We start from the raw sequence: 57,671 nt of genomic DNA on the forward strand, positions 1-57,671 counted from the left end.
CACACACAGTGCGAAGTATGCAGGCCTTCACGACAGTCAAGCGGGACGTAAACAGGTTCTTCATCAGTTCCGGCGAGCGTTGCCGTCATGAAGGTGCACCTGGCTCTGGCGGCGGTCGCGCTGACCGCGATCATGCTGACGACGACGCAGCTGGCAGGAGAGACGTCCCCCGCGGCCGCTCCCACCACGCCGTCGAGCGCCACGCCCGTCGAGGTCGCGCCCTCGCCCGCCTCGCCTCCGCCACCACCGCCCCGCGTCTACGCGTCCAGCTCGGACCTGCCGGACGGCCCCGAGTTCCCGGTCTCCGGCGCGGGCACGTTCCACGTGGTCCCGGGAAACGGACCGGTCGTCGGCACGGGTCCGTTGCGCACCTACGCCGTCGAGATCGAGGACGGCATCACCGTCGACGAACAGGCCTTCGCGGCGTTCGTGGACGCCACCCTCAGCGATCCGCGTGGCTGGACGGCTCGTGGCGCGCGTTCGGTCCAGCGCGTCTCCGGCGCCGCGTCGGTCCGTGTCCGGCTCACGTCCCAGCAGACCGCACGGGGCGTGTGCGGCTTCGAGATCCCGGTCGACGTCTCGTGCCGTGACGGCAACTTCGTGTTCCTCAGCGCCGCCCGTTGGATCCGCGGCGCCGTCGCGTTCCTGCCGGACCTGACCGCCTACCGCACGTACATGGTCAACCACGAGGTCGGGCACGCGTTCGGGCAGGGCCATCAGCCGTGCGGCGTCGCGGGCGGCCCGGCGCCGGTGATGATGCAGCAGACGTTCAGCGTGTCCAACGACGAGATCGTCCGCATCACCAACGGGGTGTCCCAGGGCGCGTTCATCCCGCAGGACGGCAAGGTGTGCACGCCAAACGGGTGGCCATATCCGTGAATGTTCCCCGGTGTGCTCACTTGTGGTTGATGTCGGTCTCCATAACCTGACCGCATGGACGTGGACACGAGGCTGCTGAGATATTTCGCCGCCATCGCCGAGGAGGGCAACCTCACGCGCGCGGCGCACCGTCTCTTCGTGTCACAACCATCGCTGACCAAACAACTCAAGCACCTGGAATCGCAACTGGGCGTGCGGCTGTTCACGCGGTCCAGCACCGGGATGAAGCTGACCGACGCCGGCCACGCTCTCGCCGCGCGCGTGCCGCCGGTGCTCGCGGGCTGGGACGCGGCGGTGAGCGGGACTCGAAGCGCCGCCCGCGTGCTGCGCGTCGGTTTCCTGGCCAGTGCGGCGAACGACGCGACGCAGGACATCGTAGCCGCGTTCGGCAGGCTGCACCCCGGCTGGCGGGTCGACCTGAGGCAGGCGCCGTGGTCGGATCCGTCGGCGGGCCTCGCGGCGGCGGAGGTGCCGGTCGCGTTGCTGCGCCTGCCCTTTCCCGGCGACGAGACGTTCTGCGTGCGGACGTTGTTCAGCGAATCTCGTTGTGTGGCACTGCCTTCCGCGCATCCGCTGGCCAGGCGCGCGTCGATCCCGTTCCGCGAGCTGTGGGACGACCCGGTCATCGTCGCCCCTTCGCTGAAGGGAACCTGGCGCGAGCACTGGCTGGCGTTGTCCGAAAGGGACGGTCGCGAGGTCCGCGTCGGTGCCGTGACGGAACATCCCGACGAGTTCCTCAGCGCGATCGCCGGCGGTTACGGCATTGCGCTCGTTCCGGCGTCCACGCCTCACTTCTACGCACGCCCGGACGTCGTCTACGTGCCGGTGACGGGCGTGAGTCCCAGCGACGTGGCCGTGGCGTGGCTGCCGGACGCCGGTGAAGCCGCCGCCGACTTCGTCCAGTGCTGCCTCGACGTCACGCGCTCTCGGCGCACCGGGTGCGACAGGCGCTCGGGCTGAAGCCGTGCACCCGCTTGAACGCGGCGCTGAACCCGAACGCGTCCGCGTACCCGACCTTGCGCGCCACCGAGGCCACCGTCGCCGTCGACTCGGCCAGCAGGTCAGCCGCCAGGGCCATGCGCCACTCCGTGAGGTACGTCAGCGGCGGCGCCCCGACCAGCTTCGCGAACCTGCCGGCCAGCGTCGTCCGCGCCACCCCGGCTTCCTTGGCCAGCAGGGCGAGCGTCCACGCCCGTTCGGGCTCCGCGTGCATCGCCTTGAGGACCGGCCCGACCACCGCGTCGGCTTGAGCGCCCAGCCACCCGTCGCCGTGCTCGCGGTCGAACCACTCCTTGAGCGCGCACACCATCAACCAGTCGAGCAACCGATCCGCCACGACACTCGGCCCATCGGTGCCGATGCCGGCGTAGAACTCCGCGCACCCGTCCTCACCCGGCGCCACCAACGCGTCCGGCAACACCGACGTGAGCCGCCGCGCCACGGCCGTGTTGACCTCGTACGTCCCGCTCACCACAGACGCACGCCCTTGCGCCGCAACGGACTCCTGCACCACGAGGATGTCCCCGGCCTTCGCCGTCTGCCCGCGCACGCTGATCTCCCCAGACGCCACCGCGTACAACGTGAGCCCAGGCAACACCCGCGTTCCGTCGATCTCGGTCCGGCGCACCCCAGCGCCATCCGCGCGCACCCCGCGCAGCAGTTCGTCGAACGGCTCCATGACCCCACGATACGGCCCGAACGATCGAACATCGTCGATGAACTCTCACCCATGTCCTCTGCCTCGGCGACCGGGTTGGCTTCATGCCATGACAGAGATCCTGGTCCTGGGCGCAACCGGCAAGACAGGCCGCCGAGTGGTCCGCACCCTAGAAGCCGCTGATCTGACGCCCCGCAAGGCCTCCCGCGCCACCGGCTTCGACTGGAACGACCAGTCGACCTGGAAACCGTTCCTGCACGGCACCACCGCCCTCTACCTGATCGCCCCGGAAGACCCGTCGTCCGCGGCCTCGTTCGTCGAGCAGGCAGCGTCCTCCGGCGTCCGCCGCCTGGTCCTGCTCTCCGGCCGCGGCCTCGACAAGACCCCGCCGAACGTCTTCCAGAGCATGCACGCGGCCGAGAAGGCCGTCCGCGAGAGCGACCTGGCCTGGACCGTCCTCCGAGCCAACAACTTCAACCAGAACTTCTCCGAGCAGATCTGGCAACCGGAGATCGAGGCAGGCCGCCTCTCCCTCCCCGTCGACGACACCCCGGAACCGTTCGTGGACGTCCAGGACATCGCCGAGGTAGCCGCCCTGGCCCTGACCACCGACGACCACCACGCCAGGACCTACGACCTCACGGGCCCGGAAACGATCACCTTCGCCACCGCGGTCGCCAAGATCGCCGCAGCCACCAACCGCCAAATCGACCTGGTGAACCTGACCCCGGCCGAATACCGCGAAGCCCTGCTCTCGCAAGGAGCCCCAGAAGAGGTCGCCACCGAGCTGAACGGCATGTTCGAGGCCATGCGCGCCGGCCACCTGGCCACCCCGACCGACGACATCGCAAGCCTCCTGAACCGCCCGGCCACCAGCTTCGACGCCTACGTCTCCGAAACCTGGCGCTGACGAGGCAACAACAGGTGCACGGCAAACCCGGCAGCCGTGGCCATCACCGCCTGGTAGACGACCGACACCTGGAACCCGCCCCCAACGACGAACGCGGCGTCCAACCCGGTCGTCCACCAGCCGGCCAGCTCACCGAGCCCCAGCACGTGCCACCCGAAGAACCCGGCACACCACCCGGCCACCACCCAGGCCGCCTGCCCACCCCGCCGCACGAACAGAAACGCCGACACCGCGGCCACGGCGTTGAAGGCGAGGGCGATGCCGGTCAGCGTCGTGTCGGGGCTCCACGCCAGGCTTGCCACCGTTTGCACCACGAGCACGCCGACGACCAGCCCAATGCCCAACCGCGTCTTGTCCACGGCCCTGATTATTCAGGTGCGGAGCCAAGTCTGTACGACGGCTCAGTCGCGTCGAACGCCGCCAGAACGCATCTCTTGCCCACGTGGTGAGCGGCCCGTGAACAGGAGTACTGCGGTTGGCGCACTGAGATACCACTCGTCCGCAGTTCAGGTCGCTGGCTGGGCGCCCTTCCGATAGGACACTGCAATCCGCCGCATCACTTCGCCGAGAAGGAGGCAGACTCCAGTGACCCACACCGCCTTCACCAGTACCTGTCCTGTTGCAGCAGCGGCTGTCAGGCCAAACCCAGACAACCAGAGGAAGAGCATCGTGTCCGCCACTGAGCCCACTGCATTGGACGACACGAGCGCGAGGCGCCAGCTACGTTCCCGCAAGCGGGTGTAGATCATCATGTCCAGGAATTCAGAGAGCGCGAAGGCAGCACCAGAAGCCAAAGCGATGCGGCCGTCAGCAACCAGAACGGACAGCAACGTCCCGGCTGCGATACCGACCCACACCCATGACCGTCCTGCGAACTCTTGAACCGCGTCACGCAGGCTGAGAGCCAACGCTGCTGTGTAGGTGCCAGCGGGAACGAGAAGTCCGAATCCCGCAGCAACCAGGCCGAACTCGCTGGTGACGATGTTCGCCAGCAGGACGGTACCGACGTATGCGGTGACCGTGAGCAGAAGCAGCAGACGTGTCATCGGGAAGAAGATCGCTTTCTCGTGCCCTTGGCGTGCCTGCGGTAACTGTCGAGCAGGTGGTTGGTCAGCAGTTGGATGTCTTTCGAGGTGTTCTGAAGTTCGTTCCACCTGCGGGTGGACCCGTCCTTGAACTCCCAGTTGCCCTGCGTCCATCGGCAGATCGGTGCCAGGGCCTTCAACTCCACCTCGAAGTCCTCGACGGTGAGCTCTTGGTTCCCCGATTTGATCTTGACGATCTCGTCCATGACGAAGCCGAGACTGATGATGCCAACGCCGTGAGTGAGACGCGATTTGGTCGGCTTGAGATCCCACGGCAAGCTGAAGACCTTGGAAACTCCCGTCCAGTAGGTCTTCAACACGCGCAGCATGGCGGCCGTGTCCCCGTCGCCGGCACCCGCGTTGCGGTACTCGTGGAGTGCTCCGTTGTCGAGGCTGTTCTCGAGCATGCGCAGGATCGAGTTGTCCTTGACAAAGCCGTCCGGCATCGTCGTCGTGTGGATCCGGTGCTTGAGCGGAGAGTCCTCGTCGTAGTTGAGGTGCTCCAGGAGCAGCGCCGGGAACTGCCGGAGTTGCAGCGGCAACGGGAGTTGTCCCGACGCCTTCGGCAGCAGTTCGTGGATCAGTCCCTTTGGCAGCGGTTTGGTGTTGTTGACCAGGATGAACTGCGACCGCTGCTCTGCGGCGTCATCCGTGATGAACGCCGTCACGCATACTGGGAAGCTCTCGACTCGAGCCTGCCGGATCGCGGAACTCCGTTGCTGTCCATCGACGATCCACCCCGGTTTGTCCGACTCGGACCACTCCTCGTCCAGGGGGATCACCAACGTACCCGCTCGGCTGTGTCCATCAGCCGGGGCGCCCTTCACCGGTTCGAACGTGACGCGCTTGTCGAACGCTACGACGAGGGCGTTCGGCAGCATCGCGTCGGCGGATTCGATGTACCGCTTGATCGCGTTGATGTGTGAGGTCACCGCAGTCCGCTGGTAACCCTGCAGTTGCGCGTCCTCGTCGCGGCGGATGCGCGCAATCGTGGCGACCTTCGGCAGTTGCTTGCCATCGATCGCGAAAGTGTAGAGGGTTCTGTTGGGACCCTGTTTGACCTCGATAGCAGGGATCCGCAGCGTCTGCTCGGTCTCTACCAGGCTGTCGGTCGCGGTCACGCGGTACTCCCTGCTACCAGTTCTCGGTCGAGTTTCTTGCTGAAGACGTACAGGTTGTGGAACCCGCGGCTCTTGTTGCGTTCGGAGCCGCGGAACAGGATCACTTCCACGCCGATCCGCTGGCAAATCGCGCATGAGCACTTCTCCCAAGGACGGTCGGTGAGTGTCTCAAGGTACGCAGCGCGATGATCTTTCTTGGGGTCGTACAGCTTCTCATAAGCGCAGAGCGCGTCGACGACCTCGTCGACATCCGCGCCACCGTCAGCATAGGAGCGCACCAGACGAAGACAAGTCTGCTCGTGCTCGAACGCGAGGTCCTGCTCGATGCGACCGGCACTGATCTCCCTCCGCAGCCGTGGACTGCCGTCCACCTGGGGGATCCTGACCGCCACGTAGTTCCGGTCCAGTGCGTAGTAGTTGTCCTTGTCGTCCTTGAACGCCTGCCGGAAGGCGGAGGTGGAGTCGAAGCTCGTCACCCCGTACTTCTCGAACTCCAGAACTTGTTCACACCGGCTGATGCCGAGAAGGTGCAGTTGGGTCTCTGGGGCTCGGTCGTCTGCGATTCGGCGCAAGCTCAGCAAGATGTCCGCGGTCTTCAACGGCACCATGCCGCCCAGCGCGATGCGCTTGAAGCCGATCTTCTGGAGCACTGCCACCGAGTGGGAGTAGGAGTCTGGATCCCATCCCTGCGCCACGCCCATCGGCGTGAAGTCCACCTTGCGCAGCCGACACAACTTCCAGAACTCAGCAGCCAGCTCAAGCGTGATCTCCTGGCGCCGTGACCACTCTGGCAGGTTCGGCTCATCAGCAGGCGTGACCGGCTTGAAGCCGAAGATCACGTGGTCGACGGAGATGCCGATGTGCAGCCCAGTCTCCTGGTAGAAGTCGATGACCTCATCCGGGGTGTAAGGCGGGTACTCCTCGCCGACGTAGTTGAAGGCACCGCAGTCGCCCATGATCTGCAGGTCCCTGCTCTGGCTGGATAGCCGGAAGAACTGCTCAGCGCCTTCGCGGTAGAGCCTGTGGCGCTGAGCAACCGTGTACTTTCCGGACCCGCTCATCGTGCCGTCCACGATCGCCTTCGACACGAGCAGACCATCAAAGGGCGGCTCCGCCAAGGCTTCGTGGGCGTACAGGTCATCGCGCTGGCGGATGCGGAACGCCTTCTTCTCTTCGGTGATGAAGTCAAACGCAGGATCGATTTGATCTTGCGAGTCAGGGAAGAAGAACTTCATGGCGTGGGCGTCCTGCCGCTCGTTACGTAGGTGCGAATGAGGAAGTTGGACAGCTCTTGGATGTGCTTGGGAAGGTTCTCGATGGCGTTCCACTTCATGCCGAGTTCTTCCCAGGTGCCACTTGTCCACCGACATTCGGGCGCGATCTTCGCAAGCTCGCGGCGAACTAGTTCGGGTGCGTCCTCGCGCAAAGGATCTACTGCGACGAGCACTCGATCCATCAACCTGCCCATCGCTCGGATGCCAGCGCCGTGGCTCAGCCTGCTCTTCGTCGAAGGCTTACCCCACGCGTCAGGGAAGGTGTCTTTCACCGCGGTCCAGAACACCATCAACGCGCGCCACACACCGTCCACGTCAGTGTTGCCGCTGCTCATGTTGCGGTACTGGAACAGGCATCCAGTGTCTTTGAGCGACTCCTCCAGCATCTTGATGATGCTGGTATCGGTGATCACCGTCGACTTCCGGGCCTTGGTGTCCGTGGAAGAGCGGCTGATGAGCCCGTGGAACGGAGACTTCTCATCCTGGTTGAGCATGTTGCACAGCTGCGACGCCAGCTGCTTGAGCGTCAGCCTGCGAGGTAGTTCTGTGGTGACTTCGGGCAGAAGTTCAGTCACCAGGCTGCGCGGTAGCGGCTTGGTGTTGTTGACCCGGATGAACTGGTCGCGCTGAACGGACACTTCATCTGCGATGAACGCGGTGACCGGGACAGGAAAGTTCTTGTTCCCGGCCTGCGCGAGCGCGAGCGCTCGCTGCTGGCCGTCCACTATCCAGCCGGGTTTCGGGCGGTCAGGCGGCACGAGTGGGATCTCGATCGTGCCAGCCGTTGCCACACCGTCGTTCGTCTTCGGTCCTCGACTGCCGGTGAAGTGGACGTCAGAGGACAGCGCCAAGATGATCGGGTTCGGAAACAGCACGTTGTCGCCGTCGAGGTACTCGACGATCTCCTGGATGTGGGCACGAACCGGAGCACGTTGGTAGCCGATCAGGTCCCCGGCGCCGTCACGGTTCACTCGAGAGATCTCGGCGACCTGGAGGATTTCGGCTGCCGTCAGGGTGAAGAGGTACAACGGGCGCTGGACACTTTGCGCGATCTGCAGTGCCCGCCTGCTGATGATGAGAGACGAAGGGTTCGCCATCAGGCGCCCTCCATCGAACTCAGGAACAACTGCCGGAACCGGCTCTGCTCACAGGCAAACCCCGCATTTCGAAGCTCACGCAGCATGGATGTGTGTGTGCTCCTCGGGGTCAGCCGTTGCGCGATGAAGGTCAGTACCTCGGCGTCGGTCATCGGTACGCGCTCGAACTTGCGACGCGGTGCACTGCTTGAACGCAGCCGCGACAGATGCTCGGTGAGAGCTGGCCTGGTCAAGTCGCCGCTTTCCAGTAGTGCTGCGGCGATGCGCACGTTCAGCGAGCCGAGGCTACCACCCAGACTGTTCTGCAATCGGGCGTCAGTCGGCAGCAAGTATTGGTCCCAGTCACCAGCGGTCGTCGCTCCAGCCGAGATGACCGACAGCCGTTCCGAGTCGCGCAGGTGGTTCGCGGCGTTGGCGATGTCTGGTCCGACTGCGCGCAGATAGCTGCTTGACAGCACGACGATGAACGTGGCGTCCGGATCGCTGTGAGCGAGAGCCGCCAACGACCGCGGGGAGTTCGTGCCGGGCGCCCTCCACGTCGCCAGGTACTGCCACCACTGTTGGATTTTGGCTGTCGTGTTGCCGACGCTGTCAGCCTGATCGGTGGCGAAAGTGGCTGCGTAGGGGCGCAACTCTGCTGTCAGCGGCACCAAACCGTAGCCCGCTGAGCAAACCCAGGTGCTGGCGTTGTCAATCTTGGTGTGCAACTTCCGCGCGATTTGCCACTGGTCGCCCGCATACAAGCGCTCAGCCGGAACCTCGGGTACGTCGGACGTGCTCAGGCGTTTGATCCACGCGTCAAAGCGCCCAGCTGTGCCCAGTTGAGTCAGATTGCGTACCTGGAGTTCTTCGGTAGCAGCTTGTTGCTTGCGATTTGTGCAGGTGACAACGATGTGGGTGCGAGACGCGCCCATCACGTCGTCTCGAGTGAGTACGCGCCACGGTGAGGCCATTCGGTCACTGCGTAGGCCGCGTGATCGTGAATGCTCTCGTCGTTGGCGGCGTGTACTCGGAACGCGAGTACACGGTCATCTGCACGCAGTCGTTCGGCAACAGTTCGTGCCATGTCTTCAACGAACACGGGGTTGTCATACGCCTGCATCGTGACGAAGCGTTCATCGGGCCGCTTCAACAGCGGGTAGACAGGCGCCGATGCCGCGGACTCCGCGAGGTCGAGCAGATTGATCAAGGTCAACTGCTCGGAGCCGTCTGCACGTTCGGCGAGTAGCGCGCCGATGGTGATGTGTCCGCGCTGGTTGTGGGCGCCGTAGTCACTGATCGCTTTGCTGCAGGGACACACACTTGTCACGGGCACGGTCACTTGGACGCGGACCGCGCCATCGCGCTCGCCACCCACGACAGTCCATCGAACGCGGTGGCCGAGCAGCGCTCGCGCGCCGCTTACGGGGGCGAGCCGCTCACGGAAGTACTCGGTGTCAACTGACACCTTGGCCCATGATGCCCTCAGCCTGCGGAGCACCTCGTGGTGCACGGCTTGCATGCCGGCGGCGCTGATCTCGGACGCGCACTCGTGCAGGATTTCTACAAAGCGGCTCATGTGGGTGCCCTTGACCTCAGCGGGCAGCGCAACGGCGAACGCAAACTCACCGATGCTCTCCTGCTTGCCCTCGGGGCCATCGGAGATCAGTACGGGATACCTCAAGTCGGATATGCCCACCTCGTCGAGCGCGACGCCGCGGACGTCCGGTCGGCTCTGAACGTCTTCGAGGGTCATGCTGCCTCTCCTCGATACACGCAGCCGGAGGTGCAAGTCTCGCGAACCACGATCTTGGACAGCGGAAGGTCGGCGGAGAGCCGATCCCAGATCCACCGAGCCAGGTTCTCGCTGGTCGGGTTCTCCAAGCCGGGCACTTCATTCAGGTAGTGGTGATCGAGTTGAGCATCAACCGGCTCGAACGCCTTCTTCACGTCACCGAAGTCCATGATCCAACCCGCGACGGGATCGACATCACCCGTGACGTGGACCTCCACGCGATACGAGTGACCATGCAGGCGAGCGCACTTGTGGCCCTCCGGCACGTTCGGCAGCCGATGAGCCGCCTCGAAGGTGAACTCGCGGAAGATTTCCATCACGCAATTCCTAGGTACTTGTGCGTCTGCAAGCTGAGACTCCACTGTGGATTCTGCAGGCAGTACTCAACAGCGGACTTCGTGTTGGCCTCGACTTCAGGCCCATCCATCGGCTGAAGCCTGAAGTGTGCGAAGTCGAGATCTTCGAACATCTCAGGTGGCGCTGCGGACTGCGGGAAGACCAGCTTCAGCTCGTCGCCTGATGTGAGGACCAGATCTGCTCCAGCCTTGGGGCTGACGCAAACCCAGTCCAGCCCGGTCGGAGCTGGCTGGGTGCCGTTGGTCTCCACCGCGATTTCAAAGCCGGCATCGTGCAGGGAGTCGACCAGTGCGGTGTTCAACTGCATGAGTGGTTCGCCGCCAGTGCAGACGACAAACCGCTTCGCGCGCGGATGTGCTTGGCCAGACCATGCGCGGCTGATGGCGCCAGCCAACTCCTCCGCAGTCCGGAACATGCCGCCGCCAGGACCGTTCGTGCCGACGAAGTCCGTGTCGCAGAACTGGCAGATTGCCTTGGCGCGCCCCGATTCCCTGCCGTTCCAGAGGTTGCACCCGGCGAACCTGCAGAACACCGCGGGACGACCTGCATGAGAGCCCTCTCCCTGCAGCGTGTAGAAGATCTCTTTGACCTGATAGGTCACTTCGACACCGACCCGGACAGAACGGGATCGGTGAGACCGAGGTCCTCAAAGCCGCGCTTGCGGAGCAGGCAGGAGTCGCAGGTCGCGCATGCTTGTCCGGAAGGGCTGGGGTCGTAGCAGGAGTGCGTGATCGAGTAGTCGACACCGAGATCCAGTCCGCGCTGGATTGTTTGTGCCTTGGTGAGATCCACGAGCGGAGCTTGCACACGGAACCTCTTGCCTCCGTCAGCGCCTGCGACGGTGCCGAGCGTCGCAGCTTCCTCGAACGCATCGAGGAACGGGCGCCTGCAGTCCGGATAGCCGCTGTAGTCCAGGGCGTTGGCGCCGATGAAGATGTCAGTCGCGCCAACGGTCTCAGCCCAACCGGCGGCAACCGATAGAAAGATCAAGTTTCGTGCGGGCACGTATGTGATGGGCGCCGCGCTCGAATCGAGGTCGTCCACGCTGTCGTGGTGTGGCACGTCGATGTCCGCGGTCAACGCTGATCCGCCGATAGCTCGCATGCCGAGGTCGAACACGATGTGGCGTGCAGCACCGAGCTGCGCGGCCACGCGGTGCGCGGCATCCAGTTCCACGGTGTGTCGTTGCCCGTAGCTGAAGCTCAGCGCGTACGTCTCGTAGCCCTCCGCGTTGGCGATGGCCAAGACTGTTGCTGAGTCCAAGCCACCGCTGAGCAGCACAATTGCCCTGCGGGGTTGGTCCACCGTTGCCTCCAAGATCAGATCCACTTGGTGATCAGGTGGATCGCCAAAACTGTGATGGTCTCAAGATCGTAGCAGTGCAATTTAAGCGCCTGCGCGGGTCCCTGGGGTCGGATGGTCGCATGTAGTTTTCGTGTAGCGACTGTCCTGGAAACTGTAACGCGGTGGCTCGTGGTCTTGGTGGAGTTCGAGGTGTGTCGCACGAGAATTCTGCTGACCTGCGGCGCAACTCGGCGATGCGGCACAGACGAGGGGCGACGCTCTGCGGTTGACGTATCGCCTTGTACGGAACGTCAAACAAGCGCCACGCGGTGTACCGGCCATCGACCGCACGCGAGTGAGGCGACTCACCTGAGAACTCGCTCCGAAGTGGACCGCGTCTCCGTAGAAGGTCTACCTGTGTCTTCCACGGAGACGCCGTGACGCCGGTGGGCTACTGGCCGAACTTCGTGACCGTTGCCGAACCACTCGATACTCGGCGAGACGATGTGCTACGACAGGTCGTCAGTGAGTTTCTTGATCTGGGCGATCGCGGTCTGCAGCACGGATGCCGAGCCTGCTCCTTCCACGTAGGCGATTCGATCTTGCGCGATGTGCTGACTGATGAAGCCGGTTGCCGCGTGAGTGGCGCACCGGGTCACCATCACCACCGCGTCGGCGTTTCGCACGTGTTGCCGGAGTTGCGGACCGCCTACGTGATCTGACCGAAGGACGAGCTTTACGTTCGGCGCTTCGACCTGCAGTCGTTCGCTTGCTCGTGTGAGCACCTTCTCGTCCAACGAGTACAACAACAAAGACACTTGCGAAGATCGCCAGTCCTCAACATCTGCTGTGGCGCGATGAGACGGGTCCTCGGCCGAGGCCCATTGCAGACCCAGGTTCAGTTCGGTTGTCAGTTGTAGAGCGAAGCCACGAGTGTGATCGTCCAGCCTGGACCCGTGATTGGCCAGCGGCCCTAGGACTCGGTAGGCGAAATCCGAGCGCGCCGTCTCGTTGGGACAAGCCGCGACGATCAGCGAGTCCACGAGGTCTAGAACGATCAGTGCGCGGTCGACAGCCACCCAACGCTCACACTCTGCACCGATGTCTTCCAGCAGTTGCTGGTATCGATCTGCCTTCGGCCCTGATCGCAACACGATATTGACCAGTGCGTGGAGAGCCAGCAGGTCACCTGGACCGAACCTGTCGCAGAGGAGCGCGTTGCCGATGAACGAGGTTGCGGCGGCGGGTGCGGTTCCGTCTGCTCCCAGCGCGTTGATGAATGCTCCGGTCACATCCCAGACTCGATCTGCCGCGGTGCGTGTGAGGTCATCGAGTACGGCTGCGATCTGATCATCAGTTGCGGCAGGAGAAGGCCACTCGCTCCACGCTTCTTGCTCCAGCGCAGTCTTGAAGCTGGAGGGAGCTGCGGATGCCGCTTCCATCAGGTCGAGCCAGGACCCGGGTGTGGACACCTCGCTTGCGACGTCTGCGATGGTCTGTGTGGGGTCCGTCGAAGGGAGGAGGGTCGCCACCTCGTCGATGAGCACACCCGGCAGTTGAGCGATGTATCCGTCTTCAATTGCGAAGACTTTCAGTCGAGCGAGACGATCGATGTCCGTGCGAAGGATGCAAACCAACATGTCGACTGCCAACGATTCGGCAGAACGGTGATGAGGTTCGTGATGGAACAAGCCGCGTACGTCTGTGTCGTACCAGCGAAGCGCAGTCAACGCAGCGTCCAACTCGCCCGAGTCGAGGTGCTCGGCGACGACAGTGCAGTAGATGGCTTCCAGGATGGCGTCTCTGACCGGAGCTGGCGGCGATTGGCGGACGACGTCTTCCAAGCGAGGCAGCGAGAGAAGTTCAACGTCTCGTCCCAGCCTGTTCAGACGCTTGATGCTGAGGAACGCCAGGTTTGTCGCGTCAAGTCCGCCTTTGGCCTGGAGTTGGCCGAGTAGATCCGCGGATGCTTGCTCTCCGCCTGCTGCTAGCGCACTGTCGAATTCTGCCAGCAACTTGCCGGTGGGCTTGACCACTCGCCAGTGCCGTGGCGGGCGACTCGCAGCGGTGCTCTGCATCCGCATGAGCGAGTCAGTGAGTCGGCTGCGATCGATGCGAATGCCTTGGGTTCGAAGCTTGAACGTGACACCAGGACCGCAAAAATCCAGCACTGCGCGCTCAACTGGATTGTTGGGATCCATCACTGCGGGACGAGAGTCAGAGTCGTCGCTGATGTACGAGTGGCCTGCGAATGCTGTGATCAGCAGGGAGGTCTTCACGACATCGGCTCTTGCCGGCGCGAGCACGTACACCGCGAACTCATCGGTGGCCTTCCGCAACCATGGCAACACGATGGGCGCGTTTGCGCCGCTAACAGCCTGGTCCACGAACGGCTTGACGCGGGCTGCCCAGCCGCCCGCCCCCATGTCGGGCCACGCGTCGTTGTGCGATGCCGAGAAGAACTCGCGGAGGAAGTTCTGGAGACTCGCCGGCGTTCGTGCTGGCTCAATCGTGCGCGAGTTCACGTGGCGGCACCCCATCGGCGTTCCAGATCGAGCCGTGCTTGTCCAGGCTGAGCGCCTCCGACGCTATACGTCACGGCTTCGTCGTTGAACACCATGCCACGCACGGTGAAGTTCATCGAGCCGGTGAGCATCCAGTCCTTGCCGCAGAGGGTCTTCTCATGAATTTCAGGCGCGAGGCTGATCGTCAAGCGGTCGCTTGGCGTCTGGGCGGTCAAACGATCGATGAACCGATCGTTGTGCCGGTCTGGACGTGCCACGACGTGTAGATCTGCGCCACTGGCACAGATCCTTCCCAAGGCGTCGGACAACCGGCAGACGATGACCGAGTCATCACCGAAGGCGGCGTCGAACTCTCCCGAGTTGTTGTCGATGACGTCGACGTCGGTGATCCAAGGAGAAACCAGCCACAACTGAGGACTCGGGGCAAGAAGTTCCGCAAGCAGGACAGACCGGAGTAGAGGCCGAATGCGGATACCTGTGCCATCGCCGATACGGATCGTCCGTGGAGTCGTGCTCACTGGATGGCCTCCCGGATCTCCACGCGGATGACCATCTCGCCAGCGTGCCGGGTGACGCTGCGGACCTCGCCGTACAGTCGCAGTACGTCGCGATCGATCGCGATCGTGGGTATTTGGTACAGGGCTTCAGCTGCTACACGACCGCCGTCGTCGCCGGCAGACACGAGGTCAACTTCAGCGTCCTGAGTCAGCACATCGCGATACCTGTCCATCCAGTCGTGAGCGGACAGTGAGACTTTCTGAACGCGATCTGTGTGCGCTGCGGCAACCAGCAGACGGTCGATGATCGCCTCCGGCGCAAATGGCTGGAAATAGTGCAAGTGTTGGTTGCGTGCCTGTTGGCCGCGAAGCCAGAGCAAACTGAACGCCTGATCCGCGTTGAGGCTTCGCGTGATGCTGCGTGTGTCAGACCTCTTTCCAGCGATGTAGGCGATGACCCTGGCGTCCACCTCGATGCCCAGCGCTGCCTCCAGGCGGTTCCAATCGTCGATCAATCCCATCGCTGCGGTGTCACTCCCGCCGTCCGAACCAGGACGCAACAGACGAGTGGACGCGACGCCGACAGCGGCACGGCGAGGGGGGCCGTCCAGGTGAGTCCACGCGGCCCTGAAATCGGCGAGCGCAGCGTCGGCTTCACGCGCAGACCCGGCTTGCCGCAGTCGCCGCATTGCCTGAGCCGCCTCTCCTGAAGGGTCGGTCGTGACGTTCCGCAGCAGGCATACGACCGCTCCGTCGACGTACTCGTGCACGCTGGGCCCCAGGATTGAGTCGACCAAGGTCCAGAAGCGACGAGGATCCTCGCTGTAGTAGCGGATCAGGTATTCCACGACACCGAGGCCGCCCGGAGCCGTCTCGGTCAACCAAACGATGTCCGTACCGTCGATGCCGGTAGAAGGAAAAATGTCGACTGCGAGGTCGTTGTCCTGCGCGTCAGGGCATGCTCGGATCGAGGCAGCGAGAACCGCGGCAGCGAGCGTCTCCCTGTACGTGCGGCGTGCCAGTTCCGCTGTGCGCGCGGCGATGTCTTCCGTGATGAGCAACTCTGCCACGCGCTCGACAGCATCGACCACGACCTGATCAGCGGTGAGCTCGATCATGCCTCGCACGAGCCGGTCGGTGGTCGTGTGCTCAGATCCGTTGTCGGCCGAGCCGCGGTACATGACGGTCAAGATCTCTCGGAGATCAGCCAACCACTTGCCGTGAGCGAGGTCCCGCAGTACATCGGCAGGTGGTTTGCCGTTCGCTCCCTCCAGCGCGAACGCAGTAAGGTAGATGTGCGCTAGCCACTCTCGCTTGAAGCGGTTCGAAACCTCGCACAGCACCTGATCATCGACCAGAGTGTGGAAGAACGCGAACGACCTCCACTGTGGAGACTTGAGGTGGGCCTGTACGGCGTCAGTGCTCACGTCCACCGGGGCGAAGGTGAACTGAATTCCATCCGCCTCCAGGTCGAAACCGAGAGCCGCCGGTCGTCCGTTCAGGACGTACCCGATCCGGCGTTGATCTTCCCGGCCTCCGTCGTAGCCCACTGAGATGTCGGCGCCGAGCGACATCCGCCGAACCTCGATCGGATTACCAGCTGAGTGGGACGTGAAGGCGACGCCCTTTACACGGCTGTGCCAGCGAGAAGGCGATGGGATGTCGCCAGGGTGTGGTGCAGTGGTGTTTGGCACGACGATCTCGGTTCCCCACACCGGGGCACCGTGCGATCTGGTTTGCACTTTGGGGTCGGGCTTGGTGAGCCTGAGCTCCAGCGGGCGGACGACATCTACTTCGTTGCCACCGACCGGCTGCCACGTACCTCGGCGGAAGCCGTTTTTGACGAACGTCTCAAGCTCCAATAGGTTCGTGTCCACCGGTGGCGCAACCCACGTGCGGTCATCGTCCTTCTTCACCCCATAGCGCTTGCTCACCCGGCCGGGAACGGCCTCGCGCAGGGCGTGCCCGATGCCCAGCTTCTCCGGCTCGTCCGCCTGACCGAAAGGCAGTGACAAGGCCACCTCGGGCAGGTTGAGCTGATCGAAGAGTGCCGTGGTGACGAACTCCGGGAGCAAGGACCCAGGATACGCACCGGGATCTTCACGGAGGGCCTGCCAGCCGCTTTCCAGCCGCCGCAAAGCGGTCGGAACAACGGAGAGCATCAGCGAACGAGGCGGCTCCCACATCACGGCCTCCAAGTCGCTCGAGTTGAGGCTCAAGGCGTTCTGGAGGTGCTTGGTCAAGGAGTCTCGAGCCGCGTCGTTTTCGAGGACGTCTTTGAGGAAGTCGACGAGGAACGTGACCACGATTTCGTTGGTGGTTGTCTCAGGTGATGGTGCGCGTAGCGTCCGCCGTGGATCTGCGGTCACACCGCGCCTTCTCAGTTGCGCACCGAGCCAGTCGACGAGCGCGTGCGTTGCCTGGATCTTGAGAATGAACCGGTTGTTGACAGGCAGCCGTGGAGCAGTGACCTCGGGAGCGAAGAGGCTTTCGTACGCCTGGTAAGCCAGGCGGTCGCGACCGTAATCCGACAACGTCACCACGGTGACAGGACGAGTTTCCCGGCGTCGACCGGCCCGTCCCCGGCGCTGGATGAACGCGGCGGAGTTCCTCGGTGCCTTGTGCTGGATGACAAGGCCGACTCGTGGATCGTTGACTCCGACTTCCAGCGACGGCGACGCTACTGTCAGGTCAGCATCATGTGCCATTCCAGCGTCTTGAGAAGACGTTCGTCCGATCCGCAACGGACGTTGGTGGAGATCTTTGGACAGCGGACGCCCAATTTTCTGCGTGATTCCCCAGTCTTGACCGTCCCGATCTCGTTCGATCCGCTGCGGTCCTCCGCTGCTGCGCAAGGCTGCCAGGACAGGTTTGCCCGGAGTAGGTCGCATCGCTCGAGTCTGTCCGGCCTCAGCGTCTCGCAGGTCGTCGTAGAACCTGTTCGTCACATCGAGGTCGTCGGTGAAAACGAAGCCGGTTGTTCCGAAGAGGTACTGCTCGGCGTCGAGCAGCCTACCGAACAACATCGCGGTCTGGATTGACGTCGAGAGAAGGCTTACACCCGATACGGGGTCGCCGCGCAGGGCGATCGAGTACTCCCGCCCTTCTCGTTTCAGTTCGTTGGGCGCCGGCTCGACAGACTCGACATCGGCAGGGCTGAGCCCTGTGAGGGAGGCGAAGAACCGCTCACTGTCGCGCAATGTTGCCGACAGGCCCACGAAGGTGATCGCTTTACGGGGATTCGCGTGGCGCCAACGTCGGAGCATGAGCGCCACCTGCGCTCCGTGCATACCGACGTACGTGTGCACCTCGTCGAGCAGCACCACGTCGGGGGCGGACCCAGGGCGCCACCCGAGAAGAGCCCCCAGACCTGGATCAGCACTCGTGCGACTGAGCATCTCTGTGGTGGTGAACAACAAGTCAGGGTAGTTCGTCTGCATACTCCTGCGAGTGAGCGCCAGTTGGCCTGGTTCTGACCTGTAGGCGCACTTCGCGCACCGAAGCATTTCCTTTGGCTGGCGTGCTGTCCGGTCTGTGTTGGCCCAGATCAGTTCGCCTGTACCACAACGCGGGCAGTCAACGTACGGACAGACAAAGCCCGCTGGGGTGCTTCGCCACGCACTCTTTCCTTTGCCGACGGTGTCTGGTGCGCTGGGTGTTGCGCCGAACAACACACCAATGCGGAGAGGACGCCTGCGAGTGGACATGGCAGGGCTGAGACGTTCGGCGGTGCGCAGGGCTTCGCCGAGCTGGTCACGCAGAAGCTCGATCCGCGGGTACAGAGCGAGTGTGTGCACGCGGTTCCGCGTGGGCGTGGTCATCGCGGCGAACGCAGGCAGGTAGAAGGCGATTGTCTTGCCGCTGCCGGTACCTGCGCCGACGATCACACCGCTCGATCGGTTACCGGAGAGCCTTGAGAAGACGGTCCGCGTCGCCCGAACTTGGAATCCTGCCAGGTCATTGCTGCCGATGAGAGCCTTCGCTATGTCGTCTTGGGCGTCGTCCCAGCCTCGAACAGATCGAAGCTCTTTCAAGGCTTCGATCAAGGGTACGTTCCGCTCTGGATAGCGTCGTGGAGCGACGTGCAGCCGGTAGTCAGCGACCAGGCGTCTCCCCTCAAGCCACCATTGAGGCTCGTCCGCGCGGGACCAACTCGGTTTGAAGAGCTGCCGCAGACTCGTCGTCAACCGCAGGGCTTCGCCAAGGCGTGTGCGGTAGGCAGGTGAGACGTTACTTTCGGCGGGGTAGATCAAAGCCTTGCTGATGAGGTGAGCGCGGACGTCTGTGACGGAAGCGCTCGCGGGCGCGTCTTCGTGCTCACGCAGCAGCTGCTCGACGACTGCGTCCACCTCGTCCTGCGAGACGACACCGCCTGTCACACCCCACGACAGCAGCGGAAGTTCCAAGTCTTCAAGCGCTGACAACACGTCGTTGACAAAGACGTCTTTCCAGCCTGTCATCCACCAGTCCTCTTCATAGCGATCTCGGTGTCCAGCCCCGCCGATCGCAGCAACCGGATCTCGTCGTCCGAGACGTCTGCCAGTCTTGGGCTCGGCGTCCGAGCCAGGCGATCGAGCACATCGGCGAGTTCGGCAGGAACGTCCTTAGCTGTCCCGAGCAGTTCGCCAAGGGTCTCCAAGGTTGTCCTGAACACGCGTACATCGCTCGAGTTCAGGTCCAACTTCGTGATCATCCGGTCGAGATCCTGCTTCTTCGAGCGGGCTGCGGGTTGCTGGTCCACCTTGAGCATCGGCAGCTTCCCATAGGGCAAGTCCTGGACTCGCGCGGTTGCCCACCTCTGCCACACCTCGAGCGTCTGATCACGCAGCCGATTGGTCAGTGTCTCCGCTTTTGTACGCGCAGCCTTGAACACCGAATCGGGCGGGTTGGGGGAAGCTTCGACCTTCTTTCTGAAGTCCTCCAACCCTGCGCTGAGCCCGGAGAGATCTACCAGGGGTGCGCCGATCGCGTTGTTCACCGACTTGGCCAGAGTGACCTGCCTTGCCAGGGTCTGCAGCGAGTCTCGGAGCTTCGTCACCCGCTCACTGATGCGTGTGGCCTGCCGCATGCCTTCAGCGCCCTCAGCAAGTCGTCGAGCCTCACTTTTGAGTCGGTTGGCCTTGTCCAAGACAGTGTCAGCCACGGTCGACCTCTTCAACCTTGATGATGTCCTCCCACTCGGCGATCACACTGTTGATGCTCTGCGAGCTCGAGTCGTCGTGGTTACCGGTCCGAAGCGCTGCGTTGCGGAGCGCGTTGTCCAACCAGTTTTCACTTTCGGCGAGGAACCGCGAAATCACCGTGAGATCGTCGCCGCGGTCTTTGGCCACCAATGCCAACTTCAGGCCTGGACTCTTGACCTCGTTGGCGGACGACAACCGATGCAATTCGTCCTCCAAGTCGGTTATCGCCCCCCAGTTGCGAGTGCTGGCCTCATGTCCGGCTGCGTCAATGGTCTTTTCGGTCACGCTCGGCAGATCAATTCCGGCCGGCCGTGCCTTGGTCATGGCCTCGCGCACCGCCGCGATCACGACCGAACTGCCACTTCCTCTGGCTACGCGGGCTCTGAGGCCGATAAGTGCGTCCTTCAGAACCTCCAGTTGCTGGTCCACGTCTCTCGGCAACAGCGAGAACCCCTTGACGGCGGGCTTCACCCACGAGGGAACGGCATCTTGAGAAGGTGGCAGCCACTCCCAAGAGTTAGCTGCCATCTCCAGCAGGGGCAGGAGCCGGGTTGCGTCAATCATCTTTGTCGCACCAATTCCTTGGGCGACTCCGACAGCATCCCTGATCTGGTTCACCAGATCAGGACGGTGGACGAGGTGCCCCTGAAGATTCTGCTCCCAGGCTGGAACGCGGCTGTCCAGGTCGCTCCGGTGCCAGTCCTTTCCATCGTGCAGGCTCGCGTCAAGTAGCTGCGAGGTGCTCATTCCAGGCCAAGCCCGGCCGGCGAGAGCGGCTCCGATGAGGGATGCGCGAAGGCCGAGCACCAGGTCTTGATCTGTGATGGCCCACGCGGTCTGCAAGACAACCGTGAACGCATCCGCCTTGTTCTCCGCGATGGTAGCGAGCCTGCGCATATCGGCCGCGGAGTGGGGCAAATTAGACTTCGCTCGCAGGATGGATTGAAAGAACAAACTGTTCCTGGAGGTTCTTCGGAACTTAATGGGGGCGTTTTCGGCGCTTACGTTGAGTTGCCCCTTCGCTTTCTCGATGTAAACGGTGCCGCCCTTGTTGTCCCAGGCCTTTTCCCAGGTTCCCTTGCTGCGCTCTCTCATGAGCGGGTTGATCCAGGAATAACGATATGCGACAGCCTCTGCAATGACGGTACGAATCTCGCGAGCCGTGTCCTGTTCCAGTGATTCTCCGCGCTTGCCCCAGTCGTCGATGTTTTGTAGTTTCGTGGCGAGGGCAGGTGATATTTGCTGTCTACCTGCGGAAGCTGGAAGCAGTTTTGTGGGCACGCCTGGCGTCGGCCTGTTTTGGGTTCGCGCCATCGGGGAGCCGCTGAGTTCAGGAATGGCAAAGGCGGTACGCATCATTGATTCGGCGGGAATGAAATCCTGCGCATCACCCCAGAATTCCGCAAACAACGTCTGGCGAACTACGTCTTCTGGCCACTGTTGATCGATTCTTGCAAGCGTGGAGTTGGGGACTGCCTGGTCAATCTTGGCCAGTTTGAAGTCATCGCGAAAACGAGGAGGTGGAAAATCTCCATTTACGATGTTGTGCCGATAGTCGATAAGTGCCGGTTTGATCACGCCGCCCAGCACTGCGCGTGGGACGAACCTGTACTGGTTTTCGATAGGGGCGGTTGAGTGTACTGCGCGACGCAAAGCGGAGCGGTTGAAAGGGTAAAGTCCGTAGCCCTCAGATGACGCTCCGAATGCAGAGTGGCATGCGCTCTTGAACGCGCAATCGTCGCACTTGTTCGGGGTTTCATCAGGGCTGTTATCAAATGCCTGTGCGCCAACTCTTGCGGCATTCAGGTAGCGGGCCGCAAATGAGGCGATGTAGTCGTCTCCTTCGTCGTTCTCGCTAAACGGGGCGTCCAGGTCGTACACGTAGCCCAGGGTGGCGTGAATTCGTGTTAGAACAGTTTCTGGGAGATCACGAAAATAGCCGGTCGTTACCGCCATAATCGTACGAATACGTGCCAGCACCTCCACGCCGCCTCTTTTGGCGGGTTCGATCATGGCGTCGAGCAGCTCGCGTTGCATGCCTTGAATCAACGCGAAGTCCTCGATGAGGAGAACAATTTCCTTGTTGTCTGCGGAATACTCTTTCCGCACCTCGTTCATTGCCTCGACGAGGCTGCCAGCGCCGAGGTTGAACGACTTCTTCACCGCGTTTTCGAGGAGCTCGTTCAGAAGGTCGACAGCAGCGCTTTGCAGCTCCGGCATTGCAGAGAGCATTGCAAGTTTCTGGCGAGTTATTTCCGCAGTCTTCTTGACTTCATCGAAGTTGATCGGAAGATCGCTTGTCGTGAAGCGCTCTGGTCGATCATCGCCGCCGTTGCGATCGTGGAGGAGACGGTCTGCCATCTGGGGGATGAAGCGCTCTGGTTGAAGCATGTATTCGCGGACGTGTGGGTCCTGCAGGATGACTGCGAGACCTTTTGGGCCTCGCAAAGTTCGTGCGGCGCCGGACAGTCCTTGTGAGGACGTAGCAGCTAGTTCCTCTTCGAGGCTATTTAGTAGTTCTCGCGCAAGGGCTGGAGTGTCGCGGCTCTCGGTGAATCGCTCGATGCTCGCGCGCAGCTCTGCGGCGCGGTCAGTGTCGAGGTCGGTAAGAAGCTCCCGGATGACTGCTTTCAGACTCGTCTTGCCCTTCTCCAGGTAGATGATCTTCCGATTATCCGCCTTGGGCATTTTTTCGTAGATCCATCGCACCAGATGTGACTTTCCAGAACCGGAATCGCCGACCACGGGAACAAGAAGTGCGCCTGTGTCTGACACGCGCTCAGTGAAGTCTTTGAGAACGATTTTCTCGTCGACGGTTGTGTTCTCCTGAACGAGTGACTGGGCATCAACTCGTGTTCCACCATTCAGCTTTGAACGGCGAATTCGCAGTGGCGCATGTGTTGCCAGGAAGATGGATTTTGGCGGACTGACGGCTTCGGTGTTGATCGTGTTGGCGGCATCCTCAAGATCCCAGCACGCGTACGTGGTGAATTTGTTACTCATCTGATTCCTTCCTGTACGCGATGTCGCTTACCCGCCGGCCGGGTTCATCGGGATCTGCAAGGGTTACGGTGCGTGATGCATCTGCGAATCGCCCCAAGGTCAGCCAGTCCTCGCTTTCTCCGCGGAGCAATGCGTACGAAAGCGCAGCGTCGACAACCGATTCTCCTGGGTGTGCGATGTTGAGTTCGGATGCGAACTTGCCACCTGGCAAAACCGGGATCTGCTCGCGCAGCAACCGCACGGTGTCGACTGCGGATCCGAGACTCGGAGCTTCACGGAGGACGTCGCGGACCGCTGAGGTGCAATCCGCCACCATTGGCCTCGCGCCTGGTGAAGGAAAGAGTGGTGGAGTGCCCAATCCCAATGCGTGCGCCCAGCGTCCGAAGGAGTTCCATCTGGTGTCGTTCGGATTTGCGTTGGTCTCTTCGACGGAAAATGAGTTGCTCATGAAATCATTTGCTGTGCTTGCTGTGACGGGAGGACCTAGTGGGTCAGAGGAGAGAAAGAAGCACAAGATGATTGTGAGATCCCTGCTGTCACGATTTGGATGTGCTGCCAGATCGCTGTTTTTGTCGGCGTCGAGCAACACTGTTCGCAGTAGCCGGGCAAGCTCGTCCGTTGAGCTGGGTTGGTACTTCAAATGCAGTCTGCCTTGCTCGTCCTTCGTTGCGATCTCAAGCTTTTCCAGAGTTCTCAACGTTCGCTGGAAATGTGATGACCCGGATAGTGAATTCGGGCTGAGGAGTTCGCGAGCGTGTTCGGCGTCGATTCCGTTATTTCCTGAGAAGAACCGGATTGCGGTCCACAACTGCGATGGGAGTGCGTTGTCGACGTTCAAGATCGCCATCAGAGCATCTCCCATGCGGCGTGAGCGGAAATCGTCGATCTGTGGAGCTGGCTCAGCGGAGTGCCCGGCTTGTCTGGGAGTTCTGAGTGGGCCGGGTGCACCACGTAAGTGATGTCGGTCGATGTCAAACGAGATACGAGGTCATCTGGCAGTGAAACGATCTCAGGAGTGCCGATCCACAACACGGGTCCGGCATAGGAGCGAAGCAAATCTCCGTCCTCGTCCCTGATCACGGCGATCAACGGTGTATCTTGTTGGATGGCTGAGCAGAGTTGAGCCGAAGCGCCTGGTCCGCTTAGTACGGCAATCCCGTTTTGGACGAGGCGTGTCAGCAACCTCGGTATGAACGTGCTGAACTCCCGGTCGTCTCGCCACCAAATGCTGAGCCATGAATTACTCGACCGAAGGCAAGCCAGCGGTAGGGCTTCAACTTCTCCTATGTGCGGCACCACTGGGCCGGGCTCTTCCGCGAGGCGGTAAAATCCTTCTTCGCCAAGGCTTCTGTGCGCACGACACCATGGGCACCCTCGGCAGTTGATAGCAACGTTTACATCTGGGCTTCGGTAGTAGTTCGCGAGCGTCTCGCCAATGCATCGATCACCGTCAAGAATTCTGGTCATTCCGTCGATTGCTTTGCGTTGGCGGCGTTTGATCGCATCGCGTACTCGACCGACTCTCTTTGCGAACTCGTCGTTATCGCTGGGGTTGTCGAACAAGGATATGTCGATGTGCTCGCTTGATGTTCTTTCAAACTCGTTGAGCTGCTCGTACCACTTGTCGATGTCTTGGTCTGGGGTGCGCTTCGGAGGCTCTGGAAGCGATATTTGGAGGATTCCTGCCTGCTCCATCAGGTTGAGCACGTGAACGTTCCAGTCCCGGTACGTCTTTGTTGGCTCGTCAAACCTGGAGTGATAGCTGTTGAGATCGAGGCGGTGGCGGCCAGGACTCAGGTCCTTCGCGCTGTCGATCATCGCTTTCCAGTGTTCTAGTGCCCGTGCAGGTCCGATGATCTTTTCGTCGGCCAGTGCCAGAGCCGTGCGCTCATCACCGGCCGCGGTCATCAGGACCGCGATGGACGGTGAGCCATCTCGTCCGCCGCGACCGATCTCCTGGTAGTAGCGGTCGAGCGACTCCGGCAGACAGGCGTGGATCACGGTCCGCACGTCCGGCACATCGACGCCAAGGCCGAATGCCGATGTGCCGACGACGATGTCGTACTTCGTCACCGTGGGCCCTGCGGCATCCTGACCTCCCCAAGATTGAACAGCTTCGCGACGCTGCTCATCAGTCGAGTCTCCCGATACTCCTGTTACGCGCTGAAATCCGCTTGATCGCAGGCGGTGCACCCACGTCTGTACGTCAGCAACCTTGCTGACGTACAGCACAAGCGGCCTCGGCAAGTGGCTCACAGCAGCAAGTACATTAGCGTCGCGCTGGGTGTTGTCGTCGAACGTCGTGATGTAGTAGCTGGGTTCGTGACGAAGTTCGGCCGCGGAGACGACACGGGTGCACGTGGGCGAACCAAAGAGGTTCTTGAGGACCGTGATCTGATCGGCGGTCAACGTTGCGCTCATCGCGACTGTTGTCGGCGCGCGTCCCGGAGGCGCGACTGCAAGCCAACTCTTCTGGTGTTTGGCCATAAGTTGGAAGGACTGGCGGAACCGCGTTCCCCATTGCGCAACCAGATGTGCTTCGTCGATCACGAAGTAACGGAGCATTCCGGATGCCGCAGCATCTGCTACTGAGTACTTCAATCCGCTCACCAGCGCCTCAGGCGATGTGAAAAGCAGCCTCTGCCGCCCAGATTTGACCGCGTCTCGGATCGCTCGCTTGTCGTCGTCACTCAAGCCGCCGACGTAGGCGTATCGATCTGTTGCGGAGCCAATGCCGTGTTTGGACATGAGGGTTCGTGCTCGGCGCTCCATGTCAAGCGCGAGCACGACAGTAGGAACAACCACGAGAGTGAGGCCGGCCTGAGTTCGTTCCACCAGGCCCGGAGCCTGGATGACCGCCGTTTTGCCATGGCCTGTGGGCAGACAGATGATCATCGTGGATCCCGGAGGCGCGAGGGCGACTGACCGAGCTGCTTGACGCTGCCCAAGCGACTGGTACTGCTCGAAGTGCAACGCTCTGAGCCAGAACGGGTCGGCCGGATACGTAGGTCGAGGGAACTTCGCGTCAAGCCCCAAGGCCAACGTTTCCATGTCATGCTCCGCAGCGACCGGTGAGGGCGAGGGAGGATGCCAAGGGTGCACGAGGACGCGATCCTTTTGCCCGGCGGGGATGATCGTGCAGTCGACAGCCGACCAGTCCGATTCAGTGGGCAGCAGGTCTGACCTTGGAACTACCAGTCCGCTGAGGTTGCCCCTGGCCGCCGCTTCGAGAAGAACCTGGCGAGTGAGTACGGCGACGTCCCTGCGTGCGGCAGTGCCGTTCTGTAGACCGTGAAGGGCATCCGACAACCTTCGTGCAGGGCCGGTTCCCCAGCTGTGTTGTACATCTGGCCAGGCATTGAACAGGGTCTGAGCGCCCGTCCAGCTGTCAGCCATTGTGGATACCTCTCCGTCCTAGACAGGTCGTGGCGGCCACACGCACGACGGGCTCACTGATTCCGTCGATGAGAGCTTGAGTGATCGTGCTGTTCAGCAGCATGTTTTCACCGCCATCGACCAGACGTCCTGCAGCGGCTCTGGCCTTGGCCTGTGCTCGGTACACACGAAGGGTTTGTCCGGCGACCTCCGTGGCTGTCCGGCACTTGCTGACAAATTCACTGCCTTGTTCCAAGGTCTTGCGGGCGACTGCTTCCGCCTCCTCGCCGGCGCTCTGAAAGCCGGCAAGGCCACCGACGGTTGCGACGAACTCGCTGAAGCCGTTGATGTGCAGGCTTCGGTCTCGTTGACTGTCGTACTCGCGATCGAGCCAGGCTGCTTGCCCTGCGTCTGTCACGGGCTCATAGCCGACCGTGCTCACCCAACGCTTCGTCATGAAGGGCGGGAACAGGCGATCTGCTTGCCGCCGAAGAGCTTTGGCCTCAGCGCGAGCATCGGGGATGAGTCCCAACGCAGGGGCCAGATCCGCCTCTACGATGAAGTCGAAGCCGAAGTACAAGACGGGTGAGCCCGTGTGGTGAGGATCGTGCCGCCAGAGTGCGACAGCTTGACCGCGATCGTCTCCGTCAACGACGTTGGCCAGCATCTCCACGATGGGGTTGCCCACTCGGAAGATACGGGTGCCCGGCCGCTGCTGTGCGACGGCGCGGTTGAACACCCCCTTGGCGGACAGTTCCCCGTAAGCGCCTTGCTCCACGCGAAGCAAACGCGGGTCGACCAGAGGCTGAGACTTTGAGACGAGGAAGGTCACTTCCTGGTCAGTGCGCAAGGGTTCCACCTTTCGGCGGATGTTGATGCCGCCGTGGTCCTTGTCTGTGTAGCGCAGAACGGAAGTAGCGATCTGTTTCCAGTCGGTCTCCAGATCGCCGATCGCTTTCGGCACATCGAACACTTGGCCGGTCGTCTCGTGGACGGATTCCAGCATGTCCATCTTGTCGATCTCGACACGGGCTTCGCTCAGAATCTTGGCAACCGCCTCCTTCACGGAACTGAAGCCGTCTGGCCCGTTAGCCAGCGCCGCTGCCCACACGTCAAAGAGGTTGGTTGCGATCGTGTCCTGGAGAGTGGAGAGGGATGTGTCAAAGATCCGGTATCCATCAAGGAGCAGGGCGAGCCACGCCTGGAAGGTGGACACCTCCCCGGTCAAAGGCAGTACGACGTACTGGTCGGCAGGAGTCCGCTGAGCTTGTGCACTCGTACCGGGGAACCGATCGACACGTCCCAAACGTTGTTCCAATTGATTGGGAGACCACGGCAAACGGAGATGCACCACTGCGTCAGCGGTCTGCAGGTTCAGCCCGTCCTGCGCCGAATCGTCGACTACCAGCAGCGACGGACGCCTTGAGGTTCCCGTACTCCAGGCTTGCACGGCCTGCTCTTGGAGATCGCCAGGAACATTGGACGTGTGCTTGTGGATCGCAGCGTTGGGATGCTGCGCGCGCAACGTCGCGGTGAGGTCGTCTGCCAGGACCCCAGGACCGCAGAACACCACAGTTCTCTCATGCTTCTGGACGACGGCAGTCAACGCTCGGTGAAACGCAGGTGCCCATGACGTGCCTGAGTTCGTGGAGAGACTGAGGAGTCGCTGCAGAACGCTTGCTTCGTGGGGCAAGACCGGAGGTTTTGCGAGCAACGTGCGTTCTCGATCAGTGAGTCTGCTCGTATCTCCACCGATCCGCTGAACACGCCACGTCATCGCGTCGGCGAGATCATCCACTCCACCGCCTACACGCCCGGCGAGCACCGCGAGCACGGCAGCGTACGCGTGATCTTCCACTGTGTGCCCGGCATCCATCAGTGTGTCCCGCACGACGCTCCGCCACTCCTGGAGAAGATCTTCAACTTCGTCATGCACCTCAGATCGTACGTTCAGCACGATCGGACGATGGCGTCCGCGAACCTCATAGGGGAGGAAGTCGGCGTTCGAGTCTTCGTGTAGTACGTGCGTCCGGCGGTGGCGAATGGTGCGCCGGTGCAGCCTGTAGGTCTCGCTTACGTGGCCACGAAGTTCCTCAACGCGCAGAACTAGTTCAGCCTCGTCGGCCTCATCGAGAAGGTCTCCCTCGTCATCCAGCAGGGCTAGCACGCGTTCCGACAGTTCAGCCAATCGTTCATCGTCGGGAAGCATGTGTCGTATGCGGTCGATGTTGATCGGCAGCAACGACGTGTCCCACGAAGGATCGAGCGCATAGGCGACGTCAGCTAGTTCCGCTCGCAGCCCATATCGTTTGGCGAATGCCTCTGCCTCGTCCCACCTGTACAGATCTGCATCCAGGAGGTGGAGCAGACCGAGGTGCGTGGTCAGATTCGAGGTCACAGGCGTTGCAGACAGCAGAAGCAACCGCTTTGTGGAGTGCGCGAGTTGAGCCAGTCGTCGGTACTGGTCGCTGTTCGGAGCGTCCGCGCCTACCAGGAGATGAGCTTCGTCGACGACAACCAGATCGTTGTCCGTGTAGGCGGTCCAAGTGTCTGGACGCTCGTGCGCAAGGATCTTGATTCGAGCTCTGGGGAAGTCGTCCGTGAAGAACTTTTCGCTGAGTTCGCGCAACCACTGCCTGCGCAGCGAATCTGGCACCAAGATCGCAACATTGGAGGTCGGGCTGTCGATCAACGTCTGGCGGATGACATAGCCTGCCTCGACTGACTTGCCCAGCCCTACCTCATCGGCGAGAAGGTATCGCTGTACTGGATCGGACAACACAGTGAGGGCGGCGCGTACCTGGTGAGGGTAGATCTCTGCCGCAGATGACACGAGTGCAGATGTGCTTGCGGTGGATGCACGTTGGCGAATCAGACTCTTCAACATCGGGATCCTGGCACCGTAGAAGTACGGAGATTCGCACCCTCCGGCCGTCAGAACATGAAGCGGGTTCGAGACAGGGCGATTCCACCTGACTCGGAGATCTCGGCCGTGGACGCGAAGCCCGTTGCGTGCGAAGGGAAACTGAACGGCGTAGACCGCGTCCGGAAACTTCGCAAGCACACGTCCTGCTGACCATTCCGCGGTGTCCGGGTTCAGCCAGAACACCCGTGCACCAACAGGAAGCAGTACAGGTTGAAGGTTCTGGATGGCCTCGTTCTGCGATTGAGCGATCGGCTGGAAGATGGACTCGAAGTAGTCAATCCTGACTTTGTCCGCGATCGCTCCAACGCGGCCAATGTCGTCGGTGCCATGACGCATGACGAAGTCGCCGACTTGAAGTCCGGTCATTATGCCCCCTCTGGCACTAGCGTCCCCGCGGCTAGAGTAGGCCCATCAGAGGTGATCGATGAGTCGGGGCATGCTTTGCCACACGATGTGTGAACGACAATTCCATTGTCGATCGTCGATGGACAAGCGTTACCGTTGCTGCGTATGGGTGAACCTGGTTCGTATTTATGTGGTTCGTGGCCCGTTGACGGCCTGTCTGAGGCGGCCAATATTGGACTGGACCACCCGGCGGGATCCTCGACCGGTGGTCAGGCCAGGATCCTTAGGGCGACTGCTGGAGTGCGCCGCTCGTGACTCGTCTTGGCAGGAAGGGGCTGTTTGCAGGTCGCAGCCATGGTCAACGTCAGTGGTTGGTGAACTGGGTGCAGTTCACTTCGGCTCGATCGATGCTCGGGTGTCGCACGGCCGGCCAGTCTGTCGGTAAGGGCGCCTAGCTGCAGCGTTCGCCTACGGGGCCATGCAGGCTGTTGCCTTCGGTTGCCAGTGGATGCGCGATAACCACGTTATCCCGGCATGTTCCGGCGTTCTTCGGTTGTGGCGGTGTCGACGATCAGATCGGCGGTTGATCACGAAGAAGGCCGCTGACCTGTCTGTGCAGGTCAGCGGCCATGTGTTACCAGCGCCCCTGGCAGGATTCGAACCTGCGACCTCGGGATTAGAAGTCCCTCGCTCTCTCCACTGAGCTACAGAGGCTGGAGGGGTGCGTAAGTGACCACAACGCGTGGTCACCGGTGCCCCCACCGGACACATCGTCCGGAGTCGATCGACCGTTTCCGCCCTACGTCCAAAAGGGTGACGAAAACTGTCTAAACGTGACGGGGATCACGTCCGTGGGGCCGTTGAGGCTCTCTCCACGAGGGAAACATCGAGTCTCGTTGGCCGTGGTGGTCTCCCGCCGGCCAGTAATTTCAGTGCGAGTTCGCCGGCTCGGCGGCCCTTGTCGGCCAGGGGTTGACGCACAGTAGTCAACGGCGGGTCGCTGTAGGCCGCTTCGGGGACGTCGTCGAAGCCGACGACCGAAATGTCTCCCGGGACGGTCAACGTCAGATCGCGGGCCGCTTGGAGGGCGCCGAACGCCAGCTGGTCCGACGCGCACAGCAAGGCGCTCGGGCGCGGCGTGCGGGTGAGCAACCACCGCGCGCCTAGACGTCCGAGCTCGCGATCACTGCCGCGCGCCTCCCACACCGGAACATTGTCCGGTTCCACCCCGGCTTTTGCCAAAGTGTCCAGGTAGCCGCCCAGGCGGTCGCGGCTCACGCGGAACGGCACGGCCGAACGGCGCTCGTGCGCGACCGGTCCGGATACTCCGTCCGGGTGCAGTGCGAACGTCAGGACGCCGAACCGCCGGTGTCCCAGCGCCAGGAGGTGTGCCGCGGCCGCCGAGGTGCCGGTGTAGTCCTGCACCTCCACGCGCGCCGAGCCTGGCAGCACCGGCTGGTCGATCACCACGAGCGGCAGTCCGCGGGCGGCGACGGCGTCCAGGGCCGGCGCCGAGTCCGGCAGCGAGTAGGCGACCATCACGTCCGCCTGTGCGCGCGACACGATCGAGGGGCGTGGGCCGCCGGTGGAGTCGCCGGGCATCAACACGAGGCTGTGGTCGTGGCCGTCGACCGTCTGGGCCAGGCCGTCGAGCACGATCGACAGCGCCGGATCCGAGAACGCGCCGGACAGGCCCTGCGGCAGCATGAAACCCACCGCCGCGGACGAACGCGTTGCCAGTGAGCGGGCGACCGGGTCGGGGCCCGCGTAGCCGAGGGACCGCGCCGTTTCGAGGATGCGTTCGCGCAACGTCGACGACAGCTGGTCCGGCCGGTTGTACGCGTTCGACACCGTTGCCCTGGAGACCCCTACGGCCGCGGCGACGGTGTCCAGCGTCGGCCTGCGTCGGCGGTCGGAGTCCACGGACGCATCGTATGCGAGAGATCGGACCCAAATCGCTGGCGCTGCTGAAGCGCTTCAGTCATGCTGGATCGCATGTCTCCGCGGCTGGCGACGTTCGTCGTCTTCCTGTTGAACGGCGCTGTCTTCGGCACCTGGGCGTCCCGCGTGCCGGCGCTCGCCGGGCAGATCGGCGCGGAGGTGGGCAGCCTCGGTCTGGCGTTGCTCGGGGCGAGTGCCGGCCTGGCGTTCACGGCGCCGTTGGCGGCACGGATCTGCGCGGTCTACGGGTCGCGTGGAGTCCTGATAGCGAGCAGCCTCCTCAGTCCGCTGCTTCTGCCCGTGCTCGCCTTGTCGGAGTCACCGCTGCAGTTCGGACTGACGCTGGTCGCTCTGGGCGCGAGCATCGCGATGATGGACGTGTCGATGAACATCGCCGCGGTCGTCGTCGTTCGTGCCTTGCAGCGGCCGTTGATGCCGCAGTTCCACGCGGGTTTCAGCGTTGGCGGTCTCATCGGGTCGTTGGGCAGCGCCGCCGCCGCTCAGGCGCACTGGACGCCCATGAAGCACTTCCTCGTGGCTGCGTTCGTCGGTCTCGTCATCACGGCGGTCATCGCGAAGAGCATCCCCGGAGGAGTAGGGGAGCGTCATAGGGAAGAAGTCGCCGAACACACCAACGTGCTCAAGAGCCCGGTCCTCTGGCTGTTAGCGAGCGTCGCGTTGTGCAGTGCCATCGCGGAAGGGGCGGCGGCGGACTGGTCGGCGTTGTTCATGGTGCGTGAGCGAGGAATGGGCGACGCGGCCGGTGCATACGCCTATGCGGGCTTCTCGGTCGCGATGGCGCTCGCACGGTGGTTCGGCGAACCGATCCAACGCCGACTCGGCCCGCACCGCCTGCTCGCCGCGGGTGGTGGCCTCGCCGCAACGGGTCTGGCGCTTGCGGTCGTGGTCCCGTTGCCGGCGGCCGGGTACGCCGGGTTCGGTCTGGCCGGGCTGGGGCTCGCGTTCTCGTTCCCGGTGGTCATGGACCTGGCGAGCGAGACCGGCAAACGCGCGGACGGCAGCGGCGGTGAACGCCAACTGGGCCTCGTCACGACGATCGCCTACACGGGCTTCCTCGCCGGACCGCCGATCGTGGGCGGGCTCGCGCACGTCAGTTCTCTCGTGCTGTCGCTCGGGTTCGTGGCGCTCGTCACGGCGCTGATCATTCCGGCGACGTGGCTGGCCAGGAGGGCCGCTAGGCAGGCGGCATCCGTTTGAGCGCTTCCTGCCTGATCGGCTCCAGCGCGGTGGTCACCTTGCTCTCGGTGGCGCCACTGGCCATGCCGATCGCGACCATCAACGACTCGTCGCGCGTCACGGCGATGGTGGCCGTGCACACCATGTCCTTGTCCGCGGCCGGCCGGGTGCAGCTGAGCCAGGTGGCGTGCTTGGCCGTGTCGATCTCACGGCCTGCCGCCTGCGACTTCTTCGACTCGTCGAACGACCGGTACGGGGCCGCCACCAGCACGTACGGGCCCTCGTTGAGCGCGTAGAGGCACGAATTCGCCAGTTCGGCGCGCGGCACCGGCTTGAACTTGAGCGTGCCGAGCGGCTTGAGGTCCTTCTCCGTCACCAGCGCGCACGGGTCCACTCCCGCGGTCTTGCGCGGCGTCGCGATGGCCAGGGGCGGCAGCGGCGCGGCGACGGGTTCGCCCTGGACCGAGTACGCGCAGCCGGCCACTGAGAGCAGCACGAGCAGGAGGGGGAGAGAACGTCTCACACGGCGCAACACTAGAGGGTCGTAGGCTCCAGGCGTGCCAATCGAACGCTCCACCAAGACGGGTTTGGTGCCCCTCGTCGTCATCGGCTTCGCGGTGGCGTCCCTCGCCGCCGTCGCGCTCAGTTCGATCGAGAGCAACCCTCCGGTAGGGGTGCAGATCGTGCGCGTGCTGACCGAGACGGGTGCGGTGGTGACCATCGGCTCGTTGTTGTTGGCGGCGTTCCTCGTGCCACCGCAGAAGTCCGGCACTCTCGCAGCGGACGGTTACGCCGCGATGCGCACCGCCGGCTGGTTCGCGCTGGTGTGGCTGGTCGGTGCCCTGCTGTCGGTGCCGTTCACCACGGCGGCCGCGATCGACCGGCCGGTGAGCTCGTTCACCTTCAGCCAGATGATCGCGACGGCGATGCTGCTGGAGCAGTCGAAGGCGTGGCTGTTCACGGCGATCATCGTGGCGTTGCTCGCGCTGGGCTGCCGTCTGGTGCTGTCGTGGGGATGGACGACGGTCCTGCTGTTCGGGGCGATCTTCGCGTTGGTGCCGGTCGCCGTCACGGGCCACTCGTCGTCGGGCGGTTCGCACGACATGGCGACGAACAGCCTGTTGTTCCACCTCGTGGCCGCCGTGCTGTGGGTGGGTGGCTTGATCGCGTTGCTCGCGCACGGCAGGCGTGGCGGCGCACACCTTCCCCTCGCCGCGACGAGGTTCTCGAAGATCGCGCTGGTCTGCTGGATCGTCATGGCCGTCTCGGGTGTGGTGAACGCGCTCGTGCGCATCACGCCGGTCGACCTCGTGACGTCCACCTACGGCTGGCTGACGCTCGGCAAGCTGGCGTGCCTGCTGCTGCTCGGCGTGTTCGGCTACTTCCAGCGCGAACGTGGCGTGAAGGGCGTGGTCGACGGCAAGCCGCACGCGTTGCTCAAGCTCGCGGGCCTCGAAGTCCTGCTGATGATGTTCACGATCGGCCTGGCCGTGGCGCTGGCCCGCACGCCTCCGCCCGGCGGCAGCACCGAACTGCCCAGCCGCACGGAGATCGCGATCGGCTACGACCTCGACGGCCCGCCGACGCTCGCGGCCATCCTGTTCGACTGGCGCTTCGACCTGATCTACGGCACCGCGGCGCTGGCCCTGGCCCTGTTCTACGTGCTGGGCGTGCGCAGGCTGACCAAGCGCGGCGACAAGTGGCCGGTGGGACGCACGGTCGCGTGGCTGTGCGGGTGTTTCTCGCTGCTGTTCGCGACGTCGTCGGGCATGGGCCGGTACTCGCCGGGGATGTTCAGCGTGCACATGGAAGCGCACATGGTGCTGTCCATGCTGACGCCGATCCTGTTCGTCCTGGGTGGACCGGTCACGCTGGCGTTGCGTGCGCTGCCGGTCAACAAGGAGGTGCCGGGTCCGCGAGAGTGGGTGCTGGCCTTCGTGCACTCACCGGTCGCACGGTTGTTGACGAATCCCTTCGTGGCACTGGGTTTGTTCGTCGGGTCCTTCTACGCGCTGTACTTCTCGGGACTCTTCGAGGCCGCGCTGCCGTTCCACTGGGCGCACCTCGCGATGAACGCGCACTTCATCCTCGCGGGCTACGTCTTCTACTGGCCCGTGATCGGCGTGGACCCGTCCCCGAACAAGCTGCCGCCGCTCGGCCGGTTGGGGCTGTTGTTCGCCTCGATCCCGTTCCACGCGTTCTTCGGCGTGGTGCTGATGAGCTCCGCGACCGTCATCGGCGAGCAGTTCTACCGGGGCCTGGCGCTGCCGTGGGTGCAGAACCTGCTGGAGGACCAACGACTCGGCGGCGGCATCGCGTGGGCGGCGGGGGAGATCCCGTTGCTGGTGGTCATGGTCGCCCTGCTCACGCAGTGGGCGCGGCAGGACGGCCGGGACGCGAAGCGGTACGACCGCAAGGCCGACGCCGATGGGGACGCCGACCTCGAGGCCTACAACGCGATGCTGCGCAAAATGGCGGGTAAGGACTAGACGGACAGCGGGCGGCGGAATCCGCGGACCGCGAAGAACGCGCCGATCACCGCGATCGAGCCGCTCGTGACCAGTGCGCCGAGCACGCCCGTGACGGGGTGGGCGAGCGCCAGGCTGCGGGCGGCGTCGACCGCGTAGGTCAGCGGGTTGATCTTCGCGATCGCCTGCAGCCAGCCCGGCAGGCCGCCCACCGGCACGAACGCGCTGGACGCGAACATCAGCGGGAACATCGCCAGGAAGCCCACGGTCTGCATGAGCTCCGCCTTGCGGACCCACGCGGCGATCGCGATGAACACCCAGCTCAGCGCCCATCCGACGACCAGAGCGAGACCCAGTGCGGCGAGGGTGCCGACCATGCCGCCGTCCGGGCGGAAGCCGAACACCAGCACGCCGAACAGGATCATCAGCACCAGCTGGAACGCGGTGCGGACCGCGTCGGACAGGTTGCGTGCCAACAGAACTGTGCTCGGACGGATCGGCAGAGAACGGAACCGTGCGAGCACACCGTTCGACATGTCCTGCACGAGCCCGATGCCGGACGCGAGAGAGGACTGCATCGCGGTGTTCACGAGGATCGCGGGCAGCAGGTAGTTGATGTAACTCATGCCCGGCGGGAAGTTCGCCGTGGACGTGATGCTGCCGAAGATCTGGCTGAACAGCGTCAGCATGATCAACGGCTGCAGGATGCTGAAGAAGACGAGTGCGGGCGTGCGCAGCAGCGCGCGCAGTGAACGGCCGGTCAGCACGAGGACTTGCGTCGGGTAACTGCTGCCGTGCCAGGTCAAGGTCGCCATGATTGCCCCCTAGTTCGCGGCGAGAGTGAGGTAGACGTCGTCCAGCGTGGGCTCCTTGAGGCCGATTTCGTGCGCCTCCAAGCCGTTGTCGTCCAACGCGCGCACGACCGTCGCAAGGTCGCGTGACCCGCTGACGGGGGTCGTGAGCGTGAGGCCCTCCGCGACGGGATGGAGCCCCACGGAGTTGATGGCCGTCAACGCGACGTCCACTTCGGACACCGAGTCGAGCGTGACGGTCACCGTGCGCTGGCCGACCTGCGCCTTGAGCTCGGAACTCGTGCCGGACGCGACGACCTTGCCGTGGGACAGCACGGTGATCGAGTCCGCGAGCCGGTCGGCCTCGTCGAGGTACTGGGTCGTGAGCAGCACCGTCGTGCCGTCCGCGACGAGCTTCTCGACGATCTCCCACATCGCGAGGCGGCTGGCCGGGTCGAGGCCGGTGGTCGGCTCGTCCAGGAACAGCACCTCGGGGTTGCCGACCAGCGACGCGGCCAGGTCGAGGCGCCGCCGCATGCCGCCGGAGTAGGTCTTGGCGTTGCGCTTGGCGGCGTCGGTGAGGTCGAACTGCTCCAGCAGGTCGTCCGCGCGCTGGTGGGCCTGCTTGCGGCTGGCGCCGAGCAGACGGGCGATCAGCACGAGGTTGTCGTGACCGCTGAGCTGCTCGTCGACGGCGGCGAACTGGCCGGTCAGACCGATGCGGCTGCGGACCTCGTGCGCCTGCTTCACGACGTCGAACCCCGCGACCTTCGCACTGCCGCCCGACGGCGGCAGCATCGTGGTGAGGAGGTTGACCAGCGTGGTCTTGCCGGCGCCGTTGTGGCCGAGAAGGCCGAGCACGGAGCCCTTCTTCGCGGTGACGCTCACGCTGTCGAGAGCGGTCACGTCACCGAACTTCTTGCTCACCTCGTGGGCTTCGATCATGAGCTCAGTCATTTGCTCCCCCTGGTTTGAGTGCTCCGTGCAGGAACAGCTCCACGATGGCGGCGGGTTCGGCGGCGATCTGACCGAAGCCCGAGCCCATGCGGTTCGTGAAGACGGCGCCGAGCAGCATCCGTCCGGCGAGGTCGGGGCTGACGCGCAGGTCCGCGTCGCCGAACAGACCGGCGACGGCGTCGGACAGCTGCTGCATGCCGATCGGCGGTCCCTTGTGCTTCTTGTGGTCCTCGTCGCGCGGCTGATAGCCGGACTCGCGCAGCGCGCCGATGACACCCCACATGCGGTCGAGGTAGCCGCTGAACATCGCGACTCCCGCGGTGAGCCGTTCTTCGAGCGGTACGTCCGCCGGGATCGCTTCCAGGCTCGCGACTTCCTCGTCGGAGTGCAGCGCGCGTTGGATGCACGCGTCGAGCAGCTCGGCCTTGTCCTTGAAGACGCGGAACACGGTGCCTTCCGCGATGCCGGCCGCGGCGGCGATCTGACTGGTGGTGACGTTCGCGCCGGCCTTCACGACGAGCGGCAGCGTGGCCTGGACGATCGCTTCGCGGCGATCTTCCGGGCTCATCGCGGGGGCGCGGCGGCGGCGTGGTTCCTCTGACACGTCCGCAACTGTATGAGTGAGTCCTCACTCATGTCAATGAGTGGGCGCTCACTCACTCGGCTCGCTCCAGCGTGGCACTAGTGGCGTGGCTCGGAATGTCGCCGGGCGAATTCGCGGTCAGACGGGTGCATCGCGGCGCCACCCCCGCGTCCTCGTACTGGTTGTACGGGGGCGTGGGGGCGGTGTCGCGAGGTGCCCTGCTGAGCGTGGATTACCCAGCCGACATTCCGGGCCGCGCCACTAGCAGAGACCCCTGACAATTTCGCGATTCGAGGCCGTTCAAGATCTCGACCTGTCCACAGCTCGCGAGTTGTCCACAGATCCGCTGCCGCCCCACCTCGGCCGCCCGCCTCCGGAGCAACCTGGACCAGAACCCGTGACCTGGAGGCAAGCCCGATGTCCTGGAATTCCACCGTGATCACCGTTGTTGGCACAGTCGTCAGCGAGATCACCTACAAGCACGGCGAGGACGGCAGGACGAACGCGTTCTTCCGCATCAACTCGACCGAGCGCCGGTACAACACGGCGCTGGGCGACTGGGAGGACGGCGAGACGTTGTGGCTGGGTGTCTTGTGCTGGCGCAAGCTCGCCGACAGCGTGAAGACGACGCTGTCCAAGGGTGATCCCGTGATCGTCCAGGGCAAGCTGCGCATTCGTCATTACGAGAAGGACGACGTGAAGCGGCAGGCGTTCAGCCTCGACGCGTTGCACGTCGGGCTGGACTTGAGTCGCGTGCAGTCACTGGGCTCCGCCCCGCTCGTTGAACCGCGGGCCGCCGAAGATGTCGCCGAGGTCCCCGTTCCGTTCTGAGCCGTTCGGGGCAACCCCGTGCCGGACTTCGGGAACCCGCCCGATCCGGCGGTGCCGCCGGAGAAGATGTACGTACTGCGATCCACGAAGAAGGAGGGAAGCTCGTAGATCGGGGCCGCTGAGGACCGATCGCCGAGAGTCGTTCACGTTCGAACGGAACGGGCTGGTCACCGAGTCGCGTGACGCTCGTTCCGGGGGTGAGCGCCCGCTTGTCGGCGACCGAGGTCAGGAGCCTCTGAGCACCGCTCTACGATCGCGACCATGGCCGAGTTCATCTACACCATGAAAAAGGTGCGCAAGGCGCACGGTGACAAGGTCATCCTCGATGACGTCACGATCATGTTCTACCCCGGCGCGAAGATCGGTGTGGTCGGTCCCAACGGCGCCGGCAAGTCGAGCGTGCTCAAGATCATGGCGGGGTTGGACACACCCGGAAACGGCGAGGCCTACCTTGCCCCCGGCTACACGGTGGGCATCCTGCAGCAGGAGCCGCCGCTCAACGAGGAGAAGACCGTCCTCGGCAACGTCCAGGAGGGCCTGGGCGAGATCAAGGTGAAGCTGGACCGCTTCAACGAGATCGCCGAGCTGATGGCGACCGACTACTCCGACGAGCTGATGGAGGAGATGGGCAAGCTCCAGGAGGAGCTCGACCACGCCAACGCGTGGGACATCGACTCGCAGCTCGACCAGGCGATGGACGCCCTGCGGTGCCCGCCGCCGGACGCCGACGTCACCAAGCTCTCCGGTGGTGAGCGCCGCCGGGTCGCGCTGTGCAAGCTGCTGCTGAGCAAGCCCGACCTGCTGCTGCTCGACGAGCCCACCAACCACCTGGACGCGGAGAGCGTCCTGTGGCTGGAACAGCACCTCGCGCAGTACTCCGGCGCCGTGCTCGCCGTGACCCACGACAGGTACTTCCTGGACAACCTGGCCGAGTGGATCCTCGAGATCGACCGCGGCAAGACCCACCCGTACGAGGGCAACTACTCGACGTACCTGGAGAAGAAGGCCGAGCGCCTCGCGATCTCGGGCAAGAAGGACCAGAAGCTCCAGAAGCGTCTCAAGGACGAGCTGGAGTGGGTGCGCTCCGGCGCCAAGGCCCGCCAGGCCAAGTCGAAGGCGCGTCTCGACCGCTACGAGGAGATGGCGGCCGAGGCGGAGAAGACCCGCAAGCTCGACTTCGAGGAGATCCAGATCCCGCCGGGCCCGCGTCTGGGCAACGTCGTGGTCGAGGTCGACAAGCTCAAGAAGGGCTTCGGCGACAGGGTCCTGATCGACGGCCTGTCGTTCACGTTGCCGCGCAACGGCATCGTGGGCGTCATCGGTCCGAACGGCGTCGGCAAGACGACGCTGTTCAAGACCATCGTCGGTCTCGAGCAGCCCGACGACGGTGGCGTGAAGGTCGGCGAGACGGTCCTGCTGTCCTACGTCGACCAGAACCGCGGCGGCATCGACCCGAAGAAGAACGTGTGGGAGGTCGTGTCCGGCGGACTCGACTACATCCACGTCGGCAACGTCGAGATGCCGTCGCGCGCGTACGTCAGCGCGTTCGGCTTCAAGGGTCCGGACCAGCAGAAGCCCGCCGGAGTGCTGTCGGGTGGTGAGCGCAACCGCCTCAACCTCGCGCTCACGCTCAAGCTCGGCGGCAACCTGATCCTGCTGGACGAGCCGACCAACGACCTGGACGTCGAGACCCTCGGCTCGCTGGAGAACGCTCTCGAGCAGTTCCCCGGCTGCGCCGTGGTCATCTCCCACGACCGGTGGTTCCTCGACCGCGTCGCCACGCACATCCTCGCGTGGGAGGGCACGGACGAGGACCCGTCGAAGTGGTACTGGTTCGAGGGCAACTTCGAGGGCTACGAGAAGAACAAGCTCGAGCGCCTGGGTGCCGACGCCGCGAGGCCGCACCGTGTCACGTACCGCAAGCTGACACGGGACTGAGAGGGCAACGGCGACGTCGTGGCGGCGAGGGGCGAGGCGCAGGCGAACGTCGAGGTGAGCACGCTGGTCGTGCCCGCCTGGATGCTGCGTTGGCGGGCACCGGAGCTCGCTCTGGTGCTCGGTGAGCGCGCGGTAGCGCTCGCAGCCACCCGCCGCGACGAAGCCGACCGCCTGCGGGCGGAGTCGCTCGTGGTCTTCGCGGGCAACCGCGTGGGCCGCGGCGTCCGCATCGCCGATCGGGCGATCGACGCGCTGAAGGCGGCCGAGGCCGCCGGTGAACACGAGACCGCGTGGCTGCTGCGAGTCGAACTCGCGGCGTGCGCGCGGTCCGTGGGAGCGCCCCTCACGGGGTTCGCCGCGGTCACGCCGGTGCTCGAAGCGCCGGACGTGCCCGCGGAACTGCGTGCCTCGGCGCTGGTGCAGGCCAGCGAATGCCTCGTCACGGTCGGCCGCGGCGACGAGCCCACGCGGGCTCTCGCCGAGGCGGACCAGCTCTACGTCGCCGACACGACGCTCGACGACGACACGCGTCTGCTGCTGCGCGGTCTGATCCGCGCGGTGCAGGCCGCGCAGCACCGGCGGTGGGGCGATCTCGCCGCCGCCATCGGTGCCGCACGCGAAGGCCTCGATCTGCTGAGCAGGTTCTCCGATCCGTCCGCGGACAGCGGCCAGGGCGTCGGCCGGCTCACGCTGGAACTGGTGCTCTCGCTGATGGACGCGAACCGCCTGCTCGACGCAAGCGACGTCGGCAGCCCGATGCTCGACCTGCCGGTGCGCGCGCCGTCGGCGTCCACGACGGGGTGGTTGCGCCTGGCTCTGGCCACGCGCGTGCACCTGCCCGCGGGCAGGGTCGCGCTGGCTCGCGAAATGCTGCGGGAGGCCGCGGCGAGCGCCGAACGCCACCAGCTCGACACGTTGCTGGCCGAAAGCCTGCTCGCACTGGCCCACGTGCACGAGGTGTCCGGCGAACTGGCCGACGCGCTGAAGAACCTGCGCTCAGCCCACGCCGCCGAACGCCGCCGCGCCCGTGCCGTCTACGCGGTGCGCGCCCGGCTCGCCGCCGAGTTCTCCGGTGTCCACCGTCAGCCGGCCGATCTGCACCAACAGCTGGCGAGCGTGCTCCGCCCGATCGAGGGCATGCAGGTGGTCACCGACGGCGTGCTGACCGCCGCACTGAAGCAACAACTTCGGCAGTGGCGTCAGGTCCAGGTCCGCAAGGGCGATGGGCTGAAGGTCAAGCGCGTCCGCCGCGCTGCCGAAGACATGACCGTGGAAGGTTTGTCCGCGGCACGACAACACGCCGCCGACCGGTGGCGCATGGTCCAGCCGTTCGGCGAGCCCGACGACAAGACTCCGGAACAAGTGGAACTGCCACCTGAATCCCTGCCGTCCTCTTCTTCCTCCTCTGACCGCACCGTCCCCGCCTCCGGTCTGATCGCGTCCGCGGGAGCCATGGTGAGCGGCCGCCGCCGCGCCGCTCGCGTGGCCGCCGGTGAGATCGACGACGACCGGCCCACCACGATCGCCGAAATCCCCGTCACCCCAGCACTTCCTGATCCCGAGCCGCAGCCGCAGCTCACCGTCGAGCAGGAACGCAAGCGCAAGGTCGAGCAGCAGCTCATGGAGCTGCAGCGCGAGGCCCGCCGCCAGATCGAGGCGGAACGCCAGGCCCGCGCCGAACAGCGAGCTCAGGCCGAACGCGAGGCCCAGGCCGCCGAGGAGGCCGCGCGCCAGGAGGCCGCCCGCGAGGAAGCGGCCCGCCAGGAGGCGGCGCGGCAGGAAGCGGCCCGCGAAGAGGCCGCGCGCCAGGAAGCCGCCAGGCAGGAAGCCGTTCGCCAGGAAGCGGCGCGGCAGGAACTGGCCCGGCAGGAGGCGGCCCGTCAGGACGCCGTGCGCCAGGAGGAGGCCCGCCGCGAGGCAGCCCGCCAGGAAGCGGTCCGCCGGGACGTCGCCCGTCAGGAAGCGGCGCACCAGGAGGTCGCCCGCCTGGCCGTGGAACGCGAGGAGACGGCCAGAGAAGCCGCTGCCCGCGAGGAAGCGGCCCGCGCCGAGGCCGCCGCGCGCGACGAGGCGTCGAACTCCCAGTCGGAAAGCGTGCTGGACATGCTCAAGGCCCAGGGCCTGCGAGCAGGAGGCCGTCGCCGGGCCCGCGACGCCGAGTCCCAGTCCGACACCCCGTCGTGGCGCGTGGAACCCCCGTCGAGCCTGCGCCAGACCGACCCGGCGGCAGAACCCGCGCAGCCGCGGAACTTCTTCGCGGACTCCGGCGGCCCCGCTCGCCCGGACTACTTCGCGGACCAGGACACCCCGGACGGCCCGACCCGCTCAGGCCTGTCCGCGGCGTTCTCCCGCCCACCGGCGGCACCGGACTTCGGTCCGCACCTCGACGAGCCGTCCTACCCGCTGCACACCCCGGCAGCGGGCTTCCCGGCCGCCGCCGCGGACCCGGACGAGCGCAAGCTCCCCGACCTGGACTTCAGCGGTCTCGACTTCAGCACCCCGAAGCCGAAGCCCGTCGCCTCCATCCCCACCCCACCGGCTCCCGCGGAACACCCGGACGAGGAACCCGAGCCCAAGCCGCTCCCGCCCATCCCGGACCCGATCCCGTCCGTGCCGACCCCGGCCGAGATCCCGCAGGCCCCGGAGCCGGACCTGATGTCGACCACGTTCCTGAGCTCGGCGGACGTGGACGACGACGCCTCGGACATCCCCACGACCCCGGTGCCGGTGCAGTCGCAGGCCGAGCAGTCCCGGCCGACGTTCGGCACCCAGACCAGCTTCGGCACGCAATCCGCATTCGGCACGCAGTCCAGCTTCGGCACCCAGGCCTTCGGCGCCCAGTCAGGCTCCGGCTCGGCAGACTCCGAGGCGCCGACCGAGACAGGTTTCCGCGCGGTCGCCCAGCCCGACCCGGCCACGTCGACCCCGGCCGACGCACCGAGCGCCACCACGAACGACTCCGGCGATCGAACCGGCCGCCCCAGCAGCCGCCGCAGGCCGAGCGACCTGAGCCTCGCCGACCTGCTGGCGGAGGCACTGGTCGCCTACGAGACGGGCCGCCGCTCCGACGAGGAACAGGTCGAAGCGGCAGACCTGGCCGCCCCGCACTGGTCAGCGGACGAACCAGAGCAGGAAGCCACTCCCGAACGCCCCGCCGAGGCCGAGCCGGCCGCCACCGCGGACGCCCTCTTCGGGGCAGGAGAGTCGTCCGGCGCACAACGCCCCTCGGCAGAGGGCGCGACGGACTCTCAAGCCGGCTCGGACACCCCTTTCAGCCAAGACAGCCCCTTCAGCCCGCAGCTGGGACGGTCAGCGGAGTCCCCGCCGTCCTCGGACGCGCTCTTCCAGCCGGGCCGGCCCTTCGGCTCCCAGGAGCCGGCGGCCGCGGACCCGCCCGGTGCGGAGGCGTTGTTCCGGACGGGGCTGTCGTTCGGCGCGCGGCACGACCAGGCAGCGGACGTCCCGCCCGGCGACCGGCAGAACCCCGCGGCGGACACCTCGCCCGGTTCGGAGGCGTTGTTTCGGCGGGACGAGTCGTTCGGTGCCCGGCACGAGTCAGCGCCGGAGACCCAGCCCGGCTCGGACGCCTTGTTCCGGCCTGGCCGGTTCGACACCCGGCAGGACCCGGCAGCGGATGCCTCACCCGGTGCGGAGGCGTCGTTCCGGACGGGTCTGTCGTTCGGTTCGCAGCAGGATCCGGCGGCGGACGCGTCGTCCGGTTCGGAGACGTCCTTTCCGTCGGGTCTGTCGTTCGGCACTCAGCGGGATTCCCCGTCCGGTGCGGAGGCGTCGTTCCGGACGGGTCTGTCCTTCGGTTCGCAGCAGGACTCGGCGGCGGACACCTCGTCCGGTTCGGACACGGCGTTCCGGCCTGGCCAGTCCTTCGGCTCCCCGCAGGAGCCGCCGGCAGAGGCCGCGGCTTCCTCGAGCGCGTTGTTCGGCTCGACCCCGCCGTTCGGCACGCAGCCGGCGGATCCCCAGGCCGGTTCGGACCTCTCCTTCCGGCCTGGCCAGTCCTTCGGGCTGTCCCCGGTGGAGCCGGAAAGCCGGCCGGGCACGGACCTCGCCTTCAACACCACACCGTCGTTCGGCACCCCCCAGCCGAATCAGGAGTCCTACTTCCTCTCGAAGCCGCCCGCGGAGTCCGAGCAGGAGAAGACCGGGCCGATCGCACCGGTGGGTGCCGCGCCCGACAGCGAGACCACCGGTCCCATTCGCCGCGTTCGTCCGGACGGGCCGGCGGGCTGGACGTTGCCGGGGGCGTGATGGTGGCCAGCACCACACCTCAAGCCTTGCCCAACCCCGCCCGGCCGGTGGCGGGGGACGAGGCGCGGGAGCGTCGGGACGGCTGCCTGGCGCGGGCGGGTCGGTGATCTCCCGCGGTTCGGTGGTGGTCACACCCATGATCGGATGAATGCTGCGGATCGGCCGGGTGCCGGGTCTGGTGGAGGTTGCCGGATCCGGCTGGTGTCCCGGCGCGTCGCACGATGCGAAAAGCCTTGTCGCCACTGATGATGTGACTCGATTCAGCCCACGATTCAGTGGCCCGTCAGTGCCCCTCCCGTTGCCGGTGACGGCCGCCACCCCATCTAGGGTGGGGTCGGACCCGGCACACAGAGGTGCCGGATAGCGTGGAGTCGCCTGAAGATGACCTCGACTGGAGCCCCGACCCGAACCGACGACGTCTCCGCGGCCCCCGCCGCGGGCGATGACAGTCGACCGGCCAGTCCTGAACAGGTCCGTGACGAGCTGATCGAACGGGCCGCCGCCAATGCCCCCGAACTCGCTGACCTGATCCGCCTTTTCTACCGGCACGTGCCCGCCGAGGAAGTCAACGACGACGACCCGGTGGACCTGGTCGGAGCGGTGCGGTCGAACTACCAGCTCGCCGAGAGCCGCGTTCCCGGACGCGCCGCGGTGCGCATTCTGAACCCCACCCGCGGGACCGACGGGTGGCAGTGTCCCGTCACCGTGGTGCAGGTCGTCACGGACGACATGCCGTACCTGGTGGATTCGGTCGCGTCCGAGCTCACGCGTGGTGGTGTGCAGGTGCAGCGCGTCGTGCACCCGATCGTCGTCGTGCGGCGTGACCCGGTCACCGGTGAGCGCATCGAGGTGCTGCCGACGGCCGATCCGGCCGATCCGCCCTCGGACGCGCTGGCCGAGTCGTGGATGAACGTCGAGGTCGACCTCATCACCGACCCCGATCGTGCCCGCGAGCTCGAGACCCGCCTGCTGACGGTGCTGACCGACGTCCGCGAGGTCGTCGAGGACACCGACCGCATGGTGACGACGGCGCTGCAGCTGGCCGAGGAGCTGGAGAAGGACTCGTCCGAGGCCACCACCGACGGCTCGAAGCTGCTCAAGTGGCTCGCGGACGGGCACTTCACGTTCATGGGCTACCGGCAGTACGAGCTGGTGCGCGAGGACGGCGAACCCGCGCTGCGGGCCGTGCTCGCGAGTGGGCTCGGCGTGCTGCGCCAGGACAGCCTCGCGGCGCGCAGCCTCACCGCCGGGCCGGACAACGGCGAGCAGGCGCTGAGCCCCGAGTTGCTGGTGCTGACGCAGGCCAGCGCGCAGAGCAGCGTGCACCGCAGCGTCTACCCCTACTACGTGGGCGTGAAGACGTTCGACGGCGAGGGCAACGTCTCCGGCGAGCACCGGTTCCTGGGCATCCTCAGCACCACCGCGCTGCACGAGGACGTGCTCGACATCCCGGTGATCGAGCGCCGCGTGCGCCAGGTCATCCACCGCGCCGGCTTCCCGCTGCAGTCCTACTCGGGTCAGCGGATGCTCGAGGTGATCCAGAACTACCCGCGCACCGAGCTGTTCTCGGTCGACGCGGACACGCTCTACCAGACGACCACGGGCGTCATCGCGCTCGCGGAACGCCGGCGGCTGCGGTTGTTCCTGCGCCGCGACCCGTTCGGCCGCTTCTTCTCGTGCCTGGTCTACCTGCCGCGCGACCGCTACACGACGACGAGCCGCCTCGCGATGCAGGAGGTGCTGCTCGCCGAGCTCGGTGGCCTGAACCTCGAGTACAGCGCGCGCATCGGCGAGTCCGCGCTGGCCCGCGTGCACTTCATGGTGCACACGGAGCCGTCGCGCACGCTGGAGCCGGACGTTCACGCGATCCAGGGCAAGCTGGCCGAGGCCATCCGCAGCTGGGACGACCGCATGGTCGAGGCCGTGACGGGCGACAGCGGCGAACTCGGTGCCGAGTCGGCCACGGAGCAGGGCCAGCGGTTCGCCGCGGTCTTCCCGGAGGCCTACAAGGAGGACTTCAACGCCGCGATCGGCCTGGAGGACTACCGGCGCATCGAGGCGCTCGTCGAGGGCGACCTCGACATGGTCTTCTACGTGCCGGAGGACGCCGAGGCGGGCGAGCGGCGCTTCAAGCTGTTCCTGACCGGTGAGGGCATCACCCTGTCGGACGTGCTGCCGATGCTGCAGCGCATGGGCGTCATCGTGGTCGACGAGCGGCCGTACGAGATCGCCCGCGAAGACGGCGTGCAGTGCTGGATCTACGACTTCGGCCTGCGCATCGACAAGGCCGCGCTCGCCCAGCTGTCCGAGTCCGACCTCGACCAGGTGCGCGTGCGGTTCCAGGACGCGTTCGCCGCCGTCTGGCGAGGCGAGGCCGAGGTCGACAGGTTCAACTCGCTGGTGCTGCAGGCCGGGCTCACCTGGCAGCAGGCCGCGATGCTGCGCGCGTACGCGAAGTACCTGCGTCAGGCGGGTACGCCGTATTCGCAGGACTACATCGAGGACGCCGTGCTCAGCCACACGTCCGTGGCGATCGCACTGGTCGCGTTGTTCGAGGCCAGGTTCAACCCGGCGCTCGACGACACGACCCGTGCCGCGCACACCGAGACGATGGTCGTCGAGACCGGCAAGCTCATCGACGACGTGACGAGCCTCGACGCGGACCGCATCCTGCGCAGCCTGCTCACGCTGATCAACGCCACGCTGCGGACGAACTACTTCTTCCGCGACGCGGACGGCAACGCCCGGCCGTACCTGTCGGTCAAGCTCGACCCGCAGGCCATCCCGGACCTGCCCGCGCCGCGGCCGAAGTTCGAGATCTTCGTGTACTCGCCGCGGATCGAGGGCGTGCACCTGCGCTTCGGCAGCGTCGCGCGTGGTGGTCTGCGCTGGTCCGACCGCCGCGAGGACTTCCGCACGGAGGTGCTCGGCCTGGTCAAGGCGCAGGCCGTGAAGAACGCCGTGATCGTGCCGGTCGGCGCGAAGGGCGGGTTCGTCGTCAAGAAGCCGATCGCCCCGACGGGCGACCCCGGCATCGACCGCGAGAACTTCATGTCCGAGGGCATCGCCTGCTACAAGATGTTCATCTCGGGCCTGCTCGACCTCACCGACAACCTGATCAACAACGAGGTCGTGCCCGCGCCGCAGGTCGTGCGCTACGACGCCGACGACACGTACCTCGTCGTGGCCGCGGACAAGGGCACCGCGACGTTCTCCGACATCGCCAACGGCGTGAGCCAGAGCTACGGCTTCTGGCTGGGCGACGCGTTCGCCTCCGGTGGCTCCGTCGGCTACGACCACAAGGCCATGGGCATCACGGCCAAGGGCGCGTGGGAGAGCGTGAAGCGCTCGTTCCGCGAGCTCGGCGTGGACACGCAGACCGAGGAGTTCACCGTCGTCGGCATCGGCGACATGTCCGGTGACGTGTTCGGCAACGGCATGATGCTGTCCGAGCACATCCGGCTCGTGGCCGCGTTCGACCACCGGCACATCTTCATCGACCCGAACCCGGTCGCGGACACGTCGTTCGCCGAGCGCGTGCGGCTGTTCAACGTGCCGCGCTCGTCCTGGGACGACTACGACCGCTCGCTGATCAGCGAGGGCGGCGGCATCTTCCCGCTCACGGCCAAGTCGATCCCGGTCTCCGAGCAGGCCCGCGTCGCGCTGGGCCTGCCCGAGGGCGTGGTCAAGCTGTCGCCGCCGGAGCTCAAGAAGGCGATCCTGCTCTCGCCGGTCGACCTGCTCTGGAACGGCGGCATCGGCACGTACGTCAAGGCGTCGACCGAGTCGCACGCCGACGTCGGCGACAAGGCGAACGACTCGATCCGCGTCGACGGCGCCGACCTGCGGGTCAAGGTCGTCGGCGAGGGCGGCAACCTGGGCCTGACCCAGCGCGGCCGCATCGAGTTCGCGCGCACCGGTGGCAAGGTCAACACCGACGCGCTCGACAACTCCGCCGGCGTCGACTGCTCCGACCACGAGGTCAACATCAAGATCCTGCTGGACCACCTGGTCCGGGAGGGTTCGCTGGAACAGTTGCAGCGCAACGAGGTTCTCGGCGAGATGACCGACGAGGTCGGCGAGCTCGTGCTGGCGGACAACTACTCGCAGAACAACGTCCTCGGCGTCAGCCGGGCGCACGCCGCCCCGATGCTGTCGGTGCACGCGCGTCTCACGGCCGACCTCGAAGCTCGCGGCGCTCTCAACCGCAAGCTGGAGGCGATGCCGAGCGTGGCGGAGTTCAAGGCGCTGGAGAAGAACGGCCAGGGCCTCACCTCGCCGGAGCTCTCCACGCTGCTCGCCTTCACCAAGCTCACGCTGAAGGAAGAGCTGCTGGCGAGCGAGATCCCGACGATCGACACGTTCAAGAACAAGCTGCCGGACTACTTCCCGACCTTGTTGCGCGAACGCTTCGGCGCGGCCATCCCGAACCACCCGCTGGCCAAGGAGATCATCACCACGGTCGTCGTCAACGAGGTGGTCGACGGCGGCGGCGTGTCCTACGCCTTCCGCCTGGCCGAGGAGATGAGCGCGTCGGCGACCGACGCGGTCCGCTCCTACGCCGTGGTCACCGAGGTCTTCGACCTGCCGTCGATCTGGCGCGAGATCCAGGCGCTCGACAACGTGGTGCCGACGGAGGTCCAGGACAGCATGGTCCTGGAGACCCGCCGCCTGCTGGACCGCGCGTCCCGCTGGCTGCTCTCCAACCGCCCGCAGCCGCTGCCGGTGGGCTCGACCATCAACCGGTTCCGCGGCGTGGTCGAGGAGCTCAGCCCGTTCGCCTTCGACCTGTTGCAGGGCAAGGAACTGGACGTCGTCGCGGGCAAGGCCGACCGGTACGTCGAACAGGGCGTTCCCGCCGAGCTCGCCCGCAAGGTCGCGGCGCTGCTCTACATGTACGGCCTTCTCGACGTCACCGAGATCGCCGAGCTCGCCGAGCGCGAGTTCGGCCCGACCGGCGGCGCGGGCCCGGAGCGCACGCACCGGGAGACGGCCGAGCTGTACTTCTCGCTGTCCGACCACCTCGACATCGACCACATGCTGGACTCGGTGACGAGCCTGGAGCGCGGCAACCGCTGGCACGCACTGGCCCGGCTGGCTCTCCGCGACGACTTCTACTCGTCGTTGCGGGCCATCTCCGTCGACGTCCTCAGGGCGAGCGACGAGGGCGACACGGCGACCGAGAAGATCGCCAAGTGGGAGCAGGCCAACGCTTCCCGCCTGGCTCGCTCGCGTGGCGCGCTGGAGGAGATCAACCGGGTCCACCAGCTGGACCTGGCCACCCTGTCCGTCGCCGCCCGCCAGGTGCGGAGCATGGTCAGGTAAGACCGGAACGCAAGAACGCCGGGGCGTCACGGAAGTCCGTGGCGCCCCGGCGTTGTCGTCAGGTCAGACGACCTGGTCCAGCTCGGCGCGCTGCATGATCGCGCGTCGCAGCCAGTGCCGTCCGACGACGACCAGCAACGCCACTCCGACCGCCGCGACCGTGCCGACGGCGGATCCCATCCACAGCCCGAGGGTCTCCATGCCGTCCGCGGGCGAGGGGATGTCGGCGAACGTGATGAAGACGAACAGCCAGGCGAGCACCAGGCCCCCACCGGCGATGGCGCCGATCGCGATGTTCGTCCACGCGAGCGCGCCGGACTCGAACACGGTGCCGTCGCCCGCCCGCTGCAGCATTCCGCCCAACGCCACCGCCAGGACCTGAAGGCACGCGATGAAGACGATGGCGGACACCACGAACGGCAGCCGCACGGACTCGTAGGGCGGAAACAGCTCGACCTCGTCCGCCGCGGTCGTCGGAATCACCACCACCTGCGCGAACAGGCCGCCGAGGACCGCGATGGCGAGCAGTGCCTGCAGGAAGAACACCAGTGCGCGAGTCATAAATCGAGTATCGAGAGCTGCCTATCGATTTTCAATCGGTTGGTGTGGAGGTCCTGTGAAGGTTCGGGCGGTCGCCGTTCGGTAGGGTCCCTGCATGGGTGTCTTCGTCACTGGTGTGCGGCCGCGATGGTCGGACATGGATGCGTTCGGCCACGTCAACCACGCGAACACGGTGACGTTGCTCGAAGAGGCCCGCATCGAGCTGTTGTTCACCGAGGCGGCCCGCCACGGGGTCAAGGAACTGGCCGAGGGCATGGTCGTGGCGAAGCTCGTGGTCGAGTACCTCGCGCCGATCGTGTTCACCGGCGAGGACGTCCTGGTGGAGATGTCGGTGCGGGAACTGAAGTCCGCGTCGCTGACGCTCGACTACGTGGTGCGCGGCAGCCGCGACGTGAACAGCCCGGTGGTGGTCAAGGCGGAGACGCTCATGGCGCCCTACAACGTGACGACTGCACGACCGCGCCGGCTGACCGAGGCCGAGCGCGACTTTCTCGCCGGGTGGCGGGCAGGGGGAAACGGTGCCTGAACTGGTGTTGGCCGACGCGGCCGAGAGAGACGACCTCGGGGCGTTCGCCGCGCGGGCGGTGCGGCTCGACGCGCAGTCCGTCGTGCGGCTGCGCAACCGCGACGAGGAGCGGCTCGACGCGTGGGTGGCCACGCCGTTCGACACGCTCGCCACGCGAACCGTTGCGGGACAGGCGACTCCGGCGGACGTCACGGTGTCCGGGTCGGAGCTGCTGACGGGCCTCGCGGTCATGCGCGACGAACGCATCGACCCCGGCCCGGCCAAGGACCTGATGTGGCGCTCGGCCCTGCCGCCCGCCGAGGGCTGGCTGATGGTCGACCGGCTGCCGGTCGAGGTCATCGCGACCCTCGCGGACGAGGGCGTCGAGGTGGCCAGGGAGAACACCGGGCCGCAGGGCACGCCGCCGGCCTCGTTGCTGGACCAGACGGTGCTCACGGTCAGCGGGTCCGGACTGGACGTGAAGATCGCGCTGCGGGTCCTGTTCGCGTTGTCGGGCATGGGTTTCCTCGGAGACGACGGCGAGGTGCGGGTGACCGCGACCGACTCGTGGCTGCGGATCGACGCCCGCTACGGCGCGGTCGTGCGGCGGCGCCACTCCATGCTGCCGCTGCTCGTCTGAAGCGCGGCGTAGGCGGTGCTCACCTCGGCGAGCCAGGTCGCCTCCTCGTCCGCGGCGGGTGCGTGGAACTCGGGGAGCCGGCCGCCCGGCCCTCCGAGCAGGGCCGCGTCGATGCACGCGGCTTCGGCGTAGGCGCGTGCGTTGAGCCCCGCCGCTGAAGCGGAAGCCAGCGCCGCGTCGTAGACGGCGGCATCCAGATGGGAACGCAACGGGCCGATGAGCGCGTCCCGGATGCCGATCACCCGGTTCAGCAACCGCGCGCGGGAACCTCGCACTCCCGGCGAGGAGACCCCGAGCGCGGTCGCCAGCGGAGCCAGCCGCCGGTAGAGGCGGTACCTGCGCACTTCCGCGTTCGCCGAGGGCAGCAGCAATCCGGCGAGCAGGAACAACCCGGCCGGCGCGATCAGCAGGATCTGCACCCCGGCCAGTCCGTGCTCGTCCCAGGACGGGGGCGCACCCAGCCACACGGCGACCGAGTAGGTCACCTTGTGCACCGCGTGCGCGATGGTCAGCGCACAGCCGATCCCCATCAGCGTCAGGCTCGCCCTGAGCACACCGCGTTCCCGCGTCCGATGGATCCACGCGAGCCTCACCACGTCCGCCATCGCGAACGCGCTGTACAGCTGCCACACCAGCACGTACGCGAGGACACCCGCGTCGGCGTGGCCGCGTTCGCCGAGCAACGGCAACCCGAGGCGCACCGGACCGAGCAGGTAGCAGACGCCCAGCAACGCGGACGCCACGGCGAGCAGCCGGGCACGTGAGCGGACGGACGTACCCGGCCTGACGACGGCGAGTGTGAACACGACGGCGAAGTAGGCCGTTCCCATGCTCGCCAGGTGTTGCGGCAGCTGCGGGAAACCCGGCAACCCCCCGAACGCGCGGTGCACAGGCCAGTAGATCGCGGAAAGCCCGAGCACGGTCGAGATCTCCATGCACACCAACGCGAAGAACACCGCGCGGGCCGCCTGGTCGGACGGGTTGCGGCGCCAGGCGAGGCAGCGGTTCAGCGCGGCCGCGGCGATCACCGCGACCAGGACCAGGTGCGCCGCGACGGCCGCCGCCACGCTCAGTCCTCCAGCGCGCGACGCAGGCCCGACGCCCTGCTGGCCCTGGCGAGCACGGCGTAGGCGAAGTCCTCCGCCTGCCGTTCCGCGCGGTCGGAGAAGGTGTCGTGCTGACGTGCCAGCATGATCCGCAGCGTTTCGCCGCCGAGGTCGGGGAAGAGCTGCGCCATCGTCTCCGCGCCCTGGTGTTCGTGCAGGATGTGCCCGAGCTCGTGCAGGATGATGTGCTCCTGGTGCAGCACGGACGTGTGCTGCTCGAAGCAGACGATGTCGGCGTGCTCGCCGGAGAGCCACAGCCCGCACGGCCCCAGCGACGCCATCGGCAACGGCGTCAGCACGATCGGCCGGCCTCGCTCGGTGCCGATGCGGCCGCACAGTTCGTGGATGTCGAACGGGCGTGGCAGGTCGAGCTTGGCTGCCAGCCTGCTCACCCGAGCCCCTCCAGCTTGCGCAGCTGCTCGGTCAGCGCGCGCACGGCGTCCACGCTGCCGGGGGACAGTCCGATCATCCTGGCCGCGGCGCTCGCGACCCCCGCGTCCCGCATCGCGGCCGCCAGCCCGATCTGCGCGGTGACCTGTTCGGTCGTCTGGTCGTCGAAGAAGTAGGCGACCGGGATGCCGAAGAAGTCGGCCAGCCGCTGCAGGGTGTCCTTCGTCGGATTGGTGTTCTTGCCGGACCGCAACGCGGACAGCAGCCCGGTCGACAGGCCGGTCGCGACCGAGACTTCGGGATGGGTGAACGGTTTCCGGCCGCTCGGACGCACCTCGCGGAAGAGGTGATCGACCTTCTCCGCCAACGTCCGAGGGGCGGCAGCGGCCTCGTTGACGTCTCCCACGCGAGAAGTCTACAGTCGGCGCTCGATCACTTTAATGACTCAGTCCGATCGTGAGATCAGTCTGATGATTCCCGGTGCCGGTTGTCTGGGGGGACACATGCGCATCCGCCTGCTGGGATCGGTCGAGGCCTTCGCCGACGGCAGACCTGTGCCGCTCGGTGGTCCCAAGCCGAAGACGTTGCTGGCTCTGCTGGCGATCAACTCCGGGCGGGTCGTCGGGGTGGATCAGCTGGTCGGCGCGGTGTGGGGAGAGGAACCACCGGACGCGGCCAGGTCCTCGCTCTACACCTACGTGTCGGCGTTGCGGCGGGCTCTGGGTGACGCCGTCAGCAGGCGCAACGGTGGCTATCTGGTCAACTCCGCCCAGGTCGACCTGCACGAGTTCACACAGCTGGTCGACGAGGGCCGCGGACTGCTGGCCGACGGCTCGCTGGAGGAGGCCGCGAGCCGGTTCGACACGGCGCTGGCGTTGTGGCGCGGACCGGCGCTGGGCGACGCGCAGGGGGAGTGGGCCGAGACGGAGCGCGTCCGGCTGGAGGAACTGCGGCTCGTCACCGTGCAGGACACCGCGGAGGCGAAGCTGGGGCTCGGCCGCGGCGAGTCGCTGATCGACGCCCTCACGACCGCCGTCGCGGAGCATCCGCTGCGGGAACGGCTGCGCGGCCAGCTCATGCTCGCCCTGCACCAGGCGGGCCGGCAGGCCGACGCGCTCTCCTGCTACCGGGACGGCCGGGCGCTGCTGCTCGACGAGCTGGGGGTCGAGCCGGGGCCGGAACTGCGGGCCGCGCACGAGAAAGTGTTGCGGGACAACGACCTGGTGTCGCCCGGGCCACCGCAGAGGAGTCCGGACCAGCTGCCGTTCGGCATCGGCGACTTCACCGGCCGCACGCGGGAGGCGGACCGGCTCACCCGGCGGCTGCGCGCTGACACGAGGCTGTGCGTGATCTCCGGCAAACCGGGGGTCGGCAAGTCGGCCCTCGCGGTGCACGTGGCGCACGAGATCGCCGGCCACTTCCCGGACGGCCGATTGTTCGCGGACCTGTGCGGGCTGCAGCCGGTCCGTGCGGAACCGGCGGATGTGCTGGCGGGATTCCTGCGCGCGCTCGGCGTCACCACCACGGCGATCCCGGACGGCCTCGCGGAACGCGCCCAGCTCTACCGGACGCTGCTGGCGGACCGCCGCATGCTCGTCGTGCTCGACGACGCCGCCGACGAACAGCAGGTCCGGCCACTGCTGCCAGGCGGCCACCGGTGCGCGCTGCTCGTCACCAGCAGGCGGCGCCTCGACGCGCTCGGCGGCGGCACCCAGTTCGGCCTCGACGTGTTCGGCGACGCGGAGGCGCTGGACCTGCTCGGCCGAGTGGCCGGACAGGCCAGGGTCGCCGCGGACCGGGACCAGGCGCTGCGCATCGCCCGGCTCTGCGGGCACCTGCCGCTCGCCCTGCGGATCGCGGCGGCCCGGCTCGCGGCACGGCCGCTGTGGCCGTTGCGCAGGCTCGCCGACCGGCTGACGGACGAGCGCGAGGTGCTGCGGGTGCTGCAGGTCGGTGATCTGGAGGTGCGGGGAAGCTTCGCGCTGAGCTACGACGCCATGCCCGCGCGGGAACGGGTGGCGTTGCGCCGGCTCGGCCTGCTCGGCGTGCCGGACTTCGGGACCTGGCTCGTGGCCGCGCTGCTCGACTGCCCGGTGCCCGAGGCGGAGGACACCGTCGAACGCCTGATGGACGCGCAGCTCGTGGACATGTCGATGAGCGGTGGCATGGTCCGCTACCACCTGCACGACCTCATCCGCGCGTTCGCCAGGGAACGCGGTGAGGCCGAGGAACCGGAGCGGGACGTCCACGCGGCCGCGTCGCGCGCGGCTCGGTCGGCGTCGGCGCTGGTGCGCATCGCCGGCGACCGGATGCCGCACGCGACGTTCGCCGTGGACCGCCTCGACACCGTGCCCGACCTGGACGGGAGGGTGCTGGAGGACCTCGCCGACCCCGAGCAGTGGTTCGCCGCCGAACAGGCCGCGCTCGTCGCGACGACGGAACGGGTCAGCGAGCTCGATCTCAGCGAGGACGCGACCACACTCGCGGCGGCGCTCTGCTCGTCCAGGTTCGCTGTGCACAACCTCTTCGGGCCGTGGTGGCGCACGCACAGCGCGGCACTCGGCGCGGCCCGGCGGACCGGTGACCGGGCGGGGGAGGCCCGGCTGCTGGCGGGGCTCGGCTGGCTGCGGTTCGAACAGGACCGCTTCGACGAGGCCGAGGACTACTACCAGCGGGCGATCGCCGCGTACGAGTCCGGCGGGGATCGGCGCGGCCTGGCGAGCGTCCTGCTGGCGCTCAGCAGCGTGCAGCGCGAACGCGGCAGGCTGGCGGAAGCCCTGGTGTCGCTGGAGAACGCGCTGCCCGACCTGGCCGACCCGAGTGCGATCGCGCAGGCCGCGCACGGGATGAGCCGCGTGCTGACCGAACAGGGAGACCTGCGTGCCGCACTCGACGCGGGCCTGCGTTCCCTGGAGGCCTACCAGCGGATCGGGGACCGCAGGGCCGAGGCGATCGTGCTGCGCTCGGTCGGCATCGTGCACAGGGCTGCCGGACGGCTGCCCGAGGCAGCGGCGTGCTGCGAACGGGCGCTGGAACTGTTGCGGGACACCGGTGACCGGCTCATGACGGCGTACGCGGTGCAGGCACTCGCGAAGGTCAGGATCAGGCAGGGCCGCGGCGCGGCGGTCAGAGACGACCTGGAGGCGTGCCTGGTGACGTGCAACGAGATGCAGGACGGCTTCGGGCAGGCGCTCGTGCTGCGCACCCTCGGTGAGCTGGACCTGGCGCAGGGCAGGCGGCACGAGGCCAGAGAGCACCTCGAACGGGCGCTGCGGTGGTGGGAGGCGTTGTCCCTGCCGCTATTCCGGGCCAGGACGTTGCGGTCGCTGGCCGAACTCGGCGACCAGGCGGCGTGGGACGAGGCACTGGCGATCTTCCGGCAGCACGGCGCCCGCGAGGCGTTCGAGGGAGAACCTCAAATCCGGCCTTCAGATCGCTTGGAGGTGCTCGGCCCAGAGTAGGTGCGGCAACGCGGGCAACGGGTCCGCGGAACTGTCTGGGGGCAAGCATGAAGAGCAGGAGAACGTTGGGGCTCGGCGTGGTCGCGGCGCTGGCCGCGCTCGCGCTGGCAGCACCGGTGTCGGCACAGGAAACCGTGCAGGGACAGGGAACCGAGGCGCCGGTCGCCGGACTGGCCGCGGCGGCCGTGGACGAGCCGATCACCAGGGACGAGGTGATCTCCCGCGCGAAGACCTGGCTCACCGCCAACAACGGCGGGCCGGTGCCGTACGACATGGGAGGCTGGTTCGGCGGGTACCGCGCCGACTGCTCCGGGTTCGTCTCGATGGCCTGGAAGCTCGGCTCCAGCCGGACCACGGAGTCCCTTCCCGGTGTCTCCCAGCGGATCGCGAAGAACGACCTGCTGCCGGGCGACGTGCTCGGCAAGCTCGGTCCTGGTACCGGTGGCGCCGCTGGTCACGTGGTCGTCTTCGAGGCGTGGGCGAACGATGCCAGGACGGCGTACACAGGCATCGAACAGGCGGGCAGTCCCGGCCACACGGTGCGCCGCACGATCCCGTACCCCTACTTCGGCGACTCGAGTTACCTGCCCTGGCGCTACAACAAGATCGCCGACACCCGCCCGGTGGACCGGGTGAGCGACGTCAACAGCGACGGGTGGGGCGACCTGATCGGCGTGGCCGCCAACGGTGAGCTGTTCGGCTACAACAACGCCACGCTGGTCAGCGGGGACCGTTCGCCGTTCACCGGGGAGACCTGGCGCAACGCCGGCAGCGACTGGTCGTCGGTGACGACGCTCGCCTCGGGTGACGTGACCGGTGACGGCTACGCGGATCTCGTCGGTGTCGAGGGCGATTCCCTTGTCGTGTACGCGAACGGCGCGCTCGTCAATCCGGGTGGCAAACCGTACGGCGGCGTCACGTGGCGCTACGACGGCGCCTGGAGCGCGGTGTCCCACCTGGCGATCGCGGACGTGACCGGCGACGGTTTCGGTGACCTGGTCGCGGTGGAGCGTTCCGGTGCGTTGGTCGTGTATGCCAACGGCAGCAAGGTGAATCCGGGTAACAAGCCGTTCGGTGGCGAGACCTGGCGGATGGGTACGGGCTGGGGCAGCGTCAAGCACCTCGGTGTCGCCGACCTCAACCGGGACGGCTTCGGTGATCTCGTCGCGGTGGACGGCAACGGCGAGCTGTTCGGCTACAACAACGCCACGCTGGTGAGTGGGGATCGCAAGCCGTTCACCGGGGAGACCTGGCGGATCCGGGGCAGCAACTGGTCCGCGGTCAGGCAGTTCACCGTGATGGACGCCAGTGGTGACGGCTACGCCGACATCATCGCGGTCGAGCCGGACGGCAAGTTGGCCATGTACGCCAACGGTTCTCTCGTCAACCCCGGCGGGATTCCCTACACCAACCGCACCT

The 57,671-nt window shown here is 65.8% G+C and carries 41 protein-coding genes and 1 tRNA gene (1 of these 42 running past the window's edge); 13 read left to right on the forward strand and 29 right to left on the reverse strand.

The genetic code is table 11. The annotated features are described in order from the left end of the window. Positions 1–87: 87 nt before the first annotated feature. Both ACH413_RS38760 and ACH413_RS38765 read left to right on the forward strand, forming a co-directional pair. On the forward strand, positions 88–879 hold the full coding sequence (locus tag ACH413_RS38760) for a DUF3152 domain-containing protein (RefSeq protein ID WP_360045983.1): 792 nt from the start codon (positions 88–90) through the stop codon (positions 877–879). 54 nt (positions 880–933) lie between these two features. Further along, entirely contained in the window at positions 934–1,839 is a 906-nt protein-coding gene (locus ACH413_RS38765; RefSeq protein ID WP_360045984.1) for a LysR family transcriptional regulator, read from the forward strand. Here the strand turns inward: ACH413_RS38765 and ACH413_RS38770 are convergent. Continuing rightward, a complete protein-coding gene (locus ACH413_RS38770; protein WP_360045986.1) occupies positions 1,796–2,557 on the reverse strand; it encodes an AraC family transcriptional regulator in 762 nt (253 codons plus the stop codon). The genes ACH413_RS38765 and ACH413_RS38770 overlap by 44 nt on opposite strands. Before the next feature lie 88 nt (positions 2,558–2,645). On the opposite strand from ACH413_RS38770, the gene ACH413_RS38775 reads away from it, so the two are divergent. After that, positions 2,646–3,446: an NAD(P)H-binding protein gene (locus ACH413_RS38775; protein WP_360045988.1), complete on the forward strand. Its 801-nt coding sequence runs from the start codon at positions 2,646–2,648 to the stop codon at positions 3,444–3,446. Here ACH413_RS38775 and ACH413_RS38780 read toward each other — a convergent pair. The 20 genes from ACH413_RS38780 to ACH413_RS38875 all read right to left on the reverse strand — a co-directional run bounded on the left by ACH413_RS38780 (position 3,422) and on the right by ACH413_RS38875 (position 31,215). Next, entirely contained in the window at positions 3,422–3,805 is a 384-nt protein-coding gene (locus ACH413_RS38780) for a hypothetical protein (protein ID WP_360045990.1), read from the reverse strand. The two genes, ACH413_RS38775 and ACH413_RS38780, sit on opposite strands and share 25 nt — an antisense overlap. Positions 3,806–3,952: 147 nt before the next feature. Further along, positions 3,953–4,492, reverse strand: coding sequence for a VUT family protein (locus tag ACH413_RS38785; RefSeq protein ID WP_360045992.1), 540 nt, complete (start codon positions 4,490–4,492; stop codon positions 3,953–3,955). After that, positions 4,489–5,652 (reverse strand): DGQHR domain-containing protein DpdB, encoded by a 1,164-nt coding sequence (dbpB, locus tag ACH413_RS38790; protein ID WP_360045994.1) that lies wholly within the window; start codon positions 5,650–5,652, stop codon positions 4,489–4,491. The genes ACH413_RS38785 and dbpB (ACH413_RS38790) overlap by 4 nt, the downstream gene beginning before the upstream one ends. Next, complete coding sequence (dpdA, locus tag ACH413_RS38795; protein ID WP_360045996.1) at positions 5,649–6,887, reverse strand: tRNA-guanine transglycosylase DpdA; 1,239 nt, start codon at positions 6,885–6,887, stop codon at positions 5,649–5,651. The genes dbpB (ACH413_RS38790) and dpdA overlap by 4 nt, the downstream gene beginning before the upstream one ends. Continuing rightward, the gene (gene dbpB / locus ACH413_RS38800) at positions 6,884–8,023 is read right to left on the reverse strand and encodes a DGQHR domain-containing protein DpdB (RefSeq protein WP_360045998.1); all 1,140 of its coding nucleotides are present in this window, start codon (positions 8,021–8,023) and stop codon (positions 6,884–6,886) included. Before dbpB (ACH413_RS38800) ends, dpdA begins: the two co-directional genes overlap by 4 nt. Then, a complete protein-coding gene (locus ACH413_RS38805) occupies positions 8,023–8,976 on the reverse strand; it encodes a hypothetical protein (protein WP_360046000.1) in 954 nt (317 codons plus the stop codon). Before ACH413_RS38805 ends, dbpB (ACH413_RS38800) begins: the two co-directional genes overlap by 1 nt. Further along, the gene (gene folE2, locus ACH413_RS38810) at positions 8,937–9,758 is read right to left on the reverse strand and encodes a GTP cyclohydrolase FolE2 (RefSeq protein WP_360046002.1); all 822 of its coding nucleotides are present in this window, start codon (positions 9,756–9,758) and stop codon (positions 8,937–8,939) included. The genes ACH413_RS38805 and folE2 overlap by 40 nt, the downstream gene beginning before the upstream one ends. Beyond that, a complete protein-coding gene (gene queD / locus ACH413_RS38815) occupies positions 9,755–10,114 on the reverse strand; it encodes a 6-carboxytetrahydropterin synthase QueD (RefSeq protein WP_360046004.1) in 360 nt (119 codons plus the stop codon). Before queD ends, folE2 begins: the two co-directional genes overlap by 4 nt. Next, positions 10,114–10,755, reverse strand: a complete 642-nt coding sequence (queE, locus tag ACH413_RS38820; RefSeq protein WP_360046006.1) for a 7-carboxy-7-deazaguanine synthase — start codon at positions 10,753–10,755, stop codon at positions 10,114–10,116. Before queE ends, queD begins: the two co-directional genes overlap by 1 nt. Further along, on the reverse strand, positions 10,752–11,483 hold the full coding sequence (queC, locus tag ACH413_RS38825; RefSeq protein ID WP_360046008.1) for a 7-cyano-7-deazaguanine synthase QueC: 732 nt from the start codon (positions 11,481–11,483) through the stop codon (positions 10,752–10,754). The genes queE and queC overlap by 4 nt, the downstream gene beginning before the upstream one ends. Positions 11,484–11,947: 464 nt before the next feature. Continuing rightward, positions 11,948–13,963, reverse strand: a complete 2,016-nt coding sequence (gene dpdD / locus ACH413_RS38830) for a protein DpdD (RefSeq protein WP_360046010.1) — start codon at positions 13,961–13,963, stop codon at positions 11,948–11,950. Continuing rightward, positions 13,960–14,481: a phospholipase D-like domain-containing protein DpdK gene (dpdK, locus tag ACH413_RS38835; RefSeq protein WP_360046012.1), complete on the reverse strand. Its 522-nt coding sequence runs from the start codon at positions 14,479–14,481 to the stop codon at positions 13,960–13,962. The genes dpdD and dpdK overlap by 4 nt, the downstream gene beginning before the upstream one ends. Further along, complete coding sequence (dpdJ, locus tag ACH413_RS38840; RefSeq protein ID WP_360046014.1) at positions 14,478–18,920, reverse strand: protein DpdJ; 4,443 nt, start codon at positions 18,918–18,920, stop codon at positions 14,478–14,480. The genes dpdK and dpdJ overlap by 4 nt, the downstream gene beginning before the upstream one ends. Further along, positions 18,917–19,603, reverse strand: a complete 687-nt coding sequence (locus ACH413_RS38845) for a hypothetical protein (protein WP_360046016.1) — start codon at positions 19,601–19,603, stop codon at positions 18,917–18,919. Before ACH413_RS38845 ends, dpdJ begins: the two co-directional genes overlap by 4 nt. Further along, complete coding sequence (gene dpdH / locus ACH413_RS38850) at positions 19,596–22,646, reverse strand: protein DpdH (RefSeq protein ID WP_360046018.1); 3,051 nt, start codon at positions 22,644–22,646, stop codon at positions 19,596–19,598. The genes ACH413_RS38845 and dpdH overlap by 8 nt, the downstream gene beginning before the upstream one ends. Further along, positions 22,639–23,493, reverse strand: coding sequence for a protein DpdG (dpdG, locus tag ACH413_RS38855; protein WP_360046020.1), 855 nt, complete (start codon positions 23,491–23,493; stop codon positions 22,639–22,641). Before dpdG ends, dpdH begins: the two co-directional genes overlap by 8 nt. Next, the gene (gene dpdF, locus ACH413_RS38860; protein WP_360046022.1) at positions 23,493–26,042 is read right to left on the reverse strand and encodes a protein DpdF; all 2,550 of its coding nucleotides are present in this window, start codon (positions 26,040–26,042) and stop codon (positions 23,493–23,495) included. The genes dpdG and dpdF overlap by 1 nt, the downstream gene beginning before the upstream one ends. Continuing rightward, entirely contained in the window at positions 26,035–29,313 is a 3,279-nt protein-coding gene (dpdE, locus tag ACH413_RS38865; RefSeq protein WP_360046024.1) for a protein DpdE, read from the reverse strand. Before dpdE ends, dpdF begins: the two co-directional genes overlap by 8 nt. Positions 29,314–29,933: 620 nt before the next feature. Next, a tRNA-Arg gene (locus ACH413_RS38870) sits at positions 29,934–30,006 on the reverse strand. A 129-nt stretch (positions 30,007–30,135) separates the two neighbouring features. Continuing rightward, positions 30,136–31,215, reverse strand: coding sequence for a LacI family DNA-binding transcriptional regulator (locus ACH413_RS38875; protein WP_360046026.1), 1,080 nt, complete (start codon positions 31,213–31,215; stop codon positions 30,136–30,138). Positions 31,216–31,287: 72 nt separating this feature from the next. On the opposite strand from ACH413_RS38875, the gene ACH413_RS38880 reads away from it, so the two are divergent. Next, the gene (locus tag ACH413_RS38880) at positions 31,288–32,451 is read left to right on the forward strand and encodes an MFS transporter (RefSeq protein WP_360046028.1); all 1,164 of its coding nucleotides are present in this window, start codon (positions 31,288–31,290) and stop codon (positions 32,449–32,451) included. On the opposite strand, the gene ACH413_RS38885 is transcribed toward ACH413_RS38880, so the two are convergent. After that, positions 32,429–32,953 (reverse strand): hypothetical protein, encoded by a 525-nt coding sequence (locus tag ACH413_RS38885; RefSeq protein WP_360046030.1) that lies wholly within the window; start codon positions 32,951–32,953, stop codon positions 32,429–32,431. The two genes, ACH413_RS38880 and ACH413_RS38885, sit on opposite strands and share 23 nt — an antisense overlap. A gap of 34 nt (positions 32,954–32,987) precedes the next feature. Here ACH413_RS38885 and ACH413_RS38890 point away from each other — a divergent pair, with 34 nt between their 5' ends. Continuing rightward, on the forward strand, positions 32,988–34,919 hold the full coding sequence (locus tag ACH413_RS38890) for a cytochrome c oxidase assembly protein (RefSeq protein ID WP_360046032.1): 1,932 nt from the start codon (positions 32,988–32,990) through the stop codon (positions 34,917–34,919). On the opposite strand, the gene ACH413_RS38895 is transcribed toward ACH413_RS38890, so the two are convergent. Genes ACH413_RS38895 through ACH413_RS38905 form a run of 3 tightly spaced genes read right to left on the reverse strand, consistent with a single transcriptional unit; the run spans position 34,916 to position 37,250 of the window. After that, positions 34,916–35,713 (reverse strand): ABC transporter permease, encoded by a 798-nt coding sequence (locus ACH413_RS38895; protein ID WP_360046034.1) that lies wholly within the window; start codon positions 35,711–35,713, stop codon positions 34,916–34,918. The genes ACH413_RS38890 and ACH413_RS38895 overlap by 4 nt on opposite strands. A 9-nt stretch (positions 35,714–35,722) precedes the next feature. Further along, on the reverse strand, positions 35,723–36,646 hold the full coding sequence (locus ACH413_RS38900; protein ID WP_360046036.1) for an ATP-binding cassette domain-containing protein: 924 nt from the start codon (positions 36,644–36,646) through the stop codon (positions 35,723–35,725). Next, positions 36,639–37,250, reverse strand: coding sequence for a TetR/AcrR family transcriptional regulator (locus ACH413_RS38905; protein WP_360046038.1), 612 nt, complete (start codon positions 37,248–37,250; stop codon positions 36,639–36,641). Before ACH413_RS38905 ends, ACH413_RS38900 begins: the two co-directional genes overlap by 8 nt. A gap of 414 nt (positions 37,251–37,664) precedes the next feature. Here ACH413_RS38905 and ACH413_RS38910 point away from each other — a divergent pair, with 414 nt between their 5' ends. The 4 genes from ACH413_RS38910 (at position 37,665) to ACH413_RS38925 (ending at position 49,589) form a co-directional block, all read left to right on the forward strand. Next, complete coding sequence (locus tag ACH413_RS38910; RefSeq protein ID WP_360046040.1) at positions 37,665–38,060, forward strand: single-stranded DNA-binding protein; 396 nt, start codon at positions 37,665–37,667, stop codon at positions 38,058–38,060. A 261-nt stretch (positions 38,061–38,321) separates the two neighbouring features. Then, positions 38,322–39,998, forward strand: a complete 1,677-nt coding sequence (gene ettA / locus ACH413_RS38915; RefSeq protein WP_360046042.1) for an energy-dependent translational throttle protein EttA — start codon at positions 38,322–38,324, stop codon at positions 39,996–39,998. Positions 39,999–40,016: 18 nt separating this feature from the next. Continuing rightward, the gene (locus ACH413_RS38920; RefSeq protein ID WP_360046044.1) at positions 40,017–44,264 is read left to right on the forward strand and encodes a hypothetical protein; all 4,248 of its coding nucleotides are present in this window, start codon (positions 40,017–40,019) and stop codon (positions 44,262–44,264) included. 381 nt (positions 44,265–44,645) lie between these two features. Continuing rightward, the gene (locus ACH413_RS38925; RefSeq protein ID WP_360046046.1) at positions 44,646–49,589 is read left to right on the forward strand and encodes an NAD-glutamate dehydrogenase; all 4,944 of its coding nucleotides are present in this window, start codon (positions 44,646–44,648) and stop codon (positions 49,587–49,589) included. A 63-nt stretch (positions 49,590–49,652) separates the two neighbouring features. On the opposite strand, the gene ACH413_RS38930 is transcribed toward ACH413_RS38925, so the two are convergent. After that, positions 49,653–50,150, reverse strand: a complete 498-nt coding sequence (locus tag ACH413_RS38930) for a DUF2975 domain-containing protein (RefSeq protein ID WP_360046048.1) — start codon at positions 50,148–50,150, stop codon at positions 49,653–49,655. Positions 50,151–50,244: 94 nt separating this feature from the next. Between ACH413_RS38930 and ACH413_RS38935 the strand changes: the two genes are divergently transcribed. Together ACH413_RS38935 and ACH413_RS38940 are read left to right on the forward strand one after the other, a co-directional pair. Further along, positions 50,245–50,676: a thioesterase family protein gene (locus ACH413_RS38935; protein WP_319981759.1), complete on the forward strand. Its 432-nt coding sequence runs from the start codon at positions 50,245–50,247 to the stop codon at positions 50,674–50,676. Beyond that, positions 50,669–51,295, forward strand: coding sequence for a hypothetical protein (locus tag ACH413_RS38940; RefSeq protein WP_360046050.1), 627 nt, complete (start codon positions 50,669–50,671; stop codon positions 51,293–51,295). The genes ACH413_RS38935 and ACH413_RS38940 overlap by 8 nt, the downstream gene beginning before the upstream one ends. Here ACH413_RS38940 and ACH413_RS38945 read toward each other — a convergent pair. From ACH413_RS38945 to ACH413_RS38955, 3 genes are read right to left on the reverse strand one after another with little or no spacing between them, the layout of a single operon-like run. Beyond that, a complete protein-coding gene (locus tag ACH413_RS38945) occupies positions 51,244–52,362 on the reverse strand; it encodes an MAB_1171c family putative transporter (protein ID WP_360046052.1) in 1,119 nt (372 codons plus the stop codon). The two genes, ACH413_RS38940 and ACH413_RS38945, sit on opposite strands and share 52 nt — an antisense overlap. Before the next feature lie 2 nt (positions 52,363–52,364). Continuing rightward, a complete protein-coding gene (locus ACH413_RS38950) occupies positions 52,365–52,793 on the reverse strand; it encodes a toxin (RefSeq protein ID WP_360046054.1) in 429 nt (142 codons plus the stop codon). Further along, positions 52,790–53,197: a helix-turn-helix domain-containing protein gene (locus ACH413_RS38955; RefSeq protein ID WP_360046056.1), complete on the reverse strand. Its 408-nt coding sequence runs from the start codon at positions 53,195–53,197 to the stop codon at positions 52,790–52,792. Before ACH413_RS38955 ends, ACH413_RS38950 begins: the two co-directional genes overlap by 4 nt. 97 nt (positions 53,198–53,294) lie before the next feature. Between ACH413_RS38955 and ACH413_RS38960 the strand changes: the two genes are divergently transcribed. Both ACH413_RS38960 and ACH413_RS38965 read left to right on the forward strand, forming a co-directional pair. Continuing rightward, a complete protein-coding gene (locus ACH413_RS38960) occupies positions 53,295–56,252 on the forward strand; it encodes a BTAD domain-containing putative transcriptional regulator (protein WP_360046058.1) in 2,958 nt (985 codons plus the stop codon). A gap of 47 nt (positions 56,253–56,299) precedes the next feature. Continuing rightward, positions 56,300–57,671, forward strand: the 5' portion of a protein-coding gene (locus tag ACH413_RS38965) for a VCBS repeat-containing protein (protein WP_360046060.1). The gene runs 44 nt beyond the window's last position; the window shows 1,372 of its 1,416 coding nt (coding positions 1–1,372); it begins with the start codon at positions 56,300–56,302; its stop codon lies off the right edge, out of view.

The organism is Lentzea sp. NPDC020367, assembly GCF_044387305.1.
GTDB lineage: Bacteria > Actinomycetota > Actinomycetes > Mycobacteriales > Pseudonocardiaceae > Lentzea.

What these genes read in the sequence shown, in the direction of transcription:
- queD (WP_360046004.1), bottom strand. Translation starts at nt 10,114, where the DNA reads ATGGAAATCTTCCGCGAGTTCACCTTCGAGGCGGCTCATCGGCTGCCG.
- ACH413_RS38760 (WP_360045983.1), top strand. Translation starts at nt 88, where the DNA reads ATGAAGGTGCACCTGGCTCTGGCGGCGGTCGCGCTGACCGCGATCATG.
- dpdA (WP_360045996.1), bottom strand. Translation starts at nt 6,887, where the DNA reads ATGAAGTTCTTCTTCCCTGACTCGCAAGATCAAATCGATCCTGCGTTT.
- ACH413_RS38765 (WP_360045984.1), top strand. Translation starts at nt 934, where the DNA reads ATGGACGTGGACACGAGGCTGCTGAGATATTTCGCCGCCATCGCCGAG.
- folE2 (WP_360046002.1), bottom strand. Translation starts at nt 9,758, where the DNA reads ATGACCCTCGAAGACGTTCAGAGCCGACCGGACGTCCGCGGCGTCGCG.
- dpdG (WP_360046020.1), bottom strand. Translation starts at nt 23,493, where the DNA reads ATGGCGATCTTGAACGTCGACAACGCACTCCCATCGCAGTTGTGGACC.
- ACH413_RS38895 (WP_360046034.1), bottom strand. Translation starts at nt 35,713, where the DNA reads ATGGCGACCTTGACCTGGCACGGCAGCAGTTACCCGACGCAAGTCCTC.
- ACH413_RS38805 (WP_360046000.1), bottom strand. Translation starts at nt 8,976, where the DNA reads ATGGCCTCACCGTGGCGCGTACTCACTCGAGACGACGTGATGGGCGCG.
- ACH413_RS38880 (WP_360046028.1), top strand. Translation starts at nt 31,288, where the DNA reads ATGTCTCCGCGGCTGGCGACGTTCGTCGTCTTCCTGTTGAACGGCGCT.
- dpdF (WP_360046022.1), bottom strand. Translation starts at nt 26,042, where the DNA reads ATGGCTGACAGCTGGACGGGCGCTCAGACCCTGTTCAATGCCTGGCCA.
- ettA (WP_360046042.1), top strand. Translation starts at nt 38,322, where the DNA reads ATGGCCGAGTTCATCTACACCATGAAAAAGGTGCGCAAGGCGCACGGT.
- dpdH (WP_360046018.1), bottom strand. Translation starts at nt 22,646, where the DNA reads ATGAGTAACAAATTCACCACGTACGCGTGCTGGGATCTTGAGGATGCC.
- dbpB (WP_360045998.1), bottom strand. Translation starts at nt 8,023, where the DNA reads ATGGCGAACCCTTCGTCTCTCATCATCAGCAGGCGGGCACTGCAGATC.
- ACH413_RS38930 (WP_360046048.1), bottom strand. Translation starts at nt 50,150, where the DNA reads ATGACTCGCGCACTGGTGTTCTTCCTGCAGGCACTGCTCGCCATCGCG.
- ACH413_RS38775 (WP_360045988.1), top strand. Translation starts at nt 2,646, where the DNA reads ATGACAGAGATCCTGGTCCTGGGCGCAACCGGCAAGACAGGCCGCCGA.
- dpdE (WP_360046024.1), bottom strand. Translation starts at nt 29,313, where the DNA reads ATGACCGGACTTCAAGTCGGCGACTTCGTCATGCGTCATGGCACCGAC.
- ACH413_RS38960 (WP_360046058.1), top strand. Translation starts at nt 53,295, where the DNA reads ATGCGCATCCGCCTGCTGGGATCGGTCGAGGCCTTCGCCGACGGCAGA.
- ACH413_RS38770 (WP_360045986.1), bottom strand. Translation starts at nt 2,557, where the DNA reads ATGGAGCCGTTCGACGAACTGCTGCGCGGGGTGCGCGCGGATGGCGCT.
- ACH413_RS38925 (WP_360046046.1), top strand. Translation starts at nt 44,646, where the DNA reads ATGACCTCGACTGGAGCCCCGACCCGAACCGACGACGTCTCCGCGGCC.
- ACH413_RS38935 (WP_319981759.1), top strand. Translation starts at nt 50,245, where the DNA reads ATGGGTGTCTTCGTCACTGGTGTGCGGCCGCGATGGTCGGACATGGAT.
- ACH413_RS38900 (WP_360046036.1), bottom strand. Translation starts at nt 36,646, where the DNA reads ATGACTGAGCTCATGATCGAAGCCCACGAGGTGAGCAAGAAGTTCGGT.
- dpdJ (WP_360046014.1), bottom strand. Translation starts at nt 18,920, where the DNA reads ATGACAGGCTGGAAAGACGTCTTTGTCAACGACGTGTTGTCAGCGCTT.
- ACH413_RS38785 (WP_360045992.1), bottom strand. Translation starts at nt 4,492, where the DNA reads ATGACACGTCTGCTGCTTCTGCTCACGGTCACCGCATACGTCGGTACC.